Origin of the sequence: Mucilaginibacter gossypii, from assembly GCF_017569325.2 — a bacterium.
Lineage (GTDB): Bacteria > Bacteroidota > Bacteroidia > Sphingobacteriales > Sphingobacteriaceae > Mucilaginibacter > Mucilaginibacter gossypii.
In genome coordinates, this window is record NZ_CP071878.2 from 5,706,136 (window position 1) to 5,763,806 (window position 57,671).

Consider the following 57,671-nt stretch of genomic DNA (forward strand, 5'->3'; position numbering starts at 1 on the left):
CGCCTGGGCTTTAGAAGTGCTGGAAAGTATAAAAACAGGCCGGGCAACTTATGATACGCTGATATTTCAACGAATAAACCCTGTATTACAACTATTAGCATTTATCTCGGTCATTATTTATCTATACCTGTGCCGCAAGTTGATCGAAAACTTTTACCAGGAGCTAAAATTTAACGGAGGCGACCGGTACCGGCATGAGTTGAAATGGATACATAACCTACTAACAGGCTTCGGGTTGTTATGGCTGTTGTGGATCCCTTTTATAGCTGCCGACTATTTTTATTATGATTACCAATTGGGCACACAGGCCTATTATCCTTTGTATCTCCTGCTAATGTCCATGCTTATCTGGATGGCGGCAAGAGCATTTTTAAGGCCGGAAATTACCGCACAGGCAGATAGCTTACCGGTTTTTAAACCATTACTACCAGCGGAGCTGAAGCGAAAAGGCGCCTGGTTAAAGCGGGTTGTTAAAGAAAATAATTACTACCAGGATCCTGAGTTGAGTTTAAGCTCCCTCGCCGAAAAGCTCGGTATGCATACCCATGAGTTATCACGGATCATCAATACTGTGCTCAAAAAAAGCTTCAATGATTTTATTAATGAATACCGGGTACAGGCTGCTGCGCGGAAAATGCAGGACCCCGCTAATGATCATATCACCCTTTTAGGGATAGCGTTTGAATCGGGATTTAACTCCCAAAGTACCTTTAGCCGCATTTTCAAGCAAGTGACGGGGAAAAGCCCGCAGGAATATAAAAATAACTTAAAAAAAGAGTACCCATCTTATAAGTTGAGAAGCAATACCCAATTTGCGCCGGTAATTTTGAATCATGAAACCGCACCTAAATGGTCTCATGATAAAACAAACCGCAACTTTATGTTTAAAAATTATTTCAAAATCGCCTGGCGTAATTTAACACGGAATAAAAGCTATGCCGCCATTAACATTACCGGCCTGGCTGTAGGTATTGCTGTTTGTATGGTGATCTTTATCATTATACAGTTTCAAACAAGCTTTGATAGTTTTCACCCTAAGAAAGATCGTGCCTATCGTGTGCTAACCGAATACCATCACGCAGAAACCGGTGATATTACCTATGGCAAAGATGTCCCCTTTCCGTTGCCTTTGGGATTAAAAACGGCTTTCCCCCAAATAGAACAGGTTGCCCCAATTTTTGCAAGCCAGAATGACCAGTTAATTATACCTGACGAAAACGGCGTCACAGTAAAAATGTTTAAGGAACAAAGGGGCCTGTTTTACACCAATCCATCATTCTTTAAAATTTTCAACTTCCCGCTGCTTGCCGGCTCATACGCTTCATTAAAAGACCCTGACAACGTACTGCTTACCAAAGAGGTTGCTGAAAAGTATTTTGGCGACTGGAAATCCGCAATAGGTAAAACCATTAAATTGCAAATGGGCGGCTTTATGTTTGAGCATGGCACGGACGTATTAAGAGTGTCGGGGATCCTGGCTACCATTCCCCCAAATTCCGACTTTCAGCTCAAACTTGTTGTTAGCTTTGGTACAGGGTTTACCGGAGACTATTTAGCAAAATCTACAGACTGGAACAGAACGGTAACTGATTTTGGCTGCTATATTTTGTTACCTCAGAGCCTTTCTGCCGACAATTTTAATCAACAGCTGAGAGCTTATTCACAAAAAGTACAATCTTCTGATAACAAGGACAGTCATATTATACAAGCACTAAATGCTGTTCATTATGATTCACAAACAGGCAACTACAGTAATCAAACAGCCAGCCATCAGTTGCTCAATGTATTGTGGTTAATTGCCGCGTTCATCCTGCTCATTGCCTGTGTAAACTTTATTAACCTTTCTACCGCGCAGGCTGTTAACCGGGCAAAAGAGGTTGGTGTCAGAAAGGTTTTGGGGAGCAATAAATCGCAATTACAACTCCAGTTCATTGTCGAAACATTTTTAATCGTGGCAAGCGCTGTATTACTTGCAGTTGCTATTACCATGCTTGCATTACCTTATATAAGCCGGCTTTTAGAGTTGTCGCTTTCACTCAGCAATCCTTCAATTATTTTATTCCTTCTGGCTGTGGCAGTTGTTGTAACCGCCTTGGCGGGTTTTTATCCTTCTATTGTTTTATCGCGTTTCAATCCTGTTAATGCTTTAAAAAGTAAACTCACAACAGATCCGGCAAAGGGAATTTCATTAAGAAGGGGCCTGGTGGTGTTTCAATTCATCATTGCGCAGGCATTGATCATCGGAACGCTCGTCATTGTAAAGCAAATGGACTATTTTATGGATCAGCCTTTAGGCTTCGATAAAGAGACAATTGTTAATATTCCATTCCGGGTAGATAGCCTTCGAATGAGCCGGCTGAACTATTTGAGGGACCAGTTATTATCCATAAATGGCGTACAAGCGGTATGCTACAGTTCGAACACCCCGATTGAAAACGGTAATGATACGTGGAGCGCTGTCAGGTTTGACCACGCAACAAAAGAAACAGGTTTCAAGGCGATTACCAAATTTGCCGACGAAGGCTATGTACCGACCTACAAGTTAAAGTTGATAGCCGGAAGAAACCTTCAGCCATCCCCCTTTACCAGGGAGTTTTTGGTAAACGAATCGCTTGTAAAAAGCTTAGGGATTAAAAACCCCGGGGACATATTGAACAAGGAAATCAGCATATGGGATGGTGTAATAAAATGCCCGGTTGTTGGCGTATTAAAAGATTTTAATGACAGGTCTTTCCGACACGGCCTTGCACCATTACTTATCGCCACAAACATCACCATGTATAATCAGGCCGGCATAAAGCTTAAAACCACGAATGTTTTTTCGACTATGCAATCTGTTAAACAAGTATTTGAAAAAACATTTCCCAATTTTGTTTATGAATACCGGTTTTTGGATGATAAAATTGCAAGTTTTTACAAACAGGAAAATCAGTTAGCCCAGTTGTATAAAATTTTTGCAGCTATCGCGATACTTCTAAGCTGCCTGGGTTTGTATGGCTTAGCCTCGTTCATGGCTGTACAACGGATAAAAGAAGTCGGCATCCGCAAAGTACTTGGCGCTACGTCAGGCAGCATCGTTTATTTGTTTTCGAAAGAGTTTATTATACTCATTGCTATCGCCTTTGCCATCGCCACCCCCATTGCATGGTATTACATGCACCAGTGGCTGCAAGCTTATGTTTACCGCATCAATATCAGTTGGTGGCTATTTGCAGCGGGGGGAATGGCAGCAATTGTTATTGCACTTGCAACCATAAGTTTCCAGGCAGTAAAAGCGGCAAAAGCTAATCCGGTGAAGAGTTTGAGGAGTGAATGATTAAGTGGTTCAGTTGGGCAGGCAAACAAAGATATTAAATGGATTTGGCTCAATATAATATGTTGAATTATTTACTTTTAACAAATTAAATTCTTTAAATTGATCGCATAAAGAATCTAATTAAACCCTATGCGGAACGCAGCCGCTAAACCTTAACATCAACCTCACATATCAATACAACCATGATCAAAAACTATTTTAAAGCAGCGCTTCGCAATTTCCGGGCGCACCGTTTTTTTACTTTCGTAAATATAGTGGGATTGGCTATTGGTGTCAGTGCGGCCCTGGCTATTTATGTTATCGTAAGTTTTGATCTCAGTTTCGATAGGTTTCACAACGATAGTGACAGGATTTACAGGGTCGTAACGAACTTTTCATACATGGATAAGGTAGTAGCCAAATTGGGCATGGTAAATGGCCCGCTTCCCGCAATAGTAAAAGCAGAAGCACCTAATATAAAAACTGCCACCCGCTTTTTAGAAATGAAAAACACTGATGTACAGGTCCCCGATGAAACATCAAATCCGGTTAAATTCAGAGGTGAAAGCAGTATTGTGCTGGCTGATGATGAATATTTTAATCTGTTTAATTACAAATGGCTGGCAGGTTCGCCAGCTACAGCGCTTAGAGAGCCATACCAGGTGGTACTTACCTCTGATCAGGCCAGGAAATATTTCCCCAATGCCCCTTACAACCAATTATTGGGCAAAACGGTTATATATGACAGCATCAAAACAACCGTTTCGGGCATAGTTCAAACTCCCGCTCAAAATACCGATTTTTATTTTAAGGATTTTATATCCTATCCAACCTGTTTGCATAATGCTAACCTGAAAAACATGACCCGTTTAACCGAGTGGCCGGGTGTGGTGTGGCAATTATTCATTAAGATTGATAAACATGCGAATGCCGCTGACATAGAAGAGCGGATCAACGGGTTGCTGAAAAAATACAATAAGGAACTAAGGCCTGGAGACGGCCAGACTGAACATTTACAATCATTCCGCGACCTGCATTTCGACCCGGTATATGCCAATTTTGAAAAAGGGAGGCGGGCAAACAAGACTACGCTATATAGTTTACTCATTGTTGCCGGATTTCTGTTATTGCTCGGATCCATCAATTTTATTAATCTTTCAACAGCGCAGGCTGCACAGCGGGCCAAAGAAATTGGGATCCGTAAAACTATGGGTAGCAGCAGATGGCAGCTAATTGTACAGTTTTTGAGCGAAACTTTGGTTATCACACTTGTTGCCATCTGCATAGCCATGGTACTGACACCGGTGATACTGAAATTCTTTGCAGATTTTATCCCACCGGGCGTATCTGTTAATTATTTTGATAGTAACCTGTTGCTGTTTTTATTCACACTCCTGATAACAGTAACCCTACTGGCCGGGTTGTACCCCGCAATTATCCTTTCCGGGTACCGGCCGGTATATGTATTGCATAACCTGCCGAACAAAGATACAGGCAACAGCGGCGGAACGTTGCTTAGAAAATCGCTATCAGTTACGCAGTTTATAATCGCCCAATTTTTCATCATGACAACGCTGTTGGTTAATAAACAGGTTTTTTATGCGCTGCATAAAGATATGGGCTTCAGTAAAGATGGGATCATCAACATAAGTACTCCTCTCAATACGATAAATACTAACAAACAACAGTTATTTAAAGATAAAATAAGTCAGATCCCCCAAATCGACTTAATGAGTATCGGAAGCGAGCCGCCTGCTGATGAAAAGATCGGAGTATGGGAAGTAACTTATAACGACGGAAAAAAAGAAGTTAAAGCAACGCTTCAACAACGAAACGGCGACGAGAACTACCTTAAAGTTTACCGCATAAAATTATTAGCCGGCCGTAACCTGCAACCGGCAGATTCACTGACCGCCGTACTGGTAAATGAAAAATATACTCATATGATAGGTTTTCAGAACCCCGCGGATGCTGTTGGGGCATCTTTTGATTATGAGGGCAATAAGAGGATGATAGTTGGCGTAGTTGCTGATTTTTATCAAAAATCACTCCGGGACCCAATCATGCCCATGTCTATACAAACCCCGCATTACCGGTTTAATGATCGGTTTTTCCATATCTTGCTAAAGCCTCAAACTACCGGAAATAATGATTGGAGCAATGCCATCGGCAGAATGAGAAAAGCCTGGACGGAGGTTTATCCAGATATTGAATTTGATTATCATTTTTTTGATGAAGAGGTAGCCCGTTTTTATGATGGCGAACAGCGCACATCGAAATTACTTGGCTGGGCAACCGGACTGTCTATATTAATCAGTTGTTTGGGCTTACTCGGCCTAACCATTTTTAATACCAACAGGCGCACACGGGAAATTGGTATCAGAAAAGTACTTGGCGCGTCGGTAACACAAATAGTAAAGCTATTGTCGTCAGAGATAGCCAGATTAATTATTTTATCTTTTATGTTGGTTATGCCATTTGCCTGGTTCACAATGAATAAATGGTTACAAAGCTATGCGGACCGTACGCCAATAAGCTGGTGGATATTTGTTCTTAGTGGAATTGGAATGTTGTTTGCCGCATTTTTGACATCAGCTTTTCAAACAATAAGGACGGCCTCCTCAAATCCGGTAAAAAGTTTAAGAAACGATTAAAATGCCTTTTGTAAAAACATTCTTTATTATTCTTTCAAAAAACCAGTTTTTATTTAGTGGTGTCAAGCCACCACTAAAGTCAGAAATTTCTAAACCTTAAACCTTATATCCCCTGAAGTAAATGCCGTCGTATTTTACATGGGGGACATTATTTTAACCCCAGCCTGCTGCGCAGAAGATCCCGGTATGTGCTGCCTATCGGGATTTTTTCGCCGTTAATAATAAGCTGATGTACTTCGATCATGGTAATATGTTTGATAGCTACCACATACGATTTATGCACCCGTAAAAAATCCGCTGCGGGTACAAGGTCAAAAATATCCCCCATATTTTCACGCACCAGGATATTTCTGTCTTTAAGGTGAATGGTGATATAATTACCATCTTTTTCCAGATACAAGATCTCATCTACTTTAACCTGGTAAGTTTGCGGACCGCTTTTGATAAAAACGGTGGGCTCATCCTCTTTGCTTACTCCATTTTTTGAAGATAGCGCTGCCACCGCTTTATTTATGGCTGCAAGAAAGCGCTCAAAAGTGATAGGTTTCAACAGGTAATCGAGGGCGTTCAGGTCGTAGCTTTCTACCGCATAGTGACTATAAGCGGTAGTAAAAATGATCATTGGCCTGGGCGACAAGGTTTGCACCAACTGCATTCCGCTGATATCAGGCATATTAATGTCAAGAAAGATGAGGTCCACCTTTTCACGGTTCAGGAATTCAATCGCCTTCACGGGTTCGCGAAAGGTGGCTTTCAAATCAACCAGGCTGGTTTTAAGGCAATAGCGCTCTATCACTTCAAGCGCCTTCGGCTCATCATCAATGGCAATGCAGGTTATCATTCCAGGTCAATTTCAAGTTTTACAATATATTTTCCCTGTTCTTCATTGATCTGCAGGTCATGTTTACCAGGATACAACAAATCGAGCCGCCGCTTTACATTTTCGAGCCCGATGCCGCTTTTTTCATCCTCCATTTTTTTGATGGCGCTATATTTGGTATTGACACAGGTAAAGATCAGCTTATGGTCTGCAAGCACAATGGCAATATCTATCCCGGATGTTTGCCCAATAGAAACGCCGTGCTTAAAGGCATTTTCAACAAAAGGGATAAATAGCATCGGAGCGACGACGACAGTTCCCGTCTGCGCAGGGTGATCAAATATCACTTTTACCTCATCATCTGCATAACGCAGCTTATTCAGGGTAATACAGTCTTCCAGGTATGCTATTTCTTTGTTTAGCGACACGCCGCCGGCATTGCTGTCATAGATCATGTAGCGCATCATGCCCGAAAGTTTGGAAATCCCGTCGGCAAGCTCATCATTCCCCTTTTCCTGTGCCATCGAAAACAGGTTATTGAGGGTATTAAACAGGAAATGCGGATTGATCTGCGATTTAAGGAATTTGATCTCGGTACTCAGTTGATAAGCCTCCAGCTGATTGCGTACCAGTTCATTTCGGGCCCATTCTTTCAAAAAGAAATAGGCTATTGAAAGCCCGGCTGCAGTTAAAAAAATAAGCAGCATGGTGAGCTGCATGTGCACCCAGTTCCCTATTGCAAAAAATGCGTTATGATTTGGTATCAGGTGATTAAGGCCATCCTTGCCTGCTGCAAAACCAGGAGGTGGTGGCCCCATGGGCAGGCTATTGCTCAATTTAGAACCAACCAAAATATAATTGGCCAAAAAGACCAATATAAACCAGCCGGCGGCTATAGCGATGCCCACAAATAAGCTTTTATAGCGAAGCGCCTTTTTAAAGATCAAAAATATATTGCCATAAAACAGCAGGGCCAGAAACGCGAGTGTAAAGCGGGAATATGGAAAAATGGTGTCTACCTCACTCCTTTCCATGATCTTTCCGTTGTGGTTTACCCGAATCTTGACTGTTGAGCTGGTTAGTGAATTCAGGGTGTAATACACCCCTATCCAGAACGCCAGGTGGATCAGTATCTCGATGATATGTTTAACCTTGATACGGTGCATTCTTCAAAAGTATATTAAGCCCGGTTTATTCATAAATTATTGATGTTAATATAGCGATTTGCCGGCTAAACGGGCAATTTTTGAAATCCGGGCTTAAGGCCGCCGCCAATTTGTTTTCGCCAGAAGCTCAAATAACAAATATCCATTCTATGCAGAAATGATGACGCTGTTCATACCAAAGTTTTTGGTGGATTTAAAGGGCAAAGTACTATTGCTTAAAAATATCCAAATTATGAAAAAGCGATTTTTATTGTGCACAGCCCTTTTATCATGCACCATTATGGCCCGGGCACAAAAACCGGATACCGCACAAGTGCTGGTACACTACAAGTTTTCCCACATCAGGGATACCACCAACCGGGAACACCCCTACACCGAGAACATGGTTTTGATTGTGGGTAAAAATGCCGGGGTTTACAAAAGTTATGACAAGCAGTTGCAGGATGCGCTATTCAAAAAACAGGTGCAGGAACAGGCAGCCAACTCACCCGACGGACATGTAAATATCCAGCGGAGATCATCGGGCTCAGGCACAGACTATTACCAGTTCCCGAACGGTAAAAAACTGGCAAGGAAAGAACCGCTCCTGTTCAATAGCTATCTCATAACAGATGCCCTGCCCGCCATCGAGTGGAAAATAAGCGGAGATACAGCAACGTTTGGTGGCTTGCATTGCCAAAAAGCAACAGGCCATTTCAAGGGAAGGGATTATATGGCTTGGTTCAGTCCTGATCTGCCGCTGCATATAGGCCCCTGGAAACTTAATGGACTGCCGGGAGTGATTGTGGAAGCTTATGATACCAAAAAAGAAGTCTATTTTAAGTTTGACGGGATTGAAAAAGCGGTCATATCTCCCCAAAAGGGTGATGATCAGCCAACCGGCCCGGCCCCGGATAACCAGGGACGGATGGCCGTGATGATAGGCATGGACGACCAGGTTGGCGATCCTAATATCATCCAACTCCCTACCAATGCCATCAAAACTACTGAAAAAGAGTTTTCCAAATTGCAGGAGGCCATGCGTAAAGATCCGAATGCCTTTGCCCAGTCAATGGCGGCTGCGCAGGCGGCAAGCCAGGGCAGGCCGGCCCCAAAAATCGATATCAGGATCGGTCCGCAACCGGTGATCAACAACCCGATAGAATTGCCTGAAAAGAAATGAGCCGGATTATAAAGTCAGTATGGTTGCTGGTTATAGGGTTACTATTTTCGGCTTCTGGCTTTGGTCAAAGTATTAAGGGGACAGTAAAAGACAGCACCGGGAAACCGGTGCCTTATGCCACCATTAACCTCAAAAACGCGGCCACTAATAACATTATAAGCTATACCACTACCGATACCAAAGGCACCTATATTTTGCCGCTCCCGGCCAATACACCGATGAGCGGCCTGCTGGTCGAAGTGCGTTGTATAGGCTATAAAAATCAGAGCAGGGGCATTACGGATTTGCAAGCTCCCGTTGATTTCACTTTATCTGTTTCCATCAACCAGTTACAGGCCGTAGTGATTAAAAGCAGCCGACCGGTGTTGCGGACGAACGGTGATACCCTAAGCTATAAAGTATCTGATTTCAGCAGTGTGCAGGACAGAGTTATTGGCGATGTGATCAAAAAACTGCCGGGTATAACGGTTGCCGCTGATGGCAGGATCAGTTATAACAATAAACCGATCTCCAACCTGTACATCGGCGGTGATAACCTGCTGGACGATAAATATAATATTGCTACCACTACCATTCCCCAAGGTGCGGTAGATCAGGTGCAGGTGATCCAGAACCACCAACCCGTTAAAGTGCTCCAAAATAAAGTAACGAGCGATGATGTGGCGCTCAACCTCAGCTTCAAAAAAGGCGCTAAATTACAGATGGTTGGGCAAGAGAGCATCGGCGCGGGCTTACCTGGCAATTATGATGTGGATTTGAATGCCATGATGTTTAAGGATAAGTACAAAGCCATTAATTACCTTAAAGGCAATAACATAGGTAACGACCTGCAGCAGGACCTGGTATCGCACAATTTTGCCGATTATATGCAGCGTATCGATAACGATGTGCCGGCCACTATGTTATCGCTTGGTTCGGTGAATGACCCGGCTTTATCACGTAACCGGTATTTATTCAATCGCTCGGGGATCCTCAATCTCAATAATCTGGTCAATTTTAAAAAGAATGTGCAGATGAAGATCAATGCTTACTATTTGCGCGATGCCCGGCGGCAGGACTACAGCCAGCACACCACCATCTTTTTACCCGGCGATACGGTACGCTATAATGAAACTCAACGTAACCGCTTCCGCCCCGACATATTGCATACTCAGTTTACGCTGAACATTAACCAGGATAAATATTACCTGAACGATGTGTTGCTGATGGATAACAACCAGTCCACCAATTACTCAGACCTGAATACAAACGGCGGCATGGTAAACCAGGTATTTAAAGATAACGCGCTGAATTTTTCTAATGAATTTAACCTGATCAAATCCTTAAGATCAAACAACATTATCCAGGCTTACTCCTATATCAGTCATTCGACTGAGCCCGAGAGCAGGACAATTGGGCCGGACTATAACAATCCAATTTTTAACAATAATGTCCCTTATGCGCAGTTGGTGCAAAATGTAAATGTACCTGCGTGGTATACCAATAACTATATCTCTTTCAAAATACCGTCGAACCTTATCACGCAAAGTTTCAGAACAGGGTTCAGCGTTCAATCACAAAAGTTAAACTCAGATCTAAACGTTGTACAGGCAGATAACACGGTTAACCTTGAGTCAGACAGTTCCATCAACCATTTAAACTGGACCAGAAAAAAACTGTATGCCGAAGCGGCTTACGATCTGCCGGGCAGCATCCTCAAAGTGAACCTCACCTTGCCGTTAAGCCTGCAGCAGATCAATTATTCGGACAGCCTGTACGCGCTGCGCAAGGGTTTAACAAGGTTATATTTCAACCCGCAATTAAAGGTAAAATATCAAACCGGGATGGAGAACTACCTGAATTTGCTTTACAGCTACCGCAACGAGGCGGGTACCATAGAAGATATGTACCAGGGCTATATCCTAAAGGATTACCGGACACTTTATGCCAATAATGCCGGCCTTACCGAACGGCAGAACCAACTTGTGGCCCTTGGGTTTAACTACCGCAAGGCGCTCACCCTTTTGTTCGCCAGCCTGAACATTGTTTATAACCATATCGTTTCCAATAATATCGCTTCAGAAGTAATTACCAACACTCTGCGGCAGCGTGTAGTGCTGCCATATTCTAACAGTACCGATTCATGGACGTTGAACGGCACTGTCAGCAAATATTCCTTTGCATTAAAAACCACTTTCAGCGGAGGGGTACAATGGCAAAGTAATAAGTCGGTGCAGATCCAGAATAATGTGCTGTTGCCTTTCAATACCATTTCCAGAACCATCAATGCCGGTGCAGATACCAAAGTGAATGAGCAGGTAAACTTTAGCTATAAAGTTATGTTTACTCAAATCCAAAGTCGTTCTGCAGCGGAGGCATCGGCTTATCATATTAATCAGTTGCTTCAGCAAGCATCGGTAAACTATAACCCTGTAACCTATTTGCAGTTCAAATTATCAGGCGAGCATTACTTTACCCGCCAGCAGGGCAATCCTGATCTCAAATACTTTTTTGCAGATGCTTCGGCAAAATTCAGGGTCGAAAAATGGAAGACCGACCTGGAGCTGAGCGCTGCTAATTTTCTGAACGTAAAAACTTATAACACGCTTTACTTATCAGCCAATACATTAACTGCCAGTTCGTACACCTTGCCGGGAAGGATTATATTGCTCAAAATAATGTTCCATATTTGAGTGGTGTCAGGTTTTTTCAGACAGCCTATCCGGCCTGCTGCTCCTCTTCCGTCAGTTTCAGCAATGTGGCTTCATTTTTTATGCGGATGCTTTTGCCCGATATTTCGATGATCTCCTCATCGATAAAATCATTAATGGTGCGAAAGAGTGATTCATAAGCTGCGCCTGTAAATGAGGCCAGGTCCTGCCGGGTAAGTTCAATATTGATAAAGCCCTGTTCATTTAGCCCGAATTTGTTTTTAAGTGAAATAAAAGCCTGGGCTACACGGCCCTTAACGGGCATATGCGCCAGGTTGCGCATCCGTTTTTCGGATTCCTGCAATTCGTTGGCAAAGAAGCGCATCAGCTTAATAACAAAGTTATTGTTAACCTGCAGGGTACTTTCAAAAAAGGGCATTTCGATATAGCAAATTATACCTGCCTCAACGGCTGTGGCCGAAACCGGGTAAAACTCTGTGTTACCCAACCCGAGGTGCCCGACAATATCGCCTTCGCGGGCAAAACGGAGAATAAGCTCTTTTTCCTTATCCCACTTTTTATGAACCTTTACCGTGCCTGAATAAACAAAGTAAATGCCGGTAACGGGATCACCTTCTTTAAAGATCTGCTGCCCCTTTTTTACAATGATATTTTTCCTGGCGGCGCTGATTGCCGGGATCCAGTCGGGCAGGCAGTGTGTACATAAAAAGCAAGTCCCCAAATCGCATTTATCTTTGTTTTTCGCCATTTATTGATGTGTATTTAAGCCGGTGCTGTTATAAAAACATGCTAATTTATTAAAAGCGGCGGCCTTTTGGCTGTTCCCAGGTAGCCATGTTAAAAATAACTCCCAAACTTAACAATACCGCACCGCCAAAAACAGGCCATGGAAATGAGCGGATGCCATTGATGTTAATGCTCCATGGATGGGAATCGAAAGGGTTAACGGTATTCAGGTTCCTGAATAGCAACAATCCGGCAATGATGCTTGCGGCACCTAAAACAGAAAGAATAATACTGGTAATTTTCATAACTATTGTTTGTGCAATGATTTTTATTAAAAACTTAGCAAATGTTAAATAAAAACATTGCATATGCAATATAAAATTAAAAATAAAATTTATTTATGCTGCTTTAAGTATTACCTTTGCAAGAAAAATAGTACAGTCCCCTAAAACGGAACGGGACTAATCAAAACATGGAAACAAAACAGAACGCCATCCCGGTTTCACCTTCACTAAATGATCTTTATAATTTTAAATCCGGCTTAAAAGGCACCAGGCAAATGAAAACAAGGCTAATCTTTATATCGGCACTTTGTATACTTATTGCCGGCCTTATCAGCGTAATAGCCAAAGGCCTTATCTATCTTATTAATATCGTTACCAATATCTCATTTTACGGAACGCTGGATGCCGGCTTTCACAGCCCGGCCAATAACCATTTGGGTTTATGGGTAATTGTTATACCGGCTATAGGCGGCATTATAGTAGGCATTATGGCCCTGTATGGCTCCAAGGCCATCAGGGGGCATGGCATACCTGAGGCAATGGAGCAGATCCTGGTAAATAAAAGCAAAATAAAACCGATTATAACTTTTCTGAAACCCGTATCATCGGCCATAGCCATAGGTACCGGCGGGCCATTTGGCGCCGAGGGACCTATTATTGCAACAGGCGGGGCACTTGGTTCAACCTTTGGCCAGTTATTCAAAATATCGCCCAACGAGCGTAAAATTATTTTGGCAGCAGGAGCAACGGCGGGAATGTCGGCCATTTTTGGCACGCCCATCGCAGCGGTGTTTTTAGCTATTGAGCTGTTGTTGTTCGAGTTTTCGCCCCGGGCCATATTACCGGTGGCATTAGCTTGTATTACCGGGGCAGCCGGGCATCATCTGTTATTTGAAGCCGGGCCTGTATTCCCGATGCCTGATGTAGATACACCTTCAAATACGGCCCAGGCTATTTACAGTATCATTGGCCTGGTCATTGGCTTTATATCATTGGGGCTTACCAAAATAGTTTATTTTATTGAAGATAGCTTTGAAAAACTGCCTATCCATTGGATGTGGTGGCCTGCAATTGGTGGCCTGGCGGTAGGCCTGATAGGTTATTTTGCGCCGCACACCCTTGGCGTAGGATATGATAATATTATCACTATTCTTTCGGGTACATTATCATTGATGTTAATTGTGCGTTTGTGTTTATTCAAATTTCTTTCATGGGCTATAGCCCTTGGCAGCGGCACTTCGGGCGGTACGCTGGCTCCCTTGTTAACCATTGGCGGTGCGGCAGGTGCAGCCTTTGGCATACTGGTACACCTGGTATTTCCTGATGCGGGCATAAGTGTTCCAATAGCTGCGCTTATTGGTATGGCCGCTATGTTTGCAGGCGCTTCAAGGGCTTATTTAACCAGTATCACCTTCGCGCTGGAGGCTACCATGCAATCGCATGCATTACTGCCCTTGCTTGGTGCTTGTACAGCATCGTACCTGGTTTCATTCTTCCTGATGGAAAATACCATCATGACCGAAAAAATTGCCCGCCGTGGGGTATACACCCCTGATTCATACGAACCTGATTTGTTACAGGTATTGACTGTTGCCGACGTTAACAATGAAGTTGGTGAAACCTTAAAAAGCAATAGTACCATAGCCGAAACAAGGGCCTGGCTTACCGGAAATAATATTACCCAAAGTTTTTTTATAGTGATTAATAATGATGGAAGCTATGCAGGCATGGTTAGCCTGACCGACATTTATAACCATAGTATTTCTGCCGAACTCATCATAAGTAATATAACCAAGGCAAGTAAACAGGCCGTGAAGAGCAATGATCCGCTGAAACGCGTTGTGGAGATCATGGCCGAAGAATCGGTAGAGGTGCTTCCCGTTATTGCCACCGGAAATACCATAGCCGGGCAAATCTCCTATAAAGAGATCTTAAACACCTACTATCAGTACGTTGCCGAGAATAGGAAGCAAAACACGCATATCTCCCTTAAACGGCGTAGACTTAAAATTGCCGCCCGTGGCCGCAGCAGGGCTAAATCTTAAAAATAAGATTTAAATGAAAACCCCGCGTGACGTAAGATCAGGCGGGGTTTCTTTTTTTCTGAACATTCCTACCTCGTAAAAATTAAATAAGCCGAAGCTGGGTTATTGCTTATTTATTCTATAGCTTTGATTTATAAAATGTTGCTACTTATTTAGCAGCATTTTATTTTCCATTTCTGCCAATTACACCTGTTGATTTAGCGTTGCTGTTGAAAGTAATATTTAACCTTTATTAAATCATATTTTATGAAAAAATTTGTAATTGAAAGGGAGCTGCCCGGCGCTGGTAACCTATCGGCCGAGGAATTACAGGCTATTTCACAGGCATCGTGTTCGGTTGTAAATGAATTGGGAAAGCCATACCATTGGATTCAGTCGTTTGTTACGGCTGATAAGATCTATTGCATTCACATTGCCGAAAGTGAAGATGTTGTTCGCGAACATGCCATGAAAGGCGGCTTCCCGGTAACCAGTATTGCCGAAGTTAAGGCCATCATTGACCCAACAACAAGCACCGCCACAGTTTAATATCAATGCCGGCTGGTAACAAAAAGAGGCCCGTAGTTTTAATACCGGCCTCTATTATTTTATAGTGATGTGTTTTAGTTACCCACCGAAACAGAAGCGTTGGTTTTAAACAGCGGATCGGGTTTAAAATAATTGCCGCCTGCAAAACTGATCACATAATCAGATTTAAAATGGGTACTTTTTTTATAATAATCGGTACTGATGATCTGTGCACCTGATTTTTGGGCTGCTATAAACGAGCTCATATCATTTGCGCGGGCTTCTTCTGTATCCGAGTCGGCACGGGTACGGATAATGTAACCTTTCTTAACCAGTTTTTGAATGGCTGCCAGATCCTTTTTAGCATCATTCATAATGTGAATGGCGGCTTCAGGTGTGCCCGGCAATGCATCGGCAAACAATACACGGCCTTTTAACGATGGGTGACCTGCGATATAGGCAGCTCTTTTTTCGCCTTTTTCATCAAGAATAAAAATGAACTTCCCTTTGGCCGCTTTAAGCGTTGGCCAGTTGTTGTGCAATACAGCGGCTTCAAGGGTTTTGTATGTGCCGCGCACATCATCGGGGGTAATTAAATATTGTTTGCCCAGATAGTCTAAAATTTCTTTATCCAGATTGTCAAAGGTTTTAGCTGTAAATTTTTCCGGAACAGTGAACCCTGTTTTTTTTGACGGCTCGTCTTTAGCATTCATGGTAATGTAAATGGGATTATGATCAGGATGTTCATCACTCCATTTCTTCAACTCCTGCAGGCAAAGCTTAAAAGTTGCGCAATTGCTGCGGAAGTCAATATCCTCAATGTGGAATACTTTAAAACCCGGCTCCTTCATTACGCCCCGGGTATCAAAAGCAGGCTGGCCCGGTACCCAATCCAGCCCTTTAGGGTGGGCATACTTGCCACCTTTGGTATCGGCGTAAACGTCGATTTCCAAAGCGTTTAAACCTAAATTAAGCTGGTCGGTAAGACTGATGTGCTCATAATCGATCTTGTTCATACCAACCGAATCGCGCTGTTGCAAAAAACGGAACAGCTTAGGGTTGATGGCTTGTTTATAGCTATTGTGCGAGCCTATTACCTGGAAATGGTTCATTTTCTGGTCGCCTGGATTGCTCAATAGCGCAGATGCTGAAAGAATAATGCCCCCGATTAATCCGCCTGTAAGTTTCATTTTGGTAAATATATTATTGGTTTAACAAAACAAGCGCAAAAGGCCTGCCTTTTGCGCTTGTATAAAAAATGTTACTAATTAATAACCCGGGTTCTGTTTCAGGTTAGGGTTGGTTTTTAATTCGGTTGATGGAATTGGATATAACCTGCGAGTCGGATCGGTGTTCATTTTCAGGTCGTCCGTTTTGCCGCCCATAACCGGTAGTGGATATTCTTTCTCGAATAAGCCATAACGGATCAGGTCATTACGGCGCCATGCTTCCCATGAAAGCTCACGCGCGCGCTCATCCAGCAAACCATCCAAATCAATTGATGTAGCAAGCTCCGCGTGGGCACGGCTGCGTAGTTTGTTTACCAAAGTAAGCGGAGTTTGGGCATCGCCATTGATGGTTGTTGGAGCCGCACCGCGTAAAATAGCTTCAGCTTTCATCAGGTAAATATCGGCCAAACGGAATACCGGCACGTCGTTACTGTTTAAACGGGTAGCCTGGATGATGTTAACATCAGGATAGTATTTAATTGAACGTACACCTTCCGATTGCGAGGTTGTCACATCATTACCCAAATCCATTGGTTTTAAACCGGTAAGGGTTAGTGTTGGGATGAGGTTAATTTGCTTGGTTGCGTTCGGGGCCGGGTAATAGACAGGTTGATTGGTGAAGCCGCCATTGCCATCAGGATAATATTGCGGTCCCGCAAGCCATGTTTTGGTACGGTCATCGCCGGGAATGTTAAAGCGGTTATAAAACTCAGGTGTGGTGCTCATGGCAATACTTAAGCCTACGTTGAAGCCATATGCCTGGGCCAGGTAATAAAAGAAACCAAAACGGGTAAACTGGTTGCCCGGAATTTGCTGATCATAAGGAACAGCGAAAATAGTTTCATTAATCTGCGGACCGTTGGTTGGCAAAAATATATCGCGGAATCTGGCATCGAGGAAATAATTAGTATTAGCCTGTACACTATCGCACATAGCCACGGTTTCCTGGTAACGGGTAGTACCGGTGTAAACACCCGAGTTTAAATACATTTTTGCAAGCAGGGCGAATACCATACCTTTTGTTGGCCGACCGTATTGCGAAACGTTTGTAGCCGCATTACTGCTTTTGGCGGGTAATAATGGCAGCACGCTTTTCAATTCGCTTTCAATAAAGGCATATACTTGTGCACGTGGCTGGGTGGCGGGTTGTGTGGTTACCGGAAAATCGGTAATAATTGGCACATTACCATACAAATCCATCATAAAATACAGGTACAAGGCACGCATTGCCCTAACCTCGGCAATTGACGATGCTTTTTTGGCTGCAGATGATGATGAACCGTTGATAACACTCATGATCCGGTTGCAGCTGTTGATGCCGCCAAAGCCCCATTGCCATACGCCTATTACGTTCGGGTGGTCAAACGTCCAGGTGTGGTAATGTAACTGGCGGTACTGTCCGCCGTCGTCGAAGTTACCGTCGCGGGCAGGTAATATAGCCTCATCGGTCGACATATCCTGCATACGCCAGTACGGTACGGCATAGCTTGACGACAGGTTGGAATAAATGCTTCCCAACAAAGCAGTATAATCCGCGTCGGTTGACGGGAAGTTTGATTGTACGTATTGTGATTCGACAGGTACGTCTAATTTGGTACATGAATAGGTGCCTATCATGGTAGCAATTGCGGCACACGCTAAAAATATCTTTTTCATCTCTTTTCTTTCTTCTGGTTTTTGTTTTTAGAATGATGCGGTTAAACCTAAGCTGAAGGTTCGCGTTTTAGGGTAAAAATCGCGGTTATCAATACCTGGTGTTAAACCACCAATGTTAACCTCCGGGTCAACACCACGGTACTTGGTGATGATGAAAATGTTATTCCCCGTTGCATAAAAACGAAGGCTTTTAATGGCCTGGATATGCGGTTTAATGGTATAGCCCAGCGTGGCATTATCCAAACGAAGGTATGATCCGCTTTCGAGGAAACGATCAGAGATCAGGTAGGCATTGATATCTTTAAATGATTCGCCTAAGGTAAACCTTGGGATATTTTGCAACTTGGCATCAGCAGGGTTGTTGAGCGAGGCAAGGGTTGCGTTCAGGATTTTGTTGCCGTAAACACCGCGCACTAAAAAGTTTAAATCGAAGTTTTTATAGAAAAAGCTGTTGCTCCAGCCGTAAATTAATTTCGGCTGCGCGTCGTATTTAATAAATTGGTCGCTGGTAAGCGGCTGGCTGGCCACTACCGAACCATCGGCTTTTTGGAAGGTACTTACACCATTCTGGCTTTTGCCCATATAGTGCCATAAATCAAAGGTGCCTAAAGCATAACCCGGTTGGATAATCTGGCTATAGTTACCTGATTGGCCTTTACCGCCCAGCTGCGCCGTTTGGATATAAGGAAGTGCCAGGTTGCCTTGCGACAGGCTTTCAACCATGTTTTTATTATGCGTAACGTTAAATGAAGTACGCCACGTGAAAGCCTGCGATTTTACCGGAATAGCATTGATTACCACTTCGATACCGGTATTTTTCATTTTACCCACGTTAGCGGTTAAATACTGGTAAAAATATTGGGTGGTTGATACCTGCAGGGTGGTGATCAGATCAGATGTTTTTTTGATATAATAATCAACCGAACCGGTTAAACGGTTGTTGAATAAACCAAAATCCAAACCGATGTTAGTTGTGGCAGTACTTTCCCATTTCAAATCGGGGTTGGGGTTACGTACCGGGCCAATAGGGTTTACAATATTACCATTGCTTAAAAACTTACCACCGCCTGGAGGCACGCCGTAAATTAGCTTCGAAGTAAAGGCATCAAAACCTAAGCTGTTACCAGTTACACCGTAACCGGCCCTTAATTTCAAATCGCTGATAACCGGAACCGCTTTGATGAAATCTTCGTTAATAATTTTCCAACCTGCAGAGGCCGCCGGGAAGTAACCATGACGATTATTTGCACCGAAAGCCGATGACCCATCTTCCCTCAATGAAGCTTGCAAAAGATATTTATCTGCAAACTGGTACTGCGCGCGGCCATAGAATGATATAAGCCTTAAAGTTGAAATGTATGCCGGATTAAAGACGATTTGTGAAAGCTGCGTTGGGTTTGACAACGCCAGGAAGTTATAAGTCAAATAGTCGTTCGAAAAACCTTGTGTTTGTACGCCGAAACCGTCGCCGGTGCGATCCTGCTGGTATGAGTAACCACCTAATAATTTTAACGAGTGCTGGCCAAAATTACGGTCGTAGTTAAAATAGGCTTCCAACACATTGCTGGTATTGGTATAAGCGCTGCGTACAGCCACACCACCTGCATTAACATATATACCCGATTGGCTGGTTGAGTAAGTATTAACGTTGTTTTGTTCTTTTTGGGTAGATCCCGAAACGGTAAACTTTAACCCTTTCAATATATCTACCGCAGCAAAACCATTGATGAGGGTTTTGTTATTTTCGGTTTTGGTGAAGTTGTTGTTGATTAACGACAACGGGTTTAACGGGCCGCTACCGGTACGGGTATAGTTTTCTTTATACGTACCATCGGCATTAAAAGGGCTAACCGTTGGCAGGTAAAATAAAATACCCGATAACACCTGGCTCTGGAAAATATCGTTGTTTTTGGTAGCACTGTTGGTAAGTGTGATACCCAATTTTAAACGATCATTAAAAAAGCGTTGGTTAATATAGCCTTTGTAAATGGTGCGCTCCAGACTGGTGTTTTTCAGGATGCCATTGTTTTTCATATAGTTTACGCTTGCGCCATACTCCGAGTTGGTACCTGCACCACCATACGATAGATTATGGTTTTGTGAATAACCCGTACGCTCGGCCAGTTTTTGCCAGTTAGTGTTCGAACCGTCGTCATCGGCGGCGCTTAATTTAGGTACGCCGTTATCGGTAAGGTATTTACGCAGTTCATCGCCGGTTAATACGTCGATGTTTTTTGATACGTTTTCAACCGCGGCATAGGCGCTGTAGGTTAAACGGGTTTGACCGGTTTTGGCTCGTTTAGTGGTAATCATGATTACGCCATTGGCCGCTCGCGAACCGTAAATAGCAGTTGATGAGGCATCTTTCAATACGTCGATGCTTTCGATATCGGCAGGAGCTAACAGATCAATAGATGCGCCCGGTACACCGTCAATTACATAAAACGGTTGAATGGCGGCACCCTCGCGCAGGGTTGATGGTCCCCTTAAAATAACAGCAGGCTGTTTGTTAGGGTCGCCGCTTTTGGTAATGTTTAAACCGGCAACTTTACCCTGCAATAGTTCGGCAGGAGTAGTTAAAACGCCGTTGTTAAATTCTTCGGCTTTTACCGAGGTAATAGCGCCTGTTACGTCCTTGCGGCTCGCGGTACCATAACCGATAACTACAACATCTTTAAGTTGTTTGGTATCGGTAACCATCGTAACATTCACCGTGTTCTTTTCGCCAACAGTAACCTCCTTTGGTACCGAGCCTAAAAAGGTAAATTTAAGTACATCGCCTGCGCCGCTTGTTTTTACAGTATAGGCACCGTTAGCGTTGGTTGAGGTTGATCGTCCCGAACTTTTTACGGTTACCACTACGCCGGGCAGAGGAAGATTACTTTCATCGGTAACGGTACCCTTTATAGTGCCGTCCTGTGCAAAAACCGCTGACGAGGCTATAAACATCAGCAGGAAAAGACAAATCGTTTTACTTTTTTCAAAAAAGAGCCTTAAAATAAATCTGTAGTTTTTTTTCATAGTTTTAATTAATGACAAACCCTGTTTTAATAGATGCCCAAGTTGAGATAGTAGGGCGATAATTGGTGCAAAGCAACGGTTGTTTTATTATCAGGAAATAAATATAGGGTTAACTTATCTATTAATTAAAATCGATATTGTTTTTCTTATTTACGCTGCTTTTAGCTGGTTTTCAGCTTTTTGTTATTGACAAACAAGCAGACCTTGTTAACCGGGGATTAACAAGGTTTAAATTTGGGCGTTTTGTAAAAAGGGTGTTATGAAGCGCCTGCTAAAAAATTTGACTTTTTTAAAATCGATCAAAAAAGATACGTTTAGAAGCAATGGCGCAATTTACCGGTTGGCCAGCGAGATCATTGTGTAGGCTCCATTGGTTTGAATAGTAAACATAAACTCGTTGTTTTGGTAAATCTTGCTTCCGGGTTTTCCATAAATTATGTCTCTGAAGTCATGACTTTCAAGATAGTCCTGGAATGCATGATCGTGCAACACAGGACACATGTACAGGATTTGTTCCATCCTGATGGCGAGGGCTGTTTTTCGTTTCTTATTTTCCCATCTGTCTTTATCCTGGTCAAAAACCCATCCGCTGTTGATTTTATTGAGTTCGGTAGTATAAACGCCCGGCCCTGCTTTCATAAGCAGGATCATATCGGCTGGGGTTATTTCTCTTTCGGCGGTGTTTAATTCATGCTGATGATGGTAGTATAAAGTACCCAGCGTAAAGATAGCAGCAAGGGTTAATAAAACAGGCCACCAATAATTCCGACGTTTATCGGGCTCAATAAATTCAGGGTATTCGTCTGGAAACAATTCATGTTTGATTATAGCAAGAGTACGCTTTGCTTCGGCCCGGGCAAGGCCTTCTCCAACCAGCAGGGCCTCAATCTCATGATCCGAATTACCATCGGCAATCATCCATTTTATCTGCTCAATAATTTGTTGCTTATCCATTGATAGTGGCGAAAGGTTAGGGTAGGTTTGAAATTCAAGATACATATTTTTCTAAAAGCAACATAACGTAAAATAAAAATGGAAATCATATCACATTTAAATACGAGGCATCTACGGAGCCTTTAGTTGTTTAAGATGATTTTGCTATAAACACGATACTCCTCCGGTGTTTTACAGCCTCGGCTATTTACTCCATAGGAGCATCGTGTTTATCGAAAGGTCAAATCAAAATATATTGGCTCTGCAGGTGCCATGTGTCGATGATTAAACGCCCCCTGACAAAAACAGTTCTTATATTTCTAAAAACACGGTTTATAACTATTATTGTGGGCTTTTAATATCCTCCATTATAAGGGTATTTCCAAATCAAATGAAACGTATCCTCCCGGTAATCGTACTCTCCCAGTTTTTTTGCACTTCATTGTGGTTTGCAGGCAATGCTGTTATGAGCGATATGGCCAAACAATTGCAGCTTGAACCGTCTTATCTGGCTTACTTAACAAGCGCGGTTCAGCTTGGCTTTATTACCGGCACTCTCGTTTTTGCTATTCTTAGTATTGCCGACAGATTTTCGCCGGTGCGGGTGTTTTTTATCTGCGCGCTTATTGCCGCTTTTATCAATACATTGGCGTGCCTGCCGGGTACAAGTGCTGCTACAATACTGATATTAAGATATTCCACAGGTTTTTTCCTGGCCGGGATTTATCCGGTAGGCATGAAAATAGCCTCAGATCATTATCCGCAGGGATTAGGCAAAGCGTTGGGATTTTTGGTTGGGGCTTTGGTATTAGGCACATCATTTCCGCACCTGCTTAAAAGTTTAATGGGGGCATTGCCATGGCGCTATGTTATTTTGTCAACTTCGGCATTAGCCGCTTTGGGTGGATGTGCTATGGTATTGCTTGTACCGGATGGCGCGGAAAGAAAACCCACACAGGCGCTGAACCCGGCCGCGTTTATACAAAGTTTTGGCAACCGACAGTTCAGGGCTGCTGCCTTCGGCTACTTTGGTCATATGTGGGAACTTTATGCTTTTTGGGCTTTTGTGCCGGTAATGTTAACAACTTACAACGCCAGGTTCATAGCTGCCGATTTAAATGTTCCGTTGTTATCTTTTCTGATTATTGGGGCTGGGGCGCTGGCCTGTGCGGGCAGCGGCATTATATCTAAATACAAGGGTGTAAAAAATGTGGCGGTACTGGCATTAACAATTTCGTGTACCTGCTGTTTGGTATCGCCGCTATTTTTGTTTGCAGGTTCGGCTGGGGCAATGATCGGGTTTTTATTGGTTTGGAGTACGGCTGCAATCGCCGATTCGCCGTTATTTTCGACTCTGGTTGCGCAAAATGCCGATCAGCAATTAAAAGGTACCGCGCTAACTATTGTTAATTGCATAGGCTTTGCCATTACTATTATAAGTATTCAACTGATCGCGGCTTTACGAACGGCCGAAAACGCGCGATATATTTATATGCTACTGGCCATAGGGCCGGTTTGGGGATTAATGGCATTGATAAACGGGCGGAACACCAACAAGGGATAGAAAAAAGAAAAGCTCCGGATCACAAACCCGGAGCTTTTCTTTTTATTGCTTAATTATTAAATGCTTACCTGAATTTAATATTAACACTCCCTCCAGATGCCTCTGCGTTAACCGGAATGCCGCCGCCATTGTATTTGCCGCTAACCCGTTCTTTTTCCCATTGTCCGTTAAATTTAGCAACAGATGAAGGCGATACGCCTTCACCTCGCAGGTCGAGGTCGTAGCCCTGGTTTTGCGGAAGTTCGATATCAACATTGCCAGCGCTTGATTCCAGTTTAAGATATTTGCCAACTTTTAGCATTTGGGCGTACAGACCGCCGCCGCTGGTTTGCGCGCTAATACTCCCTGCCATGCGTTTAAGATCAATGCTCCCGCCGGAAGTACTGGTGATGAGCTCGCCGCTGATATTATTTCCATTAACACCGCCACCACTGGTTTCGGCGTTAATATTACCCTTTAAATTTTCTAAAGTTATACCACCACCACTGGTTTCAAGCCTGATCCTGCCGTTACAGTTTTTAGCCTCAATACCGCCTCCGCTGGTTTCAAGCGAAATATCATCGCCCGAATTGGAAACATGAATGCCGCCGCCCGAGGTGTTACCGCGGATGGTACCGTAAAGCCTGTCGATAGTTAAACCGCCGCCGCTGGTGCTAAATTTTTCGTTGCCTTTTAAGTTATCAAGACCAATACCGCCGCCGCTGGTTTCCAGATCGGTTGCGCATTGCTGCGGTACATAAATGCGAAACGAGATGCTCAATGAGCTTCTCCAGTTAAAAAAGTTTTGACGCTTGCTTTTGGCAATGGCCCTAACTTCATGCCCGCTAACCGATATGTCGAGTGTATAATCCTTATCAAGGCGTTTTTTGATCTCTTCCTTTGAAAGATCATTACCGTTGTTGCCTTTAATATAAACTTCCACCCGCGGAGCTTGCCCGGCCTGCCCGCTAACTACAATACCTCCGGCCGATGTACTTACCACGGCGCTGGTAATGGCATCGTTAGCCAATGATTTGGTAAGATATAACGAACGGCTGTCGCCATCTTGCGCTGCTGCCACCGCGGTTTGTCCGGCAAGCAGAAGAAGTAAAATATAGTTTTTCATAAATGGGGTTTTAATGGTAATACAGCTATGACCACACTTTACCCCTATACGTTACAGGCGTTTTTAATTTTTTATTTAACCGCCGTATTATAAGAAGCTTTGGTGACCGGATTTTGGCAGCTTTGGGCTCAACCCAGCAAATCCCATAAATTACCAAAGGGATCTTTAAAAACGGCAACCGTGCCGTATGGTTCCGCCTGGGGTTCACGAACGAAGATGATGTTTTTGTCCTGCATCGCACGGTAATCGCGCCAAAAATCATCGGTCCTTAAAAAAAGAAATACGCGGCCACCCGTTTGCTGTCCTATCCGACTTTTTTGTTCATCACCTACGGCCTTTGCTAACAGCAAGCTACACTCAAATGCCCCCCTGGGCCTTACCAAAACCCATCTTTTATTTTCATTGATCGGTGTGTCTTCGACCAGGTCGAAATTCAATTTTTCTACATAGAATTGAATTGCTTCGTCATAGTCATTAACCACCAATGTAATGTGTGTTATAAATTGCTTCATAAGCAGAAAAATAAGATGAATACATCAACAGTTAAAAAAACTTACTACAGCCGCCATTTAAATGACATGCTGTCGATAGCCCGCATAGTACATAAAATACCATTTAAATGATCATGCTCGTGCTGCATCAGTTCAGACAGGGCATCCATCATTACCCACTGTTGTTGCTGCCAGTTTTCGTCGAGGTAATTTACCGTGATGGTTTTATGTCTTTTAACTTTTACCAGCAGGTTAGGAAAGCTCATGCAATCGTCCCAAAGTTCAAAAAGTTCATCACTGGCGTCCTGTATTTCGGGGTTGATGAAAACTACAGGCTTGTCAATATTCATGTAAACGAGGCGTTTCATAATGCCCAATTGGGGGGCAGCGATAGCCCGGCCGAAGTTGTATTTCAGCCTGATCTCCTGCATTACATGGTGCATGTATTCAACCCAACCGCTTACCAGCGGCAATTCGTTTCGTAATACCGGCGGGCAAACCTGGTAAAGGCGCTCATCGCCAAGCAGCAAAATATCGTTCAATTTTTTCATTCCATAGTAAAACGTAAATTTATTACTTACGGAATCACTTTAATCCCTCATGAATTGCTTTAACTTTATATCAAGACCCAAATAAGCGGAAATGCGGGAAAGTTAAACATTGACTTTCTTATACAAATAAAGTTTTTTTGTAGTTATTTTATATCACATGCAGCCAAAAGAAATTTTAAAAGAGCACGTAAGCAAAACCGCCTCGCTGACCGACGAGCAGTTCGATTATTTCTTTTCGCATTTTACCTACAAAACATTTAAAAAAGGGCAAACTATAATCGGGGAAGGTGATAAAGTAGACTGTGAGTATTTTGTACTTTCGGGCTATCTGAAGTCGTTTTTTATTAACGACGACATGAAAATGTTCATCCTGCAGTTTGCCATGCCTACCTGGTGGGCTTCAGATTATAACGCGCTTTACAGCGGTGAACGTGCTACAATTAGCCTGGATTGTATTACCGATGCCGAAGTACTTTGCCTCACCGGCCAGGACCGCGAAAAGCTTTGCAATGAAATTCACGCAAGCGAGCACTTTTTTCGCTGGCGTACCAACAAGGGCTATGTAGCTGCTCAAAAAAGGCTGCTGTCATTTATGAATAACAACGCCAGGCATCGTTATGAAGAGCTACTGGCGCAGTACCCTACTTTGTATAATGTGGTTCCTAAACAATTAATAGCATCATACTTAGGCGTTTCAAGGGAAACATTGAGCCGTTTATACCATTCTTAAAATGTGATGTACATCACATAAATAAAGTGGTATTTCAATTGTGATGTAGGTCACACAGTTTCCAGGCCATTAGTCCCCAACTTTGTATTGTCATTAAAGACATAACAAAATGGAAACTCAAAAATTTGAAATCATCAGCGCAAAAAGTAACATCGACTGGATTGGTCGTAAAGTTACAGGCGCACACAATGGTACCATCGCTATAAAAGAAGGCTCTTTAACTTTTGCAGATGGACAATTAACCGGCGGTAAATTCGATATAGACACCACCTCTATTAAAATTCTTGACATAACTGACCCGGCTACCAACGCCCAGTTTGCAGGCCACCTTGCTTCCGACGACTTCTTTAATTCAGAAAACTATCCTGAAGCTCAATTTGTGGTTACTGCGATCAACAAAGGCAGCAACGGCACTTATCGGATCACCGGCGACCTGACCATAAAAGGCATTACCCATGCTGTAGGTTTTGATGCGCAAGTTAACCGCGCTGCCGATACGGTAAGCGCAACCGGTAAAGTTGTGGTCGACCGTACCAAATATGGTATGAGGTTTCGTTCCGGAAACTTTTTTAAAGACCTGGGCGATACACTTATCTACAACGATTTTGACCTGAATGTAAACATAACCGCAAAAGCTGTTTAAAACAGCTTTTGCTTAAAAACTAAAGCCATGCCATACGTAAAAATTGAACTGACCCGCGAAGGTGTTACCCGCGAGCAGAAACAAATCCTGATAAAGGGTGTAACCGATTTGATTACCGATACCCTGAACAAAGACCCGCATTTAACCCATGTAGTGATCAGCGAAATTGAGCTGGATGATTGGGGATATGCCGGCGAACAGACATCAGTATTAAGAGAAAAAGGCATCACTGCCAACAAGAAATAAAAAAATGAAAAAGCAAACAATAATCGTTACCGGAGCATCATCCGGTATCGGTAAAGAAATAGCCCGTTATTTTTTAGAAAAGGGCGATAACGTAGTCATCAACTCAACAACTGCCGATAAACTGGAAGCTGTTTACCAGGAGCTTGGTGCAGGTGATAACCTGGCCATGGTTGCCGGAAACGTAAGCGATAAAGCCACAGGCGAAAAGCTGGCCCAAACAGCCCTTGATAAATTTGGAAGCGTAGATGTGCTGATCAACAACGCCGGTATTTTTGAAACCAGGCCGTTTCTTGAAGTTGATGAAGCCTACCTCGACCGTTTTTTAAACACCAACCTTAAAGGTACTTACTTCACCACCCAGGCTGCGATTCCGCAAATGCTTAAACAGCATGATGGTGTGGTGATCAATATAGGTACACCATTGGTTAACCATGCTCTTGGCGGAGTTCCCATTACAGCACAAATGGCATCAAAAGGTGCAATACACGCGCTTACTATACAACTGGCCGGCGAGTTTGGTAAAGATAATATCCGGGTAAATACCATTGCGCCCGGTACTATCCGTACCCCAATGCACGGTGATGATGCCGACCAAAGCGCAGGATTACACCTGCTGAACCGGGTGGGCGAAGTTGAGGACGTAGCCCAAATGGTGTACGCCGTTGCCAAAAACAATTTCATCAGCGGGGCCATTATCAATGTTGATGGTGGCATGGCAGCAGGCCATAATTTAAATTAAGTGTAAAATTCTTTTGTCAATCGCATTATGCCTTGCTTAGCAGCAGGCATAATGTTTAATTTATCAATAAAAATGGAAACTAACGATCAAAGTAAAGCTGCTATTGAACAGGCGCTTGAAAATTACTACTTCAAAGGGATTTATGAAGGTAATTTGGATTTGTTAAACCAGGTAATGAATGCCGGCACCCTGCTTTTTGGCGATGTAAAAGGACAGCCTTATGCCAAAACATTGGATGTTTATTTGGATGGGGTAAAAAACAGGGTAAGCCCTAAGGATTCTGGCAAACCATTTAACGGGAAAATCATTTCTGTTAAAGCAGTAAATTCAATTGCAGTTGCCGAAGTACAGGTAAAAATGTACGATTATAACTATCATGAGTTTTTATCGTTCCATAAACTCGACAGCAAGTGGCTCATTGTAAATAAAATGATCAGCGATACGAATTAATTTCGTTTGAGTGATAAATTGACCTATAGTCTTTAGTCTAAAGTCATAAGTTCTAAGTGTATAAAAGAGAAAATCAGACTTGCGACTTCAGACTTTGTACTATCGACTTAATACTAAAACCATGTGGTATAACACAAAAGCAACGGAACTATTAGGTATTGATTACCCTATTTTGCAGGGGCCTTTTGGCGGTAATTTATCGTCGGTTGAATTGGTAGCCGCGGTATCAAATGCCGGCGGGCTGGGCGGCTACGGGGCTTACACCCTGAGCGCGCCCGAAATTGCAGCGGTAGATAAACAGATCAAAGCAGCAACCAATAAACCGTACAACATTAACATATGGGTTTCGGAAACCGATGCACTTGACGGTGCAGCTACCGATGCGCAGTATGAACATGCAACACAATTGTTTAAACCCTATTTTGATGAAGCCGGGATCCCATTGCCGCCCAAGCCCGATCCTTTTAAATTACGGTTCGAAAACCAGTTGCAGGTGATCCTTGACCTACGCCCAAAAGTATTCAGCTTTATGTTTGGCACGTTGCCTGCCGATGTGATGGAGCAGTGCCGTAAGTTAGGCATCGTTACTGTAGGCGCAGCTACCACGCTGGATGAGGCTATAGCATTGGAGGCAAGCGGGGTGGACCTGATCATAGCCTCGGGCTTTGAAGCGGGCGGTCACAGGCCATCATTCCTTGCCCCCGCCGAATCATCAACCACCGGTACTTTTGTGTTACTTCAACTAATTAAGGAGAAAGTAAAAGTGCCCGTTATTGCCGCCGGGGGCATTGCTAATGGCCGGGGGGTAGCCGGAGCCTTAACATTAGGTGCCGATGCTGTACAGATAGGGACTGCTTTTTTGGCCGTTGATGAATCGGGTGCGCTTCCTATCCACAGGCAAATGCTGTTCTCAGATGCAGCGAAATATACTACCTTATCCCGCGCGTTTACCGGCAGGCTTGGCCGGGGTATTACCAGCAGGGTTGCTAAAGACCTGGCCGGAAAGGAAGCCGAATTTTTACCCTTTCCCCTGCAAACAACTTTTATGTCGCCTTTGAGAAAAGCCGCGCTTGAGCAGCAAAAATGGGATATGATTTTGTTTTGGGGCGGACAGATAGCACCAATATTGAAACACACCAATGCCACCGCGCTGATGCAATCATTAATTGAAGACACTACTAAAATTATGAACCCATGAAAAGCGAAGTTAATGTAACCTACTTAGGCGGACCAACCATCATTTTAGAGATCGGCGGCTTAAGGCTCATGACCGACCCTACGCTTGACCCCGCGGGTGAGCAGTTCATGATCAACGATAAGCCTGCTTACCATAAAACCGAAGGCCCGGCAACTACCGACATCGGTAAAATAGATGTGGTTTTACTAAGCCATGACCAGCACGGGGATAATCTTGACCATGCTGGCCGGGAGTTGCTTAAACAGGTTGATAAAACATTAACCACCAAAATAGGAGCCGAAAGATTAGGCGGCAATACCCTTGGCCTGGCACCATGGGAAAGTATAGCGCTTAACGATGAAGTGGTTATAACAGGTGCACCTGCAAGGCATGGCCCCGCTGGCAGTGAAAAACTTACCGGTGATGTAACGGGTTTTATTATAACTATCGCCGGGCTCCAGATCTATATCACCGGAGATACCGTATTTTATGATGGCGTAAAGGAGGTTGCAGAAAAATTTAAACCTCAATATGTATTCATATTTGCCGGGGCAGCCAAACCCCGCGGCCCGTTCAATGTAACTATGGGCACCAATGATGCTATTGATACCGCTTTTGCCTTTCCTGATGCTACAATTATTCCAGTGCATTTTGAGGGCTGGTCGCATTATACCGAAACGGGCGAGATGCTGCAGCAGTCATTTAACGCGCTGGGTATTGGCGGCCAGCTCAGGATTTTAGAGCCGGGCGTAAAAACAAGTTTATAACCAATTACTGGTATCATTACCGCTCGTGGCCGGTAATTTGGGGTTCTGATAAAATTTCGGGTTCTTCAATTGATGCAACCACCTTTTTAGCGGCGCGCTCTGTAGCAAATGATGCAACCACGCAGGTAACCAGTATCAATATAATGGTGCCGTTCAGGATATTGTCGTCAATAATCTGCGCCTTATATCCCACTAAAATAATGGCAAGGGTAGCCGCAGCATGTGCACTGCTTAAACCGAAAATGAGGTTACGCTGTATGCCCGAATATTTGAATATTTTTTGGGTAGATAATGCCGCCAGCCATTTACCCAGCAAGGCTCCAAGCGTTAAGCTTACTGCCACAATGGTAGCCTGCGGTCCGCGGCCCAGCACACGCAAATCAACCAGCATACCTACACTGATCAGGAAGAATGGAATAAATATGGCATTACCCACAAAATCGATCCTGCTCATTAGGGTTGATGACTGCTGTACTGCTTTATTTAAAGCAAGCCCCGCCACAAAGGCCCCTATAATGGGTTCAACCCCTGCCAGCTGGGATAAAAAGGCCGACACAAACACAATAAAAAGCACAAACACATATGGCAGTGTTTTACTATCGCGATAGCGGTTAAAAAACCAGTTTGCCAACGGCGGGATCAGCACAAACATAATGAACGCGAATATCGAAAGCGAAATCATCAGCTGCAGCCAGAAGCCGAACCCCAGCCCCCCATCCTTAGCGCCCATAATTACAGGCAGCAAAATCAGTACGGCGGTATCGGTCAATATGGTGCCCCCTACACTTATGGCGACGGCCTCATTTTTTGCGACGCCATATTTGCTCACTATGGGATAGGCCACGAGTGTATGCGTGGCAAACATACTGGCCGTTAAGGCCGATGTTATTAACGAATAACCGAGCGCATAATAACAAACAGGAAAACCGATGAGTATTGGGATGCAGAAAGTAAAGAAGCCAAACACAAAGCTTTTATGTTTCTTCTGCTTAAACTCGTTCAGATCAAGCTCGATGCCGGCAATGAACATAATATAGAGCAGCCCGATGGTAGAGAACAGCTCAACCGCCGAGTTTTTGGTGAGCAGGTTTAACCCATGCGGACCAACCGCTATGCCAGCCATAATAAAACCCACAATACCCGGAATTTTGAACTTGCCCATGATGATTGGAGCAAGTAATATGATCAACAATATCAGCGAAAAAACAAGTACCGGGTTACTAAACGGCAGCTCAAGCTGTTGTGTTAACCGGCCCAGGATATCGGTATTATGCATGGGGCAAAGTTAGCAGATAATAGCTACTTTCTTTTATCGATAAACTTAACAGGCTTGCGTACCGCTTCAGGGAATTGTAATTTCTGCATCTCATCGTGCTTCAGATAGGTGATATGCGGGCTCACCCTTAGCCTGGCCTGCAAATTAGCCCGGATCTTGCGGTCGCATTCATCGGTATAGTTAACAGGCAACAGGTGAAGCAGTACTTCGTCCATACCTATCTCATTCGAGTACACTTCGGCTACAAAATCTTTGATCTCTTCCATGCCATTCAGAAGATCAAACAACGCCGGAGGGTAAAGGGTTGTACCCTTAAATTTGATCATCTGCTTTTTACGGCCGACTATAGAAGATAGCCTGATACTTGTACGACCGCAGCCACATGGTTCATCAAAATAATGGCAGATATCCCCGGTTTTATATCGTAATAACGGCATACCCTCAACGCCAAGCGTGGTAATGGTAACCTCCCCCGATTCACCCGGAGCAACGGGGTTATTATGCTCATCCAACACTTCAACTATCAATAGCTCCGGTTGGTGATGTCCACCCCTGCCCTCGCCGCATTCGGTAAAAGCGGTCTGCATTTCGGTAGAGGCATAGGTTGAATACAGCCTGATATCCCAGGCTTCGGTGATCTTTTGACCTAAAATATTCAGGCTGAAATCAGTATTGCGGATATTCTCCCCAATACAAACCGCCTTTTTAACCGACGATGTGTTGATATCGATATCATGCTCCTGCGCAAAATAGATCAGTTTTAAAATAAAAGAAGGTACCGCTACAATGGCCGTAGGTTTTAACCTCAAAATAGTTTCCCATTGTAATGACGGCACACCAGGTCCAAGCCTGATAATCCCCGCCCCTATTTTGCGGATACCCGAATAATAGGCCATTCCGGCCATAAACTGCCTGTCGAGCGTAAGCATGAGTTGGTACAGGTCAGCCGCCGAGCCATCGGCACAGGTGAAAGAATTGTATTCGTTATAAGCAAGCCGTTCCAAATCAATTTCGGTAAGGGCAATAGTTACCGGGCTGCCTAAAGTGCCGGAGGTGGAACTGTACTCAATGATCCTCCCCTTATCCACACATAAAAAATCGTCGTTGCGTTTTTGCAGGTCTTCTTTAGTGGTGGTCGGGATCAAACGCAGGTCATCAAGCGTTTTGACCTGGTTGATATCGATCTGATGTGCTGCGAAAAGGTCTTTATAAAAAGGCGAGTTTTGGCTGAGGTAAGCGAGCAACTCCTGTAGCTTTTGCTCCTGGTATTTTACAACCTCGTGTTGGGGTTGGTGTGCTAATGGTTTAGGGTGTTGTGTTATCACTGTTCAATAATTACCACGGCCGATGCCATTGTTTTTAAATGGGTTAATGATACGGAAATTTTTAACGGCCCGTTACGGTTAATCACTCCCGCGCTTTCGCCGGTAGGTTCTAAAATGGGCTTGCCGTTTTCATCATTGCTGATCTCAATTTCGTTAAAGGCGGTATCTTTTAGCCAGCCCGAGCCCAGTGCTTTAAAAAAAGCCTCTTTGGCGGCAAAGCGGGCGGCATAATGCTGATACTTATTGGTCTTACTCTCGCAATAGGCTATCTCTTTTGCCGAAAATACCAGCTCACGAAAACCCTGTTCTTTAGCAATACTGCTTTGCACACGCTCCACCTCTATCATATCAATACCTACGCCTAAAACTGTCATGAGCTTACCTTTTTAGTACATTTTTCAACCTGCTTTTTGATATAGTTTTCCTCGTTTACGGTTGCAATTACTTTGGTTAAAGCCGTTTTGTAATACCCGAGGGCTTTTTTATACTCGTTATGTTTAAACGAATAATCGCCGGCAATCACATACGCGTGGTAAAATTGCGGATTGCTGGCCACCACGCTATCGGGGTTAATCTCTTCACCGTCAAAAGCTTTTTGTTTCAGCGTACGATAGGTTATAAAATTACGATAAGCCCGGGTGTTCAAAAACGTATCGGGCTTAATGGTAAGCGCGGTATCCATAATTTCATGATCAGTTTGCATGCCTTTCATGGCGAAGATCTTTTTCAAATCATAAGCCGCAAACTCCCCCAGTTGCCATGGCGAGGTGGAAACCCAAACCAGCAGCTTCTGCGGTTCAAACACTACCGAGTGGTGCGCTATCAATTGGTTCAGCGCTTTCTCATTGCCCATACCAATATCTTCTCCGTGCAGGCCCTGGCGGTTACGTAAAATATCAACTGTTTTTTGCACGGTGTTCTTGCCTTCGACATTCAGCAGTTCCATTAAACGCTGGTAACGATAGGGCGAAGCGCTATTACTTAGCTGCACCAGGTTTTCTTTAGAGTGTGCCAGTCCTTTGCTTTGAAAGTGGTTGGCGCAAACAATATAGCTTTGGCGAGGATCATACACATCCAGCGTATCGGGTGTTTTCTCGATCACTACGGCCTTGTTATCTTCGGCCGAAGCTACCAGGAAAGATTCGGACACAAACATTTTGCGTTTTTTGGCTATCGCGATGGCCTCTTTAATGTTTTGGGCGTATTGCAAGATCTCACGGGCCACTAAAGATACTGGTGTAGCCGAGCCTGATGGGATATTGGTTTTGTCGGCATTGATGGTAACGCTCAAACCTTTTTCGTTCATACCCGATACCGCACCTACAAATCCGCCCCAGGTAATGGTCATAAATTTATGCCCTTCAGATGGATTGAAGAACGCCACTATTTTATCGTGCGCAAAATTATCGCCTACATAAAAATCAAAGTTCCGACCAACAATCATGGTACCATCGGCCGAGCGATCATTCCAGGTACCGAACGAGGTGCAGCCCACCAGCGCCATGCTCTGCAAAGCGTGACCAATATCATGTGCAGCATGGTAATTCAAAATTCGCTGATAGTTAGAGCCGATATACTGGTATTTATCCGAAGCTGATTTAGAGATGCCGTAGATTTCCTCTTTATACTCTTCGCTCACATTTTTGGCCAGATCGCGGTTAAACCAGGCTATAAAATATTTCAGGAACGACAGGTAGGATTTTGAAGGGATGATCTTATTGATCTGGTCGGTAAAATAAACCTCCTGGTTTACTACCAACTCTTTGCTCAACTTACCGTTGATGACCCCGCGCTCAAAAGGCTTACCCTCTACATACATTTCAAACAAACCACTCTTACTTTTCCGGAACCAGTTGTTATTAATGGTATAAAACCCCGGTGATGGCTGTTTTCGTTGTAATTGCAGGCTGCTCAAGTCGGCAGGTTTGGGTGGATAATCGATAGCTACGCAGTACAGGTAAGTAAAACCGATCAGCAGCAAGCCCACAAACACAAGGCCTGTGTACAGTAACCTTTTTCTAAATTTTTTCCAGCTGAATTTCCTGTTACGCATTTCTTATTTTATCTATCAGATCATCATTGCCCAACAAAGCGCAACAGGTTACAATCCCGCTCATGGCGGCGCCTAAAATTCCATGTAAATTAAGGTTTTGCCCGGTGAAGTACAAATTAGGCAGTTTGGTGCGCGGCGAAATAAACGTTTTCAGCGGGTGTTTATAATCCTTGGCAATGCCATAAAGCGAACCATCATCGTTGCCAATATAATCACGGTATGAAAGCGGCGTGGCGGTGTAGTACGAATAGATCTTTTCCCGTAAACCCGGAAATTTCAGTTCCACATCATCCAGTAAAACTTCGGCTTTGCGCTTTTTAAATTGCTCGTAAGTTTCTCCCCGATAGGCTTCGTCAGATACCGTATTGAAAGTATCTTCCCAGGGTTTTACTTCCTCATAGCGCATATAGGCCAGTATGGTCATGCCATCAGCGTATTCTTTATTTTTTGAGGATGGTGTCATGAACACGGCATAGCCCAGCGGCCAGTTTTGCTGTGTATAATCGGTCATGTGCCATACCTGCCCATCCTTAAAGCTGTATACATTATGGCTAAAATATTTAAATGAATCTTTTTTAAATACGATGTTGATAGTGAACGATGACACCGAATTTTCCAGGCTTTTTAACCGGTTACGGTATACGTTCTTGATCACTGATGAGTCCGTCATTTCCAATGTTTTCACCGGGTGAATGTTGGATATAAAATGACCGGCATACAGCTTTTCGCCATGCTGCAATTCAACATGCGTTATTTTACCATCCTGCTCCACTAATTTTTTTACAGCTTTATTCCGGATGATAACGCCACCCCTGTCGCGGATATTGCGGGCAATGAGTTTAGCAATCTGCGAACCTCCGTCAACACATTTCCAGGAGCTTTCAATGTAGCTGTTAAGGATAAGCGCATGAACGTATAGTGGTGTTTTATCGGCCTGCCCGGCGTATAGTGAATTGTTGCCGGCCAGTACCTGCTGCAATTTTTTATTGTTGGTGATAGATGCCAGGAAAGCCTCCGTGTCCACCTCCAGCACATCGGCCTTTTCATAAAAATCATCCGACGAGCGCAGGTTATACAGCGGAAACTTATCGCAAACCTCTTTCAGTTTATCACAATATGCTCGTAAAGCAGGCTCTTCATCCGGGAAACAAACCAGCAACTGTTTAATGAAATTATCGTAGCCCTGGGCCTGCGGATACTCAACCGGATCGTTATCGATCATGATCTTATCAAAAGCATCGGGGTTTTGCTTTTCCAGTTTCAAGTTATCAATAATATCGATATACTTAAAGATCTGGTATAGATTTTGCCCCTTATCGAGCCCGCCGAGATAATGCACCCCCGAATCAAAGATCACCCTGTCGCGTACGTAGGTTTGCAGCGAGCCGCCAAGCTGCTTGTTTTTTTCAACTACACAAACCCGGTAACCTTCACGACCGAGTATATCGGCGCAAACCAAACCGCCCATGCCACTGCCAATGATCAGTACATCAAACTTATCGTCCATTTAAACCGGCTGCCCTTCCTTTTTAATCACAAAAATAATATTTGAGGTGTATTTCGTGTTGTCAATCTCGGCGACTGAAAGATTATGCGCTGCCGCTATGTCCCGCACCATTTTTCCCGAAAGGAACGAAAGACCATTTGCTCCCGTTTTATTAAAGCCAAGCAACTTGGTCGAAAAAGTTTCGGTGAGCTCCGTTCCCTTATGCCTTTCCTCCATATCCTTATTGCCATCCCTGATAATGAGCGTACCGCCGGGATTTAAATTGGCAATACATTTTTCTATCAACTGCTTTTGCTCAGCAGGCCGTAAATAATGCAGCATATCAGCCATGATAATGACATCGTATCGCTGCATTTCAAAAGCAAGCGCATCGGCATAAACAAAATTGATCTCAGCCGTTTTGCTGAAACAATTGTTGGCTACTTCTATCTTTTCCTCATCATAATCAACCCCGGTAAACTTGCGCCCCAGCGCTGCAAAATGCAGCATGTAGGGCATAAAGCCATAACCGCAACCCAAATCAAGCATTTTGCCCTGGTTAGGCAGCAGGTCATGAAATACCTGGTAATTTTTTTCCAACCGTACTTTAATGCGCATATACCATTCCAGCACCGGGCCTTTATACAGGTAGTTATAAAACAGTTGCTCTTTAAAATAAGCTGGTTGCTCAATTTCGGTGCTTAGCTTTTGATATTCTTCTTTAAAATAACGGCTGATATTTTTGGTGCGTTCGGCGTAGACTGTACCGAATGAAGCATCACCGGCAGCAATACGAGGCAGGTATTTTATGGTTATTGTGCCATTCTTCAGCAGGAAATCACCTTTGGTCATGTTGTAGCCGGTTCCGTGCAACATGATGGGCAGGATATCCATACCTAATTGTTCGGCTAAAAAGAAAGCCCCTTTATGAAAACGCTTCATTTTGCCATCAGGCGAACGGCTGCCTTCAGGAAAAATCACCATCGAAAAGCCTTGCTTCACTTTTTCGGCCAGCTCATCGATATTCTGCTCCACTCCTTCGGCCACCGGGAAGTAGCCCGCCATCCGCACCACTGCGCCAAAAACCGGCGAGTTCCAAACCCAGTGATTGGTAAACAAGATCAGCTTAGGGTGCTGCATGATCAGTACCAGGATATCTAAAAACGATTGGTGATTACTGATCACCACGGCAGGTTTCTCAAAACTGTCTTTATCCACTACACGCTTACGCAGGTTAGGCATAATGTACATCATCGACCAGCAAAACTTCGACAGGATAGCATGATAAACATATTTGCTCCTTGGTCCTTTAAACGGGTTGAGCTTGATAAGGAACAAGCCGATCAAGCTTGATAACAAACAACCGCTCACAAAATAAGTGAACGCGAAAACCGAGATTATGAAGCCGCTCAATGTCCATGGGAAGCGTTTGGCTTTTACCCGGTTCCTGATCAGCAGGTTAAACAAAAACGGGATCAGAATCTGGGCCATCACCACCACGCAAACTATGCCGATGATAGATATTAAGGCGATGGAACGCAACGCCGGGTGTTTGGCAAAGATCAGCACCCCCAAACCCACAACCGTAGTAATGGCTGATAGAAAGATGGACGACTTGTATGACGATAAATTCTTTTTGCCCGTTTTATATTCCTGCAGCAACCCATCCATAATAAACAGACTGTAATCATCGCCCAAACCAAATATCAGTGCCGATATAATGATGTTCACGATATTGAACTGGATGCCCAGCAAGCCCATCAAGCCCAAAATCCAGATCCAGGAAATAAACATCGGAATAAAAGAAACCAACGTAAGCTCAATACGCCCGTAAGTAAGCAGTAATACCGTAAACACCAGTAATGACGACATCACCGCGATACTGGTAAAATCATTGTTGATGATTCCCACCAATCGGTTTGTTAAGTATTGCTTATCAACAACAGTAACAGTTGGCGAATTTTCGAACAGGTTGTACAATTTGGCTTTATCGGATTGCGAGATCTTAACCAGTGTAATTACCCCTGCCCTGCCCGGTCGCTCGGTTATGTAATCATCCAACAAACTTTTCCGGATGCCGGCCATTTCATCCTGGCCAACTGGTTTAAAGTTTTTATTGATGAGTTCGTAAAAATGATCAAAAGCAGATGGTTTGAAACCTAAGGCAGCGCCTTCATTAACCAATACAGCCATTAACTGCTGTTTTTTTGCAGGTGTCCAGTAGTTATTCCAACGGGCAATGCGGGCTCTTTGCAGCGAATCAGAAATAATGAGCGATGATACGCCGGAGTATTTTTTGACGATATTCTTTTCTTTCAGTAATTCTATCTGTGCCGAGAGCTTTTCGTTAGTCCGGAGCGCATCATCCAATGTTTTGCCTTCGGCGAGAAAATATACCGATTGCAGGGCGTATTTATTAATAGCATTCAGCTTAGCTTCGGATGCTTTGAGTTTATCGGCCATGAAATTCATGCGGTTCATGTCCGTTTCAAAACTCACGTTCCGGGCTGTATAGCTGAATACTACGGTAAGAATGACAATAGTTGAAATAATAAACTTGTTATACTCGGGGTTATAGGCCGAAAGCCTATCAATCCACGAAAGCTGTGCTGTATGCTGATCCTGTTCTGTTTTTGACGCGATAAAATGTGGCAGGAACACCAGCGAGCAAAATGAAGCGCCGATCAAACTAAAGGCCGCAAACAGACCAAGATCTTTCAGCATTTCCGACTTTACAAATTCCAGGCACAAGAAACCGCCGATGGTTGTAAAACTCCCCACTGTAAGCGGCATAGCCAGATCACGGATCACCTGTTCAATACTGCGGGTATGCCTGTAATGGTTAAACACATGCAGCGAATAGTTAACCGCAATCCCCAACACCACCGAACCCGTACCTAAAGCTATTACCGAAATACTGCCTTTTACAAAGTAAATCACAGCCAGCGAAAACAATGCACCAAACAAAACCGGCACCAGTATCACCACCGGGGCCCGCTTTTTCCTGAAATAAAATCCCAGGAACACGATCAGGAAAACCACTGTAATGCCCTGCGTAAACATGGAGTCCTTACGCAATTGCAAGGCGTTGCCAACCGATACCGCTGTGGTACCAAAGTAGCTGCAGTTAACCGTTTTAAAGTTTTTAGTTTGTAAACTATCGATAACCTGGTCGATGCCTTTAAGCATTATCGCGTTCTCGCCGGTGTTATTGGGCGAATATTTTGGCGTAATAAACAGCAACAGGTTTTTGTGATCTTTGGTCATCACATAGCTATCATATAGTTCAAAATTTTCGTCGTATTGCAGCTGTTGCAATTTTTTAAGGCCGAGGTATGAGATGCCAACCGGGTCGGCGCTGATCATGCTTTTCAGCGCTAAACCGGCAGGCGAGGTTAGTGTGCGCAAATCGCGGGCAAGGGTTTCTTTTACCTGATCGGGGCGGATAAGTGTGTCAATATTTAAATAGTCACGCTCGGTAAGATAAATAGGCAGGTTTTTATTAATAGTGCCGAAAAGCGCCAGCACCAACCCCTCATCAACCTTTGCATTGATCTTACTTACATACCGTGGAAGTTTTTGCTGAACGGTTTCGGTAAAATTATCGGCAAAGGCTATAAGGCTATCGGGCTGCTGTTGTGTGGAATCTTTTAACGATACCATCACCACCAGCTTATCAACAAACTTGGAGTTTTGAAAAATATAGTTGAGTTTCTCTATCTTTTTATCCTTCGGCAGTATTTTGGAAATATCCTCCTCAAACCTTATCCTCGAAGCAAAAAAACCGATAAGCACAAAACTTAACGCAAACACTGTATAAAACAACGGCTTGCGGGCATTGAAATAATTATAGATGCCTACCAGGATTTTTTCCATGAATTACAGGGCGGGGACTGGCCTCCGCTTAAACAGCTTTAGTAACGCAAAAGTGAGCAATCCTGCTATAATACCCGCAAAAATTGCCAGCGAAATGCTGCCGTAAAGATATTGTTCCAAATGTTCGCCAATGGATTTAAGCGAAATTTTATCCAATGGGATATCCACATCCGTGCCGCCCATCCATAGGCTACCGGTTTTATAACTCAGAAAAATAATAACCGGGATCATGGGCGCAACGCTGATGTGGGCTGCCGTAACCACGATGGCTTTATTGAGCCTGAACAAAAAGGCCAGCGAAATAGCCACCAATAACTGGAAGCCCCAGATAGGCACAATCCCCATAAAAACGCCAAAAGCTACAGATTTAGCTTTTAACTGATGCGAGTGTTCAGGGTTAAAGAACAGGTTTTTGAGCATCTGCTTAGCTTTTTTTTTATCAAAAAGCGTCCTGAAAAAATCGCGGGGTTTGATGTATGCGAAAGTGATGATTACCAAAATAGTATTCAAAACGCTGATGCGTGAAAAATCCTGAAATGGACGAAAATGCGATACACGGGTTTCTTTCGGGGCATAGTAAACTTTTACCGGCACCCAGTCTATCTTAATACCTTTCCAGGCGGCACGGACAATTACCTCAATCTCAAACTCGTATTTACGGGTGATGAACCTGGTGTTTTTGAGCAGATAAATTGGATACAAACGGTAACCTGATTGCGTGTCGGGACATTTGATCCCGGTCTCCACCCCAAACCAAAAATTAGAAAACTTATGCCCGAAACTGCTTTTACCCGGCACCGACGATTGCTCCATATTACGCGAACCAATGATCAACGAATCCGGTTCCTGTTCCAGTTTTTCAATAAAAGCAGGCAGGTCGGTAGCAAAATGTTGCCCGTCCGAGTCAATGGTGATAGCGTGTTGATAACCCTGTTCAATTGCAAATTGAAATGCTTTTCTTAGCGCCCAGCCCTTACCCACATTGTTAGCATAGCTTACTGATTGTATTTGCGGGAATGACTGGATAATGGCAGGAGTGCTATCTGTCGAGCCATCATTTACCACGATAACCTGGTCGGTATAAGCTAAAACATCGGTAATAACAGCAGCCAGCGTGCCCTCGTTATTATAGGTGGGTATAATAACGCATACCTTTAACTGTTTAAACTTTGCCTGTATAGTTTGTAAGTTATCCGTCATATATCAATCGCACGTACCGGCTTCAGTCCAGGTTTTTATCAATGGGTTTTGTGGGTTTACGTTTAATGCTTTACAAAGTTATTGTTTCGGGTTAAATTAAACGTTAAATTTTTGTTGGGAGTACATATTCAATTAATATAGCATACTGAAAATATGCTAAGGCCTAACCAAGATCCCAGATAAATTATAAAGATTAAAAAGTCGATATCCGTTACTATTTTATTTTCTAATAGATCCCGGCCTCCACCTTTAGCCGGTGAAACGAATTCCCGTCGTTGCATTTTTATGCTGACGAATCTCAACAATTGAAAAAGCAATAATAAAGGAAGTGTATTGACAAGAGTTACAGACGGGTTTGCCATGCCTTCTTTTAATCCGGAATCTCCTTTAAAAAATAAAAATAGAACAAAGTGTACTATTCCGAAACACAACCAGATTAGGTATATTTTAAAGTTTCTTAATGATACGTATAGAAAGAAATAGGCAAACAACTGAAGCGATACAGAATACGCTATGATTGAGTTTTGCCTTGCTCTTATGCTTAAAATAAAAGGAGAACACACAATAACTACCGTTATTAAAGCGTAAATCACAATGGTAATGATCTCCCACTGTTTAAGTGCTTCGTAGTAAATAAGTGGTTTCTGTGCTTGAACTCTTTTCATTTAACAATAAGGTGCCTTATCAAAGGTACCATTTCGACATTTATATTTACTCGTCCCTCTCGCAATACCCGTCGGCCGAAGGCCGTTTAATAGTTGCCACTCGCCAGAGGCGAGCGGCGGCGTCATTTTTCTCAAATCCGAACATTTACCTTATTTTCGCCCTGATTTTGTGAAAAAGAGTAATCAAACCTTATTAAATAAAACTACTGTGCCCATACTACAGGTTGGAGGAAAAACCCTTACACTGGATGATTTTTACCAGGTAATTTTTAATAGTGCTACGATTGCTCCTGACGAACAGGCACTGCAAAAGGTAGAAGCCAGCTTTAATTTTCTTGGCAATTTTTCATCCAACAAGCTTATTTACGGCATTAACACCGGCTTTGGCCCAATGGCGCAATACAAGGTGAGCGATGAAAACCGCCTGCAATTGCAGTACAATCTCATCCGCAGCCATGCTTCGGGCGGAGGCAGTTTAATGCAGCCCCAACTGGTGAAAGCCTTGATGCTTGCCCGGCTTAACAGTTTTATGCAAGCCCATTCCGGTGTACACCCCGAACTGGTGAACCTGCTTGCCGAACTCATTAATAAAAACGTTACCCCGTGCATATTTGAACATGGCGGCGTAGGTGCCAGTGGCGACCTGATACAGTTAGCCCACCTTGCACTGGTTTTAATTGGCGAAGGCGAGGTGATTTATAACGGAGAGGTACAACCTACCGTTTCCGTTCTTGAACAACTGAACATCAAGCCACTTCAGATCCATATCCGCGAGGGGCTGGCCATTATCAACGGTACTTCGGCCATGACGGGGATCGGTTTGCTGAATATTATCCGTGCTAAAAAATTGCTGGACTGGTCGGTAATGTTATCGGCCATGATCAATGAGGTTGTAGGCGCTTTTGATGACCATTACTCGCACGAGCTAAACAGGGTTAAACATCATAAAGGACAAAACGCTATTGCCGCGCAATTGAGGGAAATCCTGAAGGATAGCCAAATGACCCGCAGCCGCTCAGAGCATTTATACAATCCCGAAAATATTGATCAGGAAGTTTTTGAGGATAAGGTGCAGGAATACTACTCGCTTCGTTGTGTTACGCAAATTCTCGGTCCGGTGTATGATACAATTGCTCAGGCAGAAAGCGTGGTTGTAGATGAACTGAATTCAGTGAACGATAATCCGGTTATCGATCATGAAAACCATAACATCTTCCACGGCGGTAATTTCCATGGCGATTATGTTTCGCTGGAGATGGATAAACTCAAAATTGCCATTACCCGTTTATCGATGCTGTCCGAAAGGCAGCTAAATTATCTGCTGAACGATAAGCTGAACCAGAAATTCCCACCATTTTTAAATTTAGGGGTACTGGGTTTCAACTTCGGGATGCAGGGTATGCAATTCACTGCTACCTCAACCGTTGCCGAAAACCAAACCCTTTCGTACCCCATGTACGTACACAGTATCCCAAACAATAATGATAACCAGGATATTGTAAGCATGGGTTGTAATGCGGCATTGTTAACCAAAAAAGTGATCGATAACAGTTTCGAGGTGCTGGCTATCCAGGCTATGACTTTGCTACAGGCTGTCGATTACCTTGATTGCGCCAAAAGGCTATCTACCCAAACCAACAAAGTTTATACAGACTTAAGGGCTATATTCCCTACATTTATTGAGGATAAACCCAAATACCAGGACCTGCAACGAGTAAAAGCCTATTTTGAAACTGCCGAAATATTTCCTGAATTTATTAAACCTTTTAACACCAAAAATATCATATGAAATGTGCATTAGTAACCGGCGGCTCAAGAGGAATTGGCAGGGCCATTTGCTACAAAATGGCCGCTATGGGTTATTATGTACTGGTTAATTATAAAGGTAATATCGATGAAGCCAACAATACCCTCGCCCAGATCAGGGAGAATGGCGGCGATGGCGAGCTGTTGCAATTTAATGTTGCCGATAAGAACGATATCCAACAAAAATTAGGCAGCTGGATAGAAACCAACACCGAAAAGTACATTGAAGTTTTAATAAACAACGCCGGCGTTAAAGATGATGGCCTGATGATGTGGATGACAGACCAGCAATGGGATGGCGTAATAAATACGAGCCTAAGTGGCTTCTTTTACGTTACGCGTTTAGTCCTTAACGGAATGCTGGTTAAAAAATACGGCCGGATTGTGAACGTGGTTTCGCTTTCGGGGTTGAAGGGCTTGCCAGGACAGGTAAATTATTCAGCTGCTAAAGCAGGTGTTATCGGTGCAACCAAGGCATTAGCGCAGGAGGTTGGTCGCAGGGGGATTACGGTAAATGCTGTAGCACCGGGGTTCATTGCTACAGATATGACTGCCGGGCTTGATGAAAAGGAACTTAAAGCGATGGTGCCATTAAAAAGATTTGGCACACCGGAAGAGGTTGCCCATGCTGTAGGATTTCTGGCTTCGCCGGAAGCTGCTTATATTACAGCTGAAGTGCTTTCGATAAATGGGGGGCTTTATTCATAAAAAAGAAAGCAACCTAACCTTGCGCTCGTTTTCAACGAGCGTTTATATGGTTTGGCGATTGCATCGCCAGTATCGCGTTACAAACGCTATCCCAGTTTAAGCACTCGTTGCAAACGAGCGCAAGAACAACAGTAACAAACACAAGAGTAATTAACTCTTAATATAAATTTAATTATAAGCTATTAAGATACAGGTATTTTAATAGCCGAAATTTGGAACATTAAACGAGCGCTATACATACGAAAACCAGATTAAGTTCTATTTTTTTGTATTTTTATCACATTTTGTTGACTATGTACTATCAGTTTTTGCTCAAATATGAATAGGGTTGTGATAACAGGGATGGGTATCTATTCGTGTATTGGGGAAAATCTTGATGAAGTTAAGCAGTCCCTTTATACCGGCAGGTCGGGCATTGTATATGATGCTATCCGTAAAGATTTTGGCTACCGCTCAGGACTTACCGGCGCGGTTGAAAAGCCCAACCTTAAGGGTACGCTTGATCGCCGGGCACGTATTATGCTGCCTGAGCAAGGCGAGTACGCCTACATAGCTACCATCGAAGCATTGCAGCAAGCAGGTATCGATGCCGATTACATCACCCAAACCGATGTAGGCATTTTATACGGTAATGATAGTACTGCTAAGGCTGTTATTGAAACTACCGATATCATCCGCGAAAAAAAAGATACCATGCTCATTGGTTCGGGGGCGGTTTTTCAAACCATGAACTCTACTGTTACCATGAACCTGGCTACTATCTTTAAGCTTCGCGGGGTTAACTTTACCATCAGCGCGGCTTGCGCCAGTGGTTCGCATTCTATAGGTATGGGTTACCATCTTATCAAAAGCGGTATGCAGGACTGCATTATTTGCGGCGGCGCACAGGAACTAAGCCATTATTCAATGGGGAGTTTTGATGCGCTTTCGGCATTTTCTGTAAACGAAGCAGATCCCTCCAAAGCTTCCCGCCCCTTTGATCGCGACCGCGACGGATTGGTTCCAAGCGGCGGAGCAGCTACTGTGATCCTGGAAAGCCTGGAATCGGCCCTGAAACGAGGCGCTACTATTTTAGGCGAGATTGTTGGTTACGGATTTTCATCAAACGGGGGGCATATCTCCAACCCAACGGTTGAAGGGCCGGTACGCTCGTTGAATATGGCATTAAAAGATGCCGGCATACAGGCTTCTGAAATTGACTATATCAATGCTCATGCCACCTCTACCCCTGCCGGCGATGCCAGCGAGGCTAAAGCCATTGATGAGGTTTTTGGCGATTATAAGCCCCTGGTAAGTTCAACCAAATCCATGACCGGTCATGAGTGCTGGATGGCAGGTGCAAGTGAGATCGTTTATTCCATGCTCATGATGCAAAACTCGTTCGTGGCGCCTAACATTAACTTTGAAAACCCCGACGAGGATTCGGCGAAACTTAACATCGCTACCGAAACCGTCGATAAAAATATAGATACATTCCTGTCAAACTCGTTTGGGTTTGGCGGCACCAATTCGTCCCTGATTATTAAAAAATATATTTAAACTAAGCCATTATGCAAATTGAAGAGATCATAGAAAAAATCAACAGCTTCCTTGCCGAAGAATTTGAGGTTGATGCAGATAAAATGGTGCCCACAGCAAATCTGAAAGAAACCCTCGACCTGGATAGCCTTGATTATATAGACCTTGTTGTAGTGATTGAAAGCAATTTTGGGTTCAAAGTAAAACCAGAAGATTTTACGGGTATTGTTACCTTCCAGGATTTTTACGATTACGTACTATCGCGCGTACAACCTAAGGAGCTTGCATAATGCCCGCCTGGCAGGGAAAATCTAAAGGAAATACCCTTAGCTACCGCATTTTTGTTAGTGTTTTAAAAACAGCTGGCGTAATGCCCGCTTATTTTATGCTGAGGTTTGTGGCGCTTTACTATTTCCTGTTTTCGTGGCAAACATCAAAAGGCACATATTACTATTTCCACAAGCGGCTCGGTTTCGGCAGGGTAAAATCAATATTGAAGCTGTACCGAAATTACTACCTGTTTGGGCAAAGTATTATCGATAAGGTAGTGATTATGTCGGGGATTCCCAACAAGTTCACTTTCAATTTTGACGGGATCGACAACCTACGGCAGATTGCCGCCATGAACAAGGGCGGATTACTGCTTAGCTCGCACATTGGCAGCTGGGAAATAGCAGGCGAACTGCTTGATCATATCAACACCCGCATTAACATTGTGATGTTTGATGGCGAGGACAGGCAGATCAAGCAATACATGGATTCGGTAACCGGCAAGCGGAAAATAAACATCATTGTCATCAAAAACGACCTGTCGCACATATTTAAAATAAACGCGGCATTCCAGAACAATGAGCTGGTTTGCATGCATGCCGACAGGTATATTGATGGCAATAAAACCATAACAAGGGAGTTTTTAGGTGAGGATGCCAAATTTCCGGCAGGTCCCTTTGTAATGGCCGAGAAATTTAAAGTACCGGTAACATTTGTTTACGCCCTAAAGGAAAGTGCATTGCACTATCATTTCTTTTCCAGCCCTGTAAAAGATTATTCGGATTTAGGCAAAGGCATGGAACAACTGGCTGATGATTTTATTATCAGCTTTGAAAACAAGGTAAAAACGTATCCGGAGCAGTGGTACAACTATTATAATTTTTGGCAATGACCTTACCAACACAGGATATTTTAACGTTGATACCGCAGCGCCCGCCGTTTGTAATGGTTGATACGCTGGTGTCGTCAACTGATGATAATACAGCAACCACGCTGTTGATATTGCCCGAAAATGTTTTGGTAAGCGATGGTGAATTAAGTGAAGCTGGACTGACTGAAAATATTGCCCAAACCGCCGCCGCGGGTGCCGGATATGCCGCTCAGCAATTAGGCAAACCTGTACAGCCGGGCTTTATCGGTGCGGTAAAAAACCTGGAAGTATTTGCTTTACCAAAAGTTGGCGATACCATAGAAACCGAAGTAAAAATTGAAAACCAGGTTTTCGATGTTACTATCATCAAAGGAAAAATTACTTGCAAAGGCATAACGATAGCCCAATGCGAAATGAAAATATTTATTCAACCACAATAATATCAACCATGAAAAAAAACGCAATTAAACTGAGTTTACTGATACTTTTATTAACCGCGTTCTTAAAACCGGCATCTGCCCAAACCAAAGCAGAGGTATTCGATAAAAAAACCCCGATAACCTGGTTAGGTATGGATTTTTCACAAATGAAATTCATTGGTTCGGAAGAAGCTTACAGACGGGAGGTGATCAATGCCGAATTTGTTGGCAAATACATCCCCCTATGGGAAAACTTCTTTTTAAAAGAACCTAAAAAATATAACCCGGCCAAGGCGGTTCACCGCGATACCGTTCATTTTGCAATGAATGTTACCGAAAAAGTTAACAACGCGCTTACCAAAAACTTCTTTGATACTGATCCCGGTCATTTCAAAACGCTGACCGAAAAAGATATTGATGCATTGATTAAAAACTATGATTTTTTAGGTAATAAAGGCATCGGTATGTTGCTGATTGTTGAAGGCATGGATAAAGGGCGGGCGCAAGGGGGCGCCTGGGTAACTTTTGTTGATATGGATAAGAAAACGGTTTTATATACCGTTTTCCGCACCGGCAACAGCCGTGGATTTGGTTTCAGAAATTACTGGGCACACCCATGGCCGGTAATCCTGGACGATTTTGGCGCTGATTTCGATCTTTTCAAAAAATACTAAGCCCCTAAGGTTTTGCAGCAATCGCTAATAAATACAATTGAGATTGAAGTCAAATTCAGTGACGTGGATATGCTGGGCGTGGTTTGGCATGGCAACTATATCCGCTATTTTGAGGATGGCCGCGAGGCGTTTGGCAAGCAATATGACCTGGGTTATATGGATGTATATAACGCCGGCTACGTTGTGCCTATAGTTAACGTAAATTGTGATTATAAGCGCTTTTTGCGGTACGAGGATAAGGTGATCATCGAAACCACCTACACCCCTACCGAGTCGGCGAAGATCAATTTTACTTACAGGTTACTCAACGCCCAAACCGGCGAACTTATCGTTAAAGGATCGACAACACAGGTTTTTGTTCGCCGTGATAATTTTGAACTGCAGCTTACCAACCCGGATTTTTTCCTGGATTGGAAACAACAACAAGGTTTAATATAACAAACGCTGTGATGAAGAAGGTTTACCTTGTTGCTGATAATATTACCTCGCCCCTGGGTGCTACAACTACGCAAAATTTTGAGCACCTTGTTAACGGTGTTTCAGGCGTGAGGCAACACGATGATAAAACCCTGTCTGACGATCCTTTTTTTGCATCGCTATTTGAAAAAGTATATTTTCAAACCGATGAATACTGCACCAAATTCGAGCACCTTCTCATCGCTTCGTTAACCGAAACCTTACATGGAGTCGATAAAAATATATCCGATAAAAAAACTGTTCTGATCATTTCCACCACTAAAGGTAATATTAGCCTGTTGGAAACCGAAGAGTCGAGCTCGGAATTAGATGCGCGCATGGCCCTGCATACTTCAGCAAAAAAAATAGCCCGACATTTTGGTTTTGTAAACGAGCCAATAATAGTTTCACATGCCTGTATTTCCGGACTTGTTGCTATGATCACCGGGATGCGGCTGATCCAATCCGGCCAGTATGATCATGCGGTTGTTGCCGGAGCAGATGTGATTTCAAAATTTGTGCTTTCGGGCTTCCAATCTTTTCAGGCCGTTAGTAAGGGATTATGCAAACCATTTGATGCAGATCGTGATGGTATCAATTTGGGCGAGGGCGCGGCTACGGTTATTCTATCTACAGACAAACCAACCGGAGAAGCTATTGAATTAGTTTCGGGTGCAATAAGCAATGATGCCAACCATATTTCAGGCCCATCACGCACCGGCGAAGAATTATATTACGCCATCAATAAAGCGATGGATGCTGCCGGTTTAAAGTCGGAGGATATTGATTTTATATCTGCCCACGGCACAGCGACCGTTTATAACGACGAAATGGAAGCAAAAGCTGTAACGCTGGCCGGTTTGCAGAATGTTCCACTCAATAGCCTGAAAGGTTTTTACGGACATACTTTGGGCGCTTCGGGGTTGATAGAAGCTATTATATCTGCTCAATCATTAAAGCAAAATATGATCATTCCAACAAAAGGCTTTAGCAAACAGGGCGATGCTAACCCGGTAAATGTTTGCAGCCAATTGATATCAACGCCACTTAACAGTTGCCTCAAAATAGCCTCTGGCTTTGGGGGATGTAATGCGGCCATAATTTTAACCAAATCACAACAGGATATTTCATAAAATGAGCACAGAACAGGTAGATGTATTGGTAATAGGTGCCGGTCCGGCGGGCACGGTGGCAGCTTCTATCGTACACCAGGCAGGCTTTAAGGTTAAAATTGTAGAGAAACAGCTTTTCCCGCGGTTTGTTATTGGCGAAAGCTTACTGCCACGCTGCATGGAAGCATTGACCGAAGCCGGCTTTGTGGATGCCATAAGCGAAAAAGGCTTTCAGCAAAAAGCAGGCGCCAAATTTGTGAAAGACGGCAAGATCTGTGATTATCAATTTGCAGATCAGTTCACCCCCGGCTGGAACTGGACCTGGCAAGTGCCGCGTGCCGATTTCGACAAAACTTTAGCCGATACCGTCGAAAAAATGGGCGTTCCTGTTCATTACGAAACAAGCGTTACCAACATTGTTTTCGACGGTCAAAACTCGGTTACTACGGTAGAAGATAGAGATGGTAAGCAAACCAAAATTTCGGCCCGCTTTATCATCGATGGCAGCGGCTATGGCAGGGTGATCCCCAAACTATTTAACCTCGACAGGCCATCGACCCAAGTTCCGCGCAAGGCGCTTTTTGTGCATACGGTGGATAAAAAACGCTCCATGGCCGACGAGCCAAACCGCATAACCATCGTAGTACATCAGCCCGGCGTTTGGATCTGGATCATTCCTTTCGCCAATGGTATTACCTCCTTAGGTTTTGTGGGCAATCCTGAGTTTTTTAAACAATACGAAGGCTCAGACGAAGAGATTTTGCGCGGCTTGATTGCCTCACAGCCTTATTTTGCAGAGCGTTTTGAGAATGTGGCGTTTGCCTTTGCACCAAAAGTGTTGGAGTCATGGTCGGCCACTACTGATAAGTTTTATGGCGATGGCTTTGTGCTTACCGGTAACGTTACGGAGTTCCTTGATCCGATATTTTCATCGGGCGTAACGCTCGCTACGGTATCGAGCCAAACGGCTGCCAAACTGGTTATCCGCAAGCTTAACGGCGAAGCCGTAGATTGGGACAAAGAATACATGCAGCACATGATGCAGGGCGTAAACACCTTTCGCTCGTATGTAACCGCGTGGTACGAGGGTGTTTTGGATACCATATTTTTCGCCGATAACCAGGACCCGCTTGTTAAAAGCCAGATCTGCTCGGTACTGGCCGGTTACGTTTGGGATATGGATAATCCTTACGTTAAAAACCACGAAACAGCCTTGCATAAACTCGCGCGTACCATAACACTAAGGGATTTGGTTGCAGCAAATAAATTGATATAAACATTGAATACCGGCAACTACATAGTATCAAGCTGTGTCATCAGCAATCAGGCTGTAAAGCACAACGGCAGGTTGCTGTTTGAGGCAGAATATACCGATGTTTCTGGCTTCCTACTATCTGCCTATCAACTCATCGGGGCAAAGTATCCTAAGTTTTATAAAATGGATAACCTTGCCAAACTGGGCTGGCTTGCTGCCGAAGTTTTGCTAAAAGATTTTGATGCCGCCAAGTATCAGCCGACCGACATCAGCGTGATATTATCAAACGCAAGTTCCAGCCTTGATGCCGATAAACGGTATTATGATTCGGTACAGGAAATTGCAAGTCCGGCATTGTTTGTATATACACTGCCTAATATTGTTATCGGCGAGATTAGCATCCGTCATCATTTTAAAGGAGAGAACGCATTTTTTGTTTTTGACCGGTTCAATGCGGATTTTATTGCAAATTATGTTTCAGATTTACTGAACAACCAGCAATTGCAGGCTTGTATTTGTGGCTGGGTAGAACTGCTTGACAATGACTATAAAGCCGTTTTGTTTTTGATTGAAAAGGAAGGCGAAACACCCTTCACAACAGAAAATATTAATAAAATTTACAGTACAGCAAATGAATAAATTAATGGCCGATCTGAAAGAGCAGATCATTGAGCAGTTGAACTTACAGGATGTGAAGCCGGAGGAAATAGGCGATGATCAAGCACTGTTTGGTGATGGCCTCGGTTTGGACTCGATAGATGCACTGGAGCTGATTGTGCTATTACAGCAAAAGTATAAAGTAAAACTTTCTAATGCTGAAGACGGCCCTAAAATCTTCCGTTCGGTGCGTACCATTGCCGAATTTATTGAAAGCACCAGGATCCCGAACGCCTAAACAATGGAGCAACCTGTTTTTATAGCCGGCGCGGGGGTAATTTCGGCCATAGGTAATACTGTGGCCCAAAACCTGCTGTCGCTTGAACAGGAAAAAACTGGCATTGCCCCTATCCAGTATCTGGACACTGAACACCGGGATGAGTTTCCGGTTGGTGAGATTAAACTAAGCAATCAAGAGCTCGCCGAATTATCGGGATTCAAACCGGGCATCAGTCGCACGGCTATGCTGAGTTCAATTGCCGCCAAAGAAGCTTTAGCTGACACCGAACTTGCTAATCTTGCAGGTTTACGAACAGGCTTTATCTCAGCCAATACCGTCGGCGGCATGGATAAAACAGAAGATTTCTTTCGGGATTTCTTAGCCAATAACACCAAAGGGCGTTTACGCAATGTGGTAAATAACGAGTGCGATGCGGTTACCAATTTAGTTGCCGATCAGCTGGGCATAAGGCATTATGTAAGCACTATTAGCACGGCTTGTTCTTCATCAGCCAATGCCATTATGTATGGGGCAAGGCTTATTAAAAACAACATACTGGATGTGGTTATTGCCGGCGGTGCCGATGCATTTACCCGCTTTACCCTCAACGGTTTTAACACCCTCATGATATTGGATAAACAGCCCTGCCAGCCTTTTGATGCCAACCGCCGGGGCCTTAATCTTGGTGAGGGTGCAGGGTATGTGGTGCTGGTATCTGCGCGAATAGCGTCATCGCTTAAAAAAGAGATGTATTGCACCCTCAGCGGCTATCATAACGCCAATGATGCCTATCATCAAACGGCTTCATCGCCGGAAGGTACAGGATCGCTACTGGCAATGGAGGGTGCGCTTAAAAAAAGTGGTTTAAAGCCTGCAGATATCGGCTACATCAATTTGCACGGTACGGGCACGCAAAACAATGATAGTTCAGAAGGGGCAGCCATCAGCAAACTATTCGCGGGATACACACCCCAAATAAGTTCCACCAAAGCATTTACCGGGCATACGCTTGGGGCAAGCGGTGGCATTGAAGCCGTATTTTCGGCTTTGGCGGTGCAGCGTGGATTAGTATATCCTAATCTAAGGTTTGAAACGTCGATGGAAGGCCTGCCTTTTACGCCTGAAACCCGCTTTTCAAAACAACCGGAGATAAAGCATGTACTGTCCAATTCGTTCGGGTTTGGCGGCAATTGTTCATCATTAATATTTTCAAAACTATAGGCGATGTACATCAGGGCAGCAAGCAATATATCGCCACAAAATACCTTCGGTAATCAGCGGTTCCTTTCAGAACTGGCAGAATATACCGGCGACAGGCTCACCTGTATTGAACCGGATTATAAATCGTTGATCGATCCAAAACTCATCCGCCGCATGAGCCGCATCATTAAAATGGGTGTTGCTGCCGGTATGGATTGCCTGCAACAAGCCGGGGTCAATGCGCCGGATGCTATCATTACCGGAACGGCTTACGGCTGCCTGGAAGATACCAATACCTTTCTCACCAAAATGGTGCAGCAAAACGAGGAAGCGCTTTCCCCTACTGCGTTTATCCAATCCACCCATAATACCATCAGTGCGCAGATAGCCCTGTTACTGCAATGCCATCAGTACAACAATACATTTGTGAACGGTGGCGCTTCATTTGAAAATGCGCTGCTTGATGCCATGATGCTGTTGTATGAGGGCGAAGCAGCTAACATACTGGTGGGCGGCATTGATGAAATTACGGCCAACAGCCATGCTATTTTAAAGCGAATGGGGCTTTATCGTCAACATCCGGCATCGAACTTTGAACTGTTTAACACTCCCGGTAAGGGAACAATGGTCGGCGAAGGCTCAGCTTTTTTTATGTTAAGCCGTGAAGCATCAGGTAATGACTGGGCTAAAATTGATGGGGTATCCAGCTTTTATAAACCGCGCAACACTGCCGAAATAAAACAACAGATCAGCATTTTTTTGCAAAGCCAGAACACCAATATTCATGAAATTGACCTGGTAATAACCGGTAACAACGGCGATTCAAAAAATGATGCCGTCTATGAGCAATTGCTGCAATATGATTTTGCCAATATTCCTGTCATCAATTACAAAGCCCTCTGCGGCGAATATCCAACCTCATCTGCGTTTGCAATGTGGCTGGCAGCACATGAGATCAAAAACGGCGTTTGTTCATTTGTACCGGAGGCCGACCAAACTTCTTTGAAAAAGGTATTGATCTACAATCACTACCAAAACATTCACCACTCATTAATCTTGCTTTCGGCATGCTAAATTTCAGGAACACCAATATCCTCTTTGCCGGTCTGCTCGGGTTGATAATCTGGCAGCATATTTCAGAAGGGGTATCTTGGTGGAGTTACCCGGTGCTGATCTTTATTTACTCGCTGATATTATTTTACGGATGCTACTACATAGGTTCTAATTTTTTTATGCGGGTGATGTGCTCGCTCAAAACCAACAAAAAGATCATCGCTATAACATTTGACGATGGACCTGATGCTACCGCCACACTACAGATTTTAAAAATCCTAAAACAACAAAATACCCCCGCAGCTTTTTTTTGCATTGGCAGCAGGATACCCGGTAATGAAACTGTTCTGAAACAAATTCACAAGCAGGGCCACATCATTGGCAACCATAGTTTTTCACACCACTTCTGGTTCGATCTGTTTTCTTCCGCCAAAATGCTGGATGATATGCTTCAGGCCAGTCAGTTGGTAAGGCAGACGATTAACTTAAGTCCGCTATTGTTCAGGCCTCCTTATGGAGTGATCAATCCCAATCTAAAAAAAGCCATTTTAAAAAGCAGGATGGTACCCATAGGCTGGAGCGTACGCTCAATGGATACCGTTATTAACGATAGTCAAAAACTATTAAATAAGATAACCCGCCGTTTAAACCCCGGCGCTATTTTCCTGTTTCATGATACAGGCGCTGCAACAATTTCGGTATTGCCACTGTTTATTGAACAAGCCAAAGCACAGGGATACGAAATAGTACGGCTGGATAAAATGCTAAATTTACAGGCTTATGCGTAAAGAAATAACGGTGCTAAACTCCCCTCTTCAGAGGGGGGGCGAAGGCAATGAGCGTTGGCAGGGGTGTGTTTGTGCGAATGACTTATTAAAGCAGAAACACACCCCTCCGCCCCTCTCGAGAGGGGAAGGGCGCTGGCCCTCGCTTTTAAAATTGGCAATATTTTTTCTGCCTTTCTTCTGCTTTACGGCTATAGCCCACGCCCAACACGCAGGCTATACCCAGCTATCCGATCTTACCAAATTTAAACAGCAATTTGCCGATGTTGCTGCAAAAACCAATAGCATTAAAAGTGATTTCACCCAGGAGAAAAGCCTGAGCATGCTCTCGGAAAAGATCACATCGAAAGGCAAATTCTGGTACCGCAAGCCCAATATGCTGCGGATGGAGTATACCCAGCCATTCAGCTATCTCATGATCCTGAACAAGGACAATGTGTACATTAAAGATGGACAAAAAGAAAACAAGGTATCTACCCGCTCCAACAAAGTATTTAAGCAGATCAACAAAATCGTTATCGATTGTATCCAGGGAACGGCACTCAATAGCGGCGATTTTAAATCGGCGGTATACGAAAATAAGGGAACCTTTTTAGTTTCCCTATCTCCTGTCAATAAACAACTGAGCGATTTTTTCAAAACAATCGAGATCACTGTTGATAAAAAAGATTATTCAGTAAACACCATCGAAATGCTGGAAGGTTCGGGCGATAGTACGACGTTGCATTTTACTAATAAAGAGATCAATGCCAATATCCCGGATGCGTTTTTTGCTATTAAGTAGCTGCCTGCTAATGCTGGCCGGCTGCTCATCGGTTTACAAAAACCTGAAGCCGGCCGAAGGCAATGTACGCGAGATCAAAAAATTCGCGCCCGATTTTACCAACGTGCTTTATAAAACCGAAGTAGACGTAATTGGCGGTCACCATTTAAGCGGCTTATTGCTGATTAAAACCCTGCCAGATAAAAGCGTGCGTATGGTGTTCAGTAATGAGATTGGCTTTAAGTTTTTCGATTTTGAGTTTAAGCCCGATGGCGGCTTCAAGGTGTATTACATCATTAAGCAAATGGATAAGCGCCCGGTGATCATCACCCTGCAAAAAGATTTTGAGCTGGTGATGATGCGTAAGCAAAACCCCGAAACAGGTTATATGCGCAAAGATGATAACTATCTGTATTATGTTTTCCCGCAGGAAAAAGGCGCCAACTATTACATCACCAACAAATCCGGAACAGAACTGATCCGCATGGAACGCTCATCCGACAGGAAACCCGTGGTACAAGCCATTATGCACGGTTTTCACAACGGCGTTCCTGATACTATTGGCATTAGCCATAAAAACTTCAAATTCAATATCGGCCTTAAACGCTTGGAAAGATAAATGCTCAACAATACTTTTTTCAGTTTTACCACTCCCGAAACCGATGGCAGTTTACTCAAAACAACCATCAGCCTTAACCCTGCGCATGATATTTTTAAAGGGCATTTCCCAGGCAATCCCATTGTGCCAGGTGTGTGCATGATGCAGATGGTCAAAGAGATTCTGGAAAATCAGCTCGGCAAAAAGTTAAGACTTGTTAAGGCTGATAATATCAAGTTTCTGTCGTTCATCAACCCTAATGAATACCCCCAGGTTGGATTGGAGATAAAGATGAGTACCGTTGATGAGCAGGTTAAGGCAGATGCGCAACTGGTAAATGATGGAGTTGTGTTTTTGAAGTTTAAGGGAGTATTCTCTTAAAAATAAAATTGTCATTTCGAAACGAGGAACGAGTGAGAAATCTTATGCGCCTTGTTTAGCGAATGACCAGTCCGGCCATGCATGGTGTACAAGATTTCTCTTTCGCCCCGGCGCACCATCCCCACAGCTCTATCGAAATGACATTTTTTTAGATTTTATATCAATTCTGCGCAACAGGCTTCGCGCTTTTACCTAACCTTATTGCAGCTAATAAATAATAAAAAGCACCAAAAGCCGAATACCCTGCCAAATTCGCAATCCCCATATTAGGCGAGTGCGCCATTGCTATAAATGACACACCGGCAAGCATAGATTGCCCCCCACTTAATATCATTGGCCATTGGCCGCCAAACTCTTTACGTCTTTTTAAGCCCAATACCAATTGGATTAATCCTGTTAACAAAGCCCATCCGCCAAATACAATTAACGCGG

The 57,671-nt window shown here is 43.7% G+C and carries 51 protein-coding genes (2 of these 51 only partly in view); 32 read left to right on the forward strand and 19 right to left on the reverse strand.

The genetic code is table 11. The features are described 5' to 3' along the window. Both J3L18_RS24180 and J3L18_RS24185 read left to right on the forward strand, forming a co-directional pair. A protein-coding gene (locus J3L18_RS24180; RefSeq protein WP_129569440.1) for an ABC transporter permease crosses the window boundary here: on the forward strand, positions 1-3,316 show its 3' portion. Its footprint begins 347 nt before the window's first position; the window shows 3,316 of its 3,663 coding nt (coding positions 348-3,663); its start codon lies beyond the left edge, outside the window; its stop codon occupies positions 3,314-3,316. 182 nt (positions 3,317-3,498) lie between these two features. Continuing rightward, positions 3,499-5,949 carry an FtsX-like permease family protein gene (locus J3L18_RS24185; protein WP_129569441.1) on the forward strand — a complete coding sequence of 817 codons (2,451 nt, stop codon included), beginning with the start codon at positions 3,499-3,501 and terminating at the stop codon, positions 5,947-5,949. 148 nt (positions 5,950-6,097) lie between these two features. On the opposite strand, the gene J3L18_RS24190 is transcribed toward J3L18_RS24185, so the two are convergent. Together J3L18_RS24190 and J3L18_RS24195 are read right to left on the reverse strand one after the other, a co-directional pair. Next, a complete protein-coding gene (locus J3L18_RS24190; protein WP_091173333.1) occupies positions 6,098-6,790 on the reverse strand; it encodes a LytR/AlgR family response regulator transcription factor in 693 nt (230 codons plus the stop codon). Then, positions 6,787-7,935 (reverse strand): sensor histidine kinase, encoded by a 1,149-nt coding sequence (locus J3L18_RS24195; protein ID WP_129569442.1) that lies wholly within the window; start codon positions 7,933-7,935, stop codon positions 6,787-6,789. Before J3L18_RS24195 ends, J3L18_RS24190 begins: the two co-directional genes overlap by 4 nt. Positions 7,936-8,167: 232 nt before the next feature. Here J3L18_RS24195 and J3L18_RS24200 point away from each other — a divergent pair, with 232 nt between their 5' ends. After that, on the forward strand, positions 8,168-9,097 hold the full coding sequence (locus J3L18_RS24200; RefSeq protein WP_189549212.1) for a GLPGLI family protein: 930 nt from the start codon (positions 8,168-8,170) through the stop codon (positions 9,095-9,097). Next, entirely contained in the window at positions 9,094-11,769 is a 2,676-nt protein-coding gene (locus J3L18_RS24205; RefSeq protein ID WP_129569444.1) for a TonB-dependent receptor, read from the forward strand. The genes J3L18_RS24200 and J3L18_RS24205 overlap by 4 nt, the downstream gene beginning before the upstream one ends. Positions 11,770-11,794: 25 nt before the next feature. Here the strand turns inward: J3L18_RS24205 and J3L18_RS24210 are convergent, their stop codons facing one another. Further along, positions 11,795-12,496, reverse strand: a complete 702-nt coding sequence (locus J3L18_RS24210; protein ID WP_129569445.1) for a Crp/Fnr family transcriptional regulator — start codon at positions 12,494-12,496, stop codon at positions 11,795-11,797. Positions 12,497-12,545: 49 nt separating this feature from the next. Further along, complete coding sequence (locus J3L18_RS24215) at positions 12,546-12,779, reverse strand: hypothetical protein (RefSeq protein WP_090533632.1); 234 nt, start codon at positions 12,777-12,779, stop codon at positions 12,546-12,548. A 167-nt stretch (positions 12,780-12,946) separates the two neighbouring features. Here J3L18_RS24215 and J3L18_RS24220 point away from each other — a divergent pair, with 167 nt between their 5' ends. Together J3L18_RS24220 and J3L18_RS24225 are read left to right on the forward strand one after the other, a co-directional pair. Next, positions 12,947-14,803, forward strand: coding sequence for a chloride channel protein (locus tag J3L18_RS24220; protein ID WP_129569446.1), 1,857 nt, complete (start codon positions 12,947-12,949; stop codon positions 14,801-14,803). Positions 14,804-15,049: 246 nt separating this feature from the next. After that, the gene (locus tag J3L18_RS24225) at positions 15,050-15,331 is read left to right on the forward strand and encodes a DUF4242 domain-containing protein (RefSeq protein ID WP_129569447.1); all 282 of its coding nucleotides are present in this window, start codon (positions 15,050-15,052) and stop codon (positions 15,329-15,331) included. Between the two features lie 74 nt (positions 15,332-15,405). On the opposite strand, the gene J3L18_RS24230 is transcribed toward J3L18_RS24225, so the two are convergent. The 4 genes from J3L18_RS24230 to J3L18_RS24245 all read right to left on the reverse strand — a co-directional run bounded on the left by J3L18_RS24230 (position 15,406) and on the right by J3L18_RS24245 (position 22,170). Then, the gene (locus J3L18_RS24230) at positions 15,406-16,500 is read right to left on the reverse strand and encodes a phosphatidylinositol-specific phospholipase C1-like protein (RefSeq protein WP_129569448.1); all 1,095 of its coding nucleotides are present in this window, start codon (positions 16,498-16,500) and stop codon (positions 15,406-15,408) included. Positions 16,501-16,578: 78 nt separating this feature from the next. Further along, positions 16,579-18,195 (reverse strand): RagB/SusD family nutrient uptake outer membrane protein, encoded by a 1,617-nt coding sequence (locus J3L18_RS24235; protein WP_129569449.1) that lies wholly within the window; start codon positions 18,193-18,195, stop codon positions 16,579-16,581. Between the two features lie 27 nt (positions 18,196-18,222). Next, positions 18,223-21,216 (reverse strand): SusC/RagA family TonB-linked outer membrane protein, encoded by a 2,994-nt coding sequence (locus tag J3L18_RS24240; RefSeq protein ID WP_129569450.1) that lies wholly within the window; start codon positions 21,214-21,216, stop codon positions 18,223-18,225. A gap of 333 nt (positions 21,217-21,549) precedes the next feature. Next, complete coding sequence (locus tag J3L18_RS24245; protein WP_129569451.1) at positions 21,550-22,170, reverse strand: hypothetical protein; 621 nt, start codon at positions 22,168-22,170, stop codon at positions 21,550-21,552. Between the two features lie 370 nt (positions 22,171-22,540). On the opposite strand from J3L18_RS24245, the gene J3L18_RS24250 reads away from it, so the two are divergent. Next, entirely contained in the window at positions 22,541-23,713 is a 1,173-nt protein-coding gene (locus J3L18_RS24250) for an MFS transporter (protein WP_129569452.1), read from the forward strand. 64 nt (positions 23,714-23,777) lie between these two features. Here J3L18_RS24250 and J3L18_RS24255 read toward each other — a convergent pair whose 3' ends face one another. From J3L18_RS24255 to J3L18_RS24265, 3 genes are all read right to left on the reverse strand, one after another. Continuing rightward, positions 23,778-24,818 (reverse strand): DUF4097 family beta strand repeat-containing protein, encoded by a 1,041-nt coding sequence (locus J3L18_RS24255; protein ID WP_129569453.1) that lies wholly within the window; start codon positions 24,816-24,818, stop codon positions 23,778-23,780. A gap of 128 nt (positions 24,819-24,946) precedes the next feature. Next, positions 24,947-25,330, reverse strand: a complete 384-nt coding sequence (locus J3L18_RS24260) for a VOC family protein (protein ID WP_129569454.1) — start codon at positions 25,328-25,330, stop codon at positions 24,947-24,949. Positions 25,331-25,374: 44 nt separating this feature from the next. Further along, positions 25,375-25,860: a peptide deformylase gene (locus tag J3L18_RS24265; RefSeq protein WP_129569455.1), complete on the reverse strand. Its 486-nt coding sequence runs from the start codon at positions 25,858-25,860 to the stop codon at positions 25,375-25,377. A gap of 157 nt (positions 25,861-26,017) precedes the next feature. Between J3L18_RS24265 and J3L18_RS24270 the strand changes: the two genes are divergently transcribed. The 7 genes from J3L18_RS24270 (at position 26,018) to J3L18_RS24300 (ending at position 30,612) form a co-directional block, all read left to right on the forward strand. Next, positions 26,018-26,590: a Crp/Fnr family transcriptional regulator gene (locus J3L18_RS24270; RefSeq protein ID WP_129569456.1), complete on the forward strand. Its 573-nt coding sequence runs from the start codon at positions 26,018-26,020 to the stop codon at positions 26,588-26,590. 109 nt (positions 26,591-26,699) lie between these two features. Then, entirely contained in the window at positions 26,700-27,233 is a 534-nt protein-coding gene (locus J3L18_RS24275; protein ID WP_129569457.1) for a YceI family protein, read from the forward strand. 27 nt (positions 27,234-27,260) lie between these two features. Next, on the forward strand, positions 27,261-27,479 hold the full coding sequence (locus J3L18_RS24280) for a tautomerase family protein (RefSeq protein ID WP_129569458.1): 219 nt from the start codon (positions 27,261-27,263) through the stop codon (positions 27,477-27,479). 4 nt (positions 27,480-27,483) lie between these two features. Beyond that, complete coding sequence (locus J3L18_RS24285; RefSeq protein WP_112655908.1) at positions 27,484-28,218, forward strand: SDR family NAD(P)-dependent oxidoreductase; 735 nt, start codon at positions 27,484-27,486, stop codon at positions 28,216-28,218. Positions 28,219-28,290: 72 nt separating this feature from the next. Beyond that, a complete protein-coding gene (locus J3L18_RS24290; protein ID WP_208102391.1) occupies positions 28,291-28,668 on the forward strand; it encodes a nuclear transport factor 2 family protein in 378 nt (125 codons plus the stop codon). A gap of 121 nt (positions 28,669-28,789) precedes the next feature. Continuing rightward, positions 28,790-29,866: an NAD(P)H-dependent flavin oxidoreductase gene (locus tag J3L18_RS24295; protein WP_129569460.1), complete on the forward strand. Its 1,077-nt coding sequence runs from the start codon at positions 28,790-28,792 to the stop codon at positions 29,864-29,866. Next, positions 29,863-30,612: an MBL fold metallo-hydrolase gene (locus tag J3L18_RS24300; protein WP_129569461.1), complete on the forward strand. Its 750-nt coding sequence runs from the start codon at positions 29,863-29,865 to the stop codon at positions 30,610-30,612. The genes J3L18_RS24295 and J3L18_RS24300 overlap by 4 nt, the downstream gene beginning before the upstream one ends. Positions 30,613-30,628: 16 nt before the next feature. Here the strand turns inward: J3L18_RS24300 and J3L18_RS24305 are convergent, their stop codons facing one another. From J3L18_RS24305 to J3L18_RS24335, 7 genes are read right to left on the reverse strand one after another with little or no spacing between them, the layout of a single operon-like run. After that, the gene (locus J3L18_RS24305) at positions 30,629-31,888 is read right to left on the reverse strand and encodes a cation:proton antiporter (RefSeq protein WP_129569462.1); all 1,260 of its coding nucleotides are present in this window, start codon (positions 31,886-31,888) and stop codon (positions 30,629-30,631) included. A 23-nt stretch (positions 31,889-31,911) separates the two neighbouring features. Then, positions 31,912-33,213 (reverse strand): flexirubin biosynthesis putative acyl-CoA ligase FlxY, encoded by a 1,302-nt coding sequence (gene flxY / locus J3L18_RS24310; RefSeq protein ID WP_223266166.1) that lies wholly within the window; start codon positions 33,211-33,213, stop codon positions 31,912-31,914. After that, a complete protein-coding gene (gene acpS / locus J3L18_RS24315) occupies positions 33,210-33,587 on the reverse strand; it encodes a holo-ACP synthase (RefSeq protein WP_129569463.1) in 378 nt (125 codons plus the stop codon). The genes flxY and acpS overlap by 4 nt, the downstream gene beginning before the upstream one ends. Continuing rightward, the gene (locus J3L18_RS24320) at positions 33,584-35,266 is read right to left on the reverse strand and encodes a C45 family autoproteolytic acyltransferase/hydrolase (protein ID WP_129569464.1); all 1,683 of its coding nucleotides are present in this window, start codon (positions 35,264-35,266) and stop codon (positions 33,584-33,586) included. The genes acpS and J3L18_RS24320 overlap by 4 nt, the downstream gene beginning before the upstream one ends. Then, the gene (locus tag J3L18_RS24325; RefSeq protein WP_129569465.1) at positions 35,259-36,773 is read right to left on the reverse strand and encodes a phytoene desaturase family protein; all 1,515 of its coding nucleotides are present in this window, start codon (positions 36,771-36,773) and stop codon (positions 35,259-35,261) included. Before J3L18_RS24325 ends, J3L18_RS24320 begins: the two co-directional genes overlap by 8 nt. Then, the gene (locus J3L18_RS24330) at positions 36,774-40,628 is read right to left on the reverse strand and encodes a 1-acyl-sn-glycerol-3-phosphate acyltransferase (RefSeq protein WP_129569466.1); all 3,855 of its coding nucleotides are present in this window, start codon (positions 40,626-40,628) and stop codon (positions 36,774-36,776) included. Positions 40,629-40,631: 3 nt separating this feature from the next. Then, positions 40,632-41,828: a DUF2062 domain-containing protein gene (locus J3L18_RS24335; protein ID WP_129569467.1), complete on the reverse strand. Its 1,197-nt coding sequence runs from the start codon at positions 41,826-41,828 to the stop codon at positions 40,632-40,634. Between the two features lie 834 nt (positions 41,829-42,662). Between J3L18_RS24335 and flxA the strand changes: the two genes are divergently transcribed. The 18 genes from flxA (at position 42,663) to J3L18_RS24425 (ending at position 57,239) form a co-directional block, all read left to right on the forward strand. Then, positions 42,663-44,282, forward strand: a complete 1,620-nt coding sequence (gene flxA, locus J3L18_RS24340) for a flexirubin biosynthesis tyrosine ammonia-lyase FlxA (protein WP_243771440.1) — start codon at positions 42,663-42,665, stop codon at positions 44,280-44,282. Next, on the forward strand, positions 44,279-45,007 hold the full coding sequence (gene flxB, locus J3L18_RS24345) for a flexirubin biosynthesis SDR family reductase FlxB (RefSeq protein WP_129569468.1): 729 nt from the start codon (positions 44,279-44,281) through the stop codon (positions 45,005-45,007). The genes flxA and flxB overlap by 4 nt, the downstream gene beginning before the upstream one ends. A gap of 318 nt (positions 45,008-45,325) precedes the next feature. Continuing rightward, complete coding sequence (locus J3L18_RS24350) at positions 45,326-46,546, forward strand: beta-ketoacyl-[acyl-carrier-protein] synthase family protein (protein ID WP_129569469.1); 1,221 nt, start codon at positions 45,326-45,328, stop codon at positions 46,544-46,546. Positions 46,547-46,557: 11 nt separating this feature from the next. Beyond that, positions 46,558-46,815, forward strand: coding sequence for an acyl carrier protein (locus J3L18_RS24355; RefSeq protein WP_091222634.1), 258 nt, complete (start codon positions 46,558-46,560; stop codon positions 46,813-46,815). Then, positions 46,815-47,687 (forward strand): lysophospholipid acyltransferase family protein, encoded by an 873-nt coding sequence (locus J3L18_RS24360; protein WP_129569470.1) that lies wholly within the window; start codon positions 46,815-46,817, stop codon positions 47,685-47,687. The genes J3L18_RS24355 and J3L18_RS24360 overlap by 1 nt, the downstream gene beginning before the upstream one ends. Then, a complete protein-coding gene (locus tag J3L18_RS24365) occupies positions 47,684-48,106 on the forward strand; it encodes a hotdog family protein (RefSeq protein WP_129569471.1) in 423 nt (140 codons plus the stop codon). Before J3L18_RS24360 ends, J3L18_RS24365 begins: the two co-directional genes overlap by 4 nt. A gap of 8 nt (positions 48,107-48,114) precedes the next feature. Further along, positions 48,115-48,759, forward strand: a complete 645-nt coding sequence (locus tag J3L18_RS24370) for a hypothetical protein (protein WP_129569472.1) — start codon at positions 48,115-48,117, stop codon at positions 48,757-48,759. Positions 48,760-48,771: 12 nt separating this feature from the next. Next, positions 48,772-49,197, forward strand: coding sequence for an acyl-CoA thioesterase (locus J3L18_RS24375; RefSeq protein WP_208102390.1), 426 nt, complete (start codon positions 48,772-48,774; stop codon positions 49,195-49,197). An 11-nt stretch (positions 49,198-49,208) separates the two neighbouring features. Further along, complete coding sequence (locus J3L18_RS24380) at positions 49,209-50,348, forward strand: beta-ketoacyl synthase N-terminal-like domain-containing protein (RefSeq protein ID WP_129569473.1); 1,140 nt, start codon at positions 49,209-49,211, stop codon at positions 50,346-50,348. 1 nt (position 50,349) lies between these two features. Next, the gene (locus tag J3L18_RS24385) at positions 50,350-51,603 is read left to right on the forward strand and encodes an NAD(P)/FAD-dependent oxidoreductase (protein WP_129569474.1); all 1,254 of its coding nucleotides are present in this window, start codon (positions 50,350-50,352) and stop codon (positions 51,601-51,603) included. 3 nt (positions 51,604-51,606) lie between these two features. Then, positions 51,607-52,221 (forward strand): hypothetical protein, encoded by a 615-nt coding sequence (locus tag J3L18_RS24390; RefSeq protein WP_129569475.1) that lies wholly within the window; start codon positions 51,607-51,609, stop codon positions 52,219-52,221. After that, positions 52,214-52,477, forward strand: a complete 264-nt coding sequence (locus J3L18_RS24395; RefSeq protein WP_129569476.1) for a phosphopantetheine-binding protein — start codon at positions 52,214-52,216, stop codon at positions 52,475-52,477. The genes J3L18_RS24390 and J3L18_RS24395 overlap by 8 nt, the downstream gene beginning before the upstream one ends. A 3-nt stretch (positions 52,478-52,480) precedes the next feature. Then, entirely contained in the window at positions 52,481-53,680 is a 1,200-nt protein-coding gene (locus J3L18_RS24400) for a beta-ketoacyl-[acyl-carrier-protein] synthase family protein (protein ID WP_129569477.1), read from the forward strand. A 3-nt stretch (positions 53,681-53,683) separates the two neighbouring features. Then, on the forward strand, positions 53,684-54,733 hold the full coding sequence (locus tag J3L18_RS24405) for a beta-ketoacyl synthase chain length factor (protein ID WP_129569478.1): 1,050 nt from the start codon (positions 53,684-53,686) through the stop codon (positions 54,731-54,733). Beyond that, complete coding sequence (locus tag J3L18_RS24410; protein ID WP_129569479.1) at positions 54,727-55,500, forward strand: polysaccharide deacetylase family protein; 774 nt, start codon at positions 54,727-54,729, stop codon at positions 55,498-55,500. The genes J3L18_RS24405 and J3L18_RS24410 overlap by 7 nt, the downstream gene beginning before the upstream one ends. Before the next feature lie 151 nt (positions 55,501-55,651). Next, positions 55,652-56,281 carry a flexirubin biosynthesis/transport protein LolA2 gene (gene lolA2, locus J3L18_RS24415; RefSeq protein ID WP_189549214.1) on the forward strand — a complete coding sequence of 210 codons (630 nt, stop codon included), beginning with the start codon at positions 55,652-55,654 and terminating at the stop codon, positions 56,279-56,281. Further along, the gene (gene lolB2 / locus J3L18_RS24420) at positions 56,244-56,879 is read left to right on the forward strand and encodes a flexirubin biosynthesis protein LolB2 (RefSeq protein ID WP_208102389.1); all 636 of its coding nucleotides are present in this window, start codon (positions 56,244-56,246) and stop codon (positions 56,877-56,879) included. Before lolA2 ends, lolB2 begins: the two co-directional genes overlap by 38 nt. Beyond that, a complete protein-coding gene (locus tag J3L18_RS24425; RefSeq protein WP_129569481.1) occupies positions 56,880-57,239 on the forward strand; it encodes an ApeI family dehydratase in 360 nt (119 codons plus the stop codon). It abuts the gene before it with no gap. A 160-nt stretch (positions 57,240-57,399) separates the two neighbouring features. Here the strand turns inward: J3L18_RS24425 and J3L18_RS24430 are convergent, their stop codons facing one another. Next, a protein-coding gene (locus J3L18_RS24430) for a DUF308 domain-containing protein (protein WP_129569482.1) crosses the window boundary here: on the reverse strand, positions 57,400-57,671 show its 3' portion. It continues 316 nt past the right edge of the window; 272 of the gene's 588 nt are visible here — the last part of the coding sequence; the start codon falls outside the window, past its right edge; it ends in the stop codon at positions 57,400-57,402.

Coding starts and splice junctions, on each gene's coding strand:
- J3L18_RS24185 (WP_129569441.1), top strand. CDS start 3,499: ATGATCAAAAACTATTTTAAAGCAGCGCTTCGCAATTTCCGGGCGCAC.
- J3L18_RS24190 (WP_091173333.1), bottom strand. CDS start 6,790: ATGATAACCTGCATTGCCATTGATGATGAGCCGAAGGCGCTTGAAGTG.
- J3L18_RS24195 (WP_129569442.1), bottom strand. CDS start 7,935: ATGCACCGTATCAAGGTTAAACATATCATCGAGATACTGATCCACCTG.
- J3L18_RS24200 (WP_189549212.1), top strand. CDS start 8,168: ATGAAAAAGCGATTTTTATTGTGCACAGCCCTTTTATCATGCACCATT.
- J3L18_RS24205 (WP_129569444.1), top strand. CDS start 9,094: ATGAGCCGGATTATAAAGTCAGTATGGTTGCTGGTTATAGGGTTACTA.
- J3L18_RS24210 (WP_129569445.1), bottom strand. CDS start 12,496: ATGGCGAAAAACAAAGATAAATGCGATTTGGGGACTTGCTTTTTATGT.
- J3L18_RS24215 (WP_090533632.1), bottom strand. CDS start 12,779: ATGAAAATTACCAGTATTATTCTTTCTGTTTTAGGTGCCGCAAGCATC.
- J3L18_RS24220 (WP_129569446.1), top strand. CDS start 12,947: ATGGAAACAAAACAGAACGCCATCCCGGTTTCACCTTCACTAAATGAT.
- J3L18_RS24225 (WP_129569447.1), top strand. CDS start 15,050: ATGAAAAAATTTGTAATTGAAAGGGAGCTGCCCGGCGCTGGTAACCTA.
- J3L18_RS24230 (WP_129569448.1), bottom strand. CDS start 16,500: ATGAAACTTACAGGCGGATTAATCGGGGGCATTATTCTTTCAGCATCT.
- J3L18_RS24235 (WP_129569449.1), bottom strand. CDS start 18,195: ATGAAAAAGATATTTTTAGCGTGTGCCGCAATTGCTACCATGATAGGC.
- J3L18_RS24240 (WP_129569450.1), bottom strand. CDS start 21,216: ATGAAAAAAAACTACAGATTTATTTTAAGGCTCTTTTTTGAAAAAAGT.
- J3L18_RS24245 (WP_129569451.1), bottom strand. CDS start 22,170: ATGGATAAGCAACAAATTATTGAGCAGATAAAATGGATGATTGCCGAT.
- J3L18_RS24250 (WP_129569452.1), top strand. CDS start 22,541: ATGAAACGTATCCTCCCGGTAATCGTACTCTCCCAGTTTTTTTGCACT.
- J3L18_RS24255 (WP_129569453.1), bottom strand. CDS start 24,818: ATGAAAAACTATATTTTACTTCTTCTGCTTGCCGGACAAACCGCGGTG.
- J3L18_RS24260 (WP_129569454.1), bottom strand. CDS start 25,330: ATGAAGCAATTTATAACACACATTACATTGGTGGTTAATGACTATGAC.
- J3L18_RS24265 (WP_129569455.1), bottom strand. CDS start 25,860: ATGAAAAAATTGAACGATATTTTGCTGCTTGGCGATGAGCGCCTTTAC.
- J3L18_RS24270 (WP_129569456.1), top strand. CDS start 26,018: ATGCAGCCAAAAGAAATTTTAAAAGAGCACGTAAGCAAAACCGCCTCG.
- J3L18_RS24275 (WP_129569457.1), top strand. CDS start 26,700: ATGGAAACTCAAAAATTTGAAATCATCAGCGCAAAAAGTAACATCGAC.
- J3L18_RS24280 (WP_129569458.1), top strand. CDS start 27,261: ATGCCATACGTAAAAATTGAACTGACCCGCGAAGGTGTTACCCGCGAG.
- J3L18_RS24285 (WP_112655908.1), top strand. CDS start 27,484: ATGAAAAAGCAAACAATAATCGTTACCGGAGCATCATCCGGTATCGGT.
- J3L18_RS24290 (WP_208102391.1), top strand. CDS start 28,291: ATGGAAACTAACGATCAAAGTAAAGCTGCTATTGAACAGGCGCTTGAA.
- J3L18_RS24295 (WP_129569460.1), top strand. CDS start 28,790: ATGTGGTATAACACAAAAGCAACGGAACTATTAGGTATTGATTACCCT.
- J3L18_RS24300 (WP_129569461.1), top strand. CDS start 29,863: ATGAAAAGCGAAGTTAATGTAACCTACTTAGGCGGACCAACCATCATT.
- J3L18_RS24305 (WP_129569462.1), bottom strand. CDS start 31,888: ATGCATAATACCGATATCCTGGGCCGGTTAACACAACAGCTTGAGCTG.
- acpS (WP_129569463.1), bottom strand. CDS start 33,587: ATGACAGTTTTAGGCGTAGGTATTGATATGATAGAGGTGGAGCGTGTG.
- J3L18_RS24320 (WP_129569464.1), bottom strand. CDS start 35,266: ATGCGTAACAGGAAATTCAGCTGGAAAAAATTTAGAAAAAGGTTACTG.
- J3L18_RS24325 (WP_129569465.1), bottom strand. CDS start 36,773: ATGGACGATAAGTTTGATGTACTGATCATTGGCAGTGGCATGGGCGGT.
- J3L18_RS24330 (WP_129569466.1), bottom strand. CDS start 40,628: ATGGAAAAAATCCTGGTAGGCATCTATAATTATTTCAATGCCCGCAAG.
- J3L18_RS24335 (WP_129569467.1), bottom strand. CDS start 41,828: ATGACGGATAACTTACAAACTATACAGGCAAAGTTTAAACAGTTAAAG.
- flxB (WP_129569468.1), top strand. CDS start 44,279: ATGAAATGTGCATTAGTAACCGGCGGCTCAAGAGGAATTGGCAGGGCC.
- J3L18_RS24350 (WP_129569469.1), top strand. CDS start 45,326: ATGAATAGGGTTGTGATAACAGGGATGGGTATCTATTCGTGTATTGGG.
- J3L18_RS24355 (WP_091222634.1), top strand. CDS start 46,558: ATGCAAATTGAAGAGATCATAGAAAAAATCAACAGCTTCCTTGCCGAA.
- J3L18_RS24360 (WP_129569470.1), top strand. CDS start 46,815: ATGCCCGCCTGGCAGGGAAAATCTAAAGGAAATACCCTTAGCTACCGC.
- J3L18_RS24365 (WP_129569471.1), top strand. CDS start 47,684: ATGACCTTACCAACACAGGATATTTTAACGTTGATACCGCAGCGCCCG.
- J3L18_RS24370 (WP_129569472.1), top strand. CDS start 48,115: ATGAAAAAAAACGCAATTAAACTGAGTTTACTGATACTTTTATTAACC.
- J3L18_RS24380 (WP_129569473.1), top strand. CDS start 49,209: ATGAAGAAGGTTTACCTTGTTGCTGATAATATTACCTCGCCCCTGGGT.
- J3L18_RS24385 (WP_129569474.1), top strand. CDS start 50,350: ATGAGCACAGAACAGGTAGATGTATTGGTAATAGGTGCCGGTCCGGCG.
- J3L18_RS24395 (WP_129569476.1), top strand. CDS start 52,214: ATGAATAAATTAATGGCCGATCTGAAAGAGCAGATCATTGAGCAGTTG.
- J3L18_RS24400 (WP_129569477.1), top strand. CDS start 52,481: ATGGAGCAACCTGTTTTTATAGCCGGCGCGGGGGTAATTTCGGCCATA.
- J3L18_RS24405 (WP_129569478.1), top strand. CDS start 53,684: ATGTACATCAGGGCAGCAAGCAATATATCGCCACAAAATACCTTCGGT.
- J3L18_RS24410 (WP_129569479.1), top strand. CDS start 54,727: ATGCTAAATTTCAGGAACACCAATATCCTCTTTGCCGGTCTGCTCGGG.
- lolB2 (WP_208102389.1), top strand. CDS start 56,244: ATGCCAATATCCCGGATGCGTTTTTTGCTATTAAGTAGCTGCCTGCTA.
- J3L18_RS24425 (WP_129569481.1), top strand. CDS start 56,880: ATGCTCAACAATACTTTTTTCAGTTTTACCACTCCCGAAACCGATGGC.